The 47,536-nt window shown below is 41.1% G+C and carries 46 protein-coding genes (1 of these 46 cut by a window edge); 5 read left to right on the plus strand and 41 right to left on the minus strand.

What is annotated here, in order from left to right:
• The 21 genes from J6I68_RS14585 to J6I68_RS14685 all read right to left on the minus strand — a co-directional run.
• Nucleotides 1-148: the 5' portion of a hypothetical protein gene (locus J6I68_RS14585; protein WP_292221377.1), read on the minus strand. 824 nt of this gene lie to the left of the window's left edge; 148 of the gene's 972 nt are visible here — the first part of the coding sequence; the start codon lies at nucleotides 146-148; the stop codon falls past the left edge of the window.
• Nucleotides 149-154: 6 nt separating this feature from the next.
• Nucleotides 155-1,252 carry a hypothetical protein gene (locus tag J6I68_RS14590; RefSeq protein WP_292221378.1) on the minus strand — a complete coding sequence of 366 codons (1,098 nt, stop codon included), beginning with the start codon at nucleotides 1,250-1,252 and terminating at the stop codon, nucleotides 155-157.
• Between the two features lie 2 nt (nucleotides 1,253-1,254).
• Nucleotides 1,255-2,886: a hypothetical protein gene (locus J6I68_RS14595; protein ID WP_292221379.1), complete on the minus strand. Its 1,632-nt coding sequence runs from the start codon at nucleotides 2,884-2,886 to the stop codon at nucleotides 1,255-1,257.
• 14 nt (nucleotides 2,887-2,900) lie between these two features.
• Nucleotides 2,901-3,587, minus strand: coding sequence for a hypothetical protein (locus J6I68_RS14600; protein ID WP_292221381.1), 687 nt, complete (start codon nucleotides 3,585-3,587; stop codon nucleotides 2,901-2,903).
• 14 nt (nucleotides 3,588-3,601) lie between these two features.
• Nucleotides 3,602-4,699: a hypothetical protein gene (locus tag J6I68_RS14605; protein WP_292221382.1), complete on the minus strand. Its 1,098-nt coding sequence runs from the start codon at nucleotides 4,697-4,699 to the stop codon at nucleotides 3,602-3,604.
• 70 nt (nucleotides 4,700-4,769) lie between these two features.
• Entirely contained in the window at nucleotides 4,770-5,975 is a 1,206-nt protein-coding gene (locus J6I68_RS14610; protein WP_292221383.1) for a S1 RNA-binding domain-containing protein, read from the minus strand.
• A 38-nt stretch (nucleotides 5,976-6,013) separates the two neighbouring features.
• Nucleotides 6,014-7,807, minus strand: coding sequence for an NlpC/P60 family protein (locus J6I68_RS14615; RefSeq protein ID WP_292221384.1), 1,794 nt, complete (start codon nucleotides 7,805-7,807; stop codon nucleotides 6,014-6,016).
• Entirely contained in the window at nucleotides 7,767-9,875 is a 2,109-nt protein-coding gene (locus J6I68_RS14620) for a VirD4-like conjugal transfer protein, CD1115 family (RefSeq protein ID WP_292221385.1), read from the minus strand. The genes J6I68_RS14615 and J6I68_RS14620 overlap by 41 nt, the downstream gene beginning before the upstream one ends.
• Nucleotides 9,865-11,031, minus strand: a complete 1,167-nt coding sequence (locus J6I68_RS14625) for a hypothetical protein (protein WP_292221386.1) — start codon at nucleotides 11,029-11,031, stop codon at nucleotides 9,865-9,867. The genes J6I68_RS14620 and J6I68_RS14625 overlap by 11 nt, the downstream gene beginning before the upstream one ends.
• A 511-nt stretch (nucleotides 11,032-11,542) precedes the next feature.
• The gene (locus J6I68_RS14630) at nucleotides 11,543-12,109 is read right to left on the minus strand and encodes a DUF5697 family protein (protein WP_292221387.1); all 567 of its coding nucleotides are present in this window, start codon (nucleotides 12,107-12,109) and stop codon (nucleotides 11,543-11,545) included.
• A 172-nt stretch (nucleotides 12,110-12,281) separates the two neighbouring features.
• Nucleotides 12,282-15,224, minus strand: coding sequence for a TraG/VirB4 family ATPase (locus J6I68_RS14635; RefSeq protein ID WP_292221388.1), 2,943 nt, complete (start codon nucleotides 15,222-15,224; stop codon nucleotides 12,282-12,284).
• Entirely contained in the window at nucleotides 15,142-15,609 is a 468-nt protein-coding gene (locus tag J6I68_RS14640) for a hypothetical protein (RefSeq protein WP_292221389.1), read from the minus strand. Before J6I68_RS14640 ends, J6I68_RS14635 begins: the two co-directional genes overlap by 83 nt.
• Nucleotides 15,610-15,621: 12 nt before the next feature.
• Complete coding sequence (locus J6I68_RS14645) at nucleotides 15,622-16,410, minus strand: hypothetical protein (protein WP_292221390.1); 789 nt, start codon at nucleotides 16,408-16,410, stop codon at nucleotides 15,622-15,624.
• Nucleotides 16,411-16,506: 96 nt separating this feature from the next.
• Nucleotides 16,507-16,848, minus strand: a complete 342-nt coding sequence (locus J6I68_RS14650) for a hypothetical protein (protein ID WP_292221391.1) — start codon at nucleotides 16,846-16,848, stop codon at nucleotides 16,507-16,509.
• A complete protein-coding gene (locus J6I68_RS14655; protein ID WP_292221393.1) occupies nucleotides 16,848-17,462 on the minus strand; it encodes a hypothetical protein in 615 nt (204 codons plus the stop codon). The genes J6I68_RS14650 and J6I68_RS14655 overlap by 1 nt, the downstream gene beginning before the upstream one ends.
• An 11-nt stretch (nucleotides 17,463-17,473) precedes the next feature.
• Nucleotides 17,474-19,435 (minus strand): NlpC/P60 family protein, encoded by a 1,962-nt coding sequence (locus J6I68_RS14660; RefSeq protein ID WP_292221395.1) that lies wholly within the window; start codon nucleotides 19,433-19,435, stop codon nucleotides 17,474-17,476.
• Between the two features lie 13 nt (nucleotides 19,436-19,448).
• Nucleotides 19,449-21,878, minus strand: a complete 2,430-nt coding sequence (locus tag J6I68_RS14665; protein ID WP_292221397.1) for a hypothetical protein — start codon at nucleotides 21,876-21,878, stop codon at nucleotides 19,449-19,451.
• 9 nt (nucleotides 21,879-21,887) lie between these two features.
• Entirely contained in the window at nucleotides 21,888-22,367 is a 480-nt protein-coding gene (locus J6I68_RS14670) for a hypothetical protein (protein WP_292221399.1), read from the minus strand.
• Nucleotides 22,368-22,423: 56 nt separating this feature from the next.
• Nucleotides 22,424-22,801 (minus strand): hypothetical protein, encoded by a 378-nt coding sequence (locus J6I68_RS14675; protein WP_292221401.1) that lies wholly within the window; start codon nucleotides 22,799-22,801, stop codon nucleotides 22,424-22,426.
• 86 nt (nucleotides 22,802-22,887) lie between these two features.
• Nucleotides 22,888-23,430, minus strand: coding sequence for a hypothetical protein (locus tag J6I68_RS14680; protein ID WP_292221403.1), 543 nt, complete (start codon nucleotides 23,428-23,430; stop codon nucleotides 22,888-22,890).
• Nucleotides 23,431-23,437: 7 nt separating this feature from the next.
• On the minus strand, nucleotides 23,438-24,424 hold the full coding sequence (locus tag J6I68_RS14685) for a ParM/StbA family protein (protein ID WP_292221405.1): 987 nt from the start codon (nucleotides 24,422-24,424) through the stop codon (nucleotides 23,438-23,440).
• Nucleotides 24,425-24,658: 234 nt separating this feature from the next.
• On the opposite strand from J6I68_RS14685, the gene J6I68_RS14690 reads away from it, so the two are divergent.
• Together J6I68_RS14690 and J6I68_RS14695 are read left to right on the plus strand one after the other, a co-directional pair.
• A complete protein-coding gene (locus J6I68_RS14690) occupies nucleotides 24,659-25,480 on the plus strand; it encodes a ParA family protein (RefSeq protein WP_292221407.1) in 822 nt (273 codons plus the stop codon).
• A complete protein-coding gene (locus J6I68_RS14695) occupies nucleotides 25,481-26,620 on the plus strand; it encodes a ParB/RepB/Spo0J family partition protein (protein WP_292221409.1) in 1,140 nt (379 codons plus the stop codon).
• 42 nt (nucleotides 26,621-26,662) lie between these two features.
• Here J6I68_RS14695 and J6I68_RS14700 read toward each other — a convergent pair whose 3' ends face one another.
• From J6I68_RS14700 to J6I68_RS14710, 3 genes are all read right to left on the minus strand, one after another.
• Complete coding sequence (locus tag J6I68_RS14700) at nucleotides 26,663-27,148, minus strand: hypothetical protein (protein WP_292221411.1); 486 nt, start codon at nucleotides 27,146-27,148, stop codon at nucleotides 26,663-26,665.
• A gap of 13 nt (nucleotides 27,149-27,161) precedes the next feature.
• Nucleotides 27,162-28,025, minus strand: a complete 864-nt coding sequence (locus J6I68_RS14705; RefSeq protein WP_292221413.1) for a zinc ribbon domain-containing protein — start codon at nucleotides 28,023-28,025, stop codon at nucleotides 27,162-27,164.
• A gap of 343 nt (nucleotides 28,026-28,368) precedes the next feature.
• A complete protein-coding gene (locus J6I68_RS14710; protein WP_292221414.1) occupies nucleotides 28,369-28,878 on the minus strand; it encodes a helix-turn-helix domain-containing protein in 510 nt (169 codons plus the stop codon).
• A gap of 211 nt (nucleotides 28,879-29,089) precedes the next feature.
• On the opposite strand from J6I68_RS14710, the gene lepB reads away from it, so the two are divergent.
• A complete protein-coding gene (gene lepB / locus J6I68_RS14715) occupies nucleotides 29,090-30,973 on the plus strand; it encodes a signal peptidase I (RefSeq protein WP_292221416.1) in 1,884 nt (627 codons plus the stop codon).
• A 63-nt stretch (nucleotides 30,974-31,036) separates the two neighbouring features.
• Here the strand turns inward: lepB and J6I68_RS14720 are convergent, their stop codons facing one another.
• The 14 genes from J6I68_RS14720 to J6I68_RS14785 form a co-directional block, all read right to left on the minus strand.
• Nucleotides 31,037-31,918, minus strand: coding sequence for a hypothetical protein (locus J6I68_RS14720; protein WP_292221417.1), 882 nt, complete (start codon nucleotides 31,916-31,918; stop codon nucleotides 31,037-31,039).
• Nucleotides 31,918-33,438, minus strand: a complete 1,521-nt coding sequence (locus J6I68_RS14725; protein ID WP_292221418.1) for an ATP-dependent DNA helicase — start codon at nucleotides 33,436-33,438, stop codon at nucleotides 31,918-31,920. The genes J6I68_RS14720 and J6I68_RS14725 overlap by 1 nt, the downstream gene beginning before the upstream one ends.
• An 18-nt stretch (nucleotides 33,439-33,456) precedes the next feature.
• Entirely contained in the window at nucleotides 33,457-34,719 is a 1,263-nt protein-coding gene (locus J6I68_RS14730; protein WP_292221419.1) for a YqaJ viral recombinase family protein, read from the minus strand.
• A 592-nt stretch (nucleotides 34,720-35,311) separates the two neighbouring features.
• Nucleotides 35,312-36,220 (minus strand): hypothetical protein, encoded by a 909-nt coding sequence (locus J6I68_RS14735; RefSeq protein ID WP_292221420.1) that lies wholly within the window; start codon nucleotides 36,218-36,220, stop codon nucleotides 35,312-35,314.
• 94 nt (nucleotides 36,221-36,314) lie between these two features.
• On the minus strand, nucleotides 36,315-36,764 hold the full coding sequence (locus J6I68_RS14740; protein ID WP_292221422.1) for a single-stranded DNA-binding protein: 450 nt from the start codon (nucleotides 36,762-36,764) through the stop codon (nucleotides 36,315-36,317).
• Between the two features lie 60 nt (nucleotides 36,765-36,824).
• A complete protein-coding gene (locus J6I68_RS14745; protein ID WP_292221423.1) occupies nucleotides 36,825-37,259 on the minus strand; it encodes a hypothetical protein in 435 nt (144 codons plus the stop codon).
• Between the two features lie 15 nt (nucleotides 37,260-37,274).
• Nucleotides 37,275-37,649: a hypothetical protein gene (locus J6I68_RS14750; protein ID WP_292221425.1), complete on the minus strand. Its 375-nt coding sequence runs from the start codon at nucleotides 37,647-37,649 to the stop codon at nucleotides 37,275-37,277.
• A 177-nt stretch (nucleotides 37,650-37,826) separates the two neighbouring features.
• On the minus strand, nucleotides 37,827-38,759 hold the full coding sequence (locus tag J6I68_RS14755) for a phosphoadenosine phosphosulfate reductase domain-containing protein (protein WP_292221427.1): 933 nt from the start codon (nucleotides 38,757-38,759) through the stop codon (nucleotides 37,827-37,829).
• A 307-nt stretch (nucleotides 38,760-39,066) separates the two neighbouring features.
• Complete coding sequence (locus J6I68_RS14760; protein ID WP_292221428.1) at nucleotides 39,067-39,666, minus strand: hypothetical protein; 600 nt, start codon at nucleotides 39,664-39,666, stop codon at nucleotides 39,067-39,069.
• Between the two features lie 10 nt (nucleotides 39,667-39,676).
• On the minus strand, nucleotides 39,677-40,021 hold the full coding sequence (locus J6I68_RS14765) for a hypothetical protein (RefSeq protein ID WP_292221429.1): 345 nt from the start codon (nucleotides 40,019-40,021) through the stop codon (nucleotides 39,677-39,679).
• A 12-nt stretch (nucleotides 40,022-40,033) separates the two neighbouring features.
• On the minus strand, nucleotides 40,034-40,510 hold the full coding sequence (locus J6I68_RS14770; protein WP_292221431.1) for a hypothetical protein: 477 nt from the start codon (nucleotides 40,508-40,510) through the stop codon (nucleotides 40,034-40,036).
• Between the two features lie 251 nt (nucleotides 40,511-40,761).
• The gene (gene nrdG / locus J6I68_RS14775; protein ID WP_292221433.1) at nucleotides 40,762-41,310 is read right to left on the minus strand and encodes an anaerobic ribonucleoside-triphosphate reductase activating protein; all 549 of its coding nucleotides are present in this window, start codon (nucleotides 41,308-41,310) and stop codon (nucleotides 40,762-40,764) included.
• A 75-nt stretch (nucleotides 41,311-41,385) separates the two neighbouring features.
• Nucleotides 41,386-43,626: an anaerobic ribonucleoside-triphosphate reductase gene (gene nrdD / locus J6I68_RS14780; RefSeq protein WP_292221435.1), complete on the minus strand. Its 2,241-nt coding sequence runs from the start codon at nucleotides 43,624-43,626 to the stop codon at nucleotides 41,386-41,388.
• Between the two features lie 21 nt (nucleotides 43,627-43,647).
• A complete protein-coding gene (locus tag J6I68_RS14785; protein ID WP_292221436.1) occupies nucleotides 43,648-43,995 on the minus strand; it encodes a hypothetical protein in 348 nt (115 codons plus the stop codon).
• Between the two features lie 242 nt (nucleotides 43,996-44,237).
• Between J6I68_RS14785 and J6I68_RS14790 the strand changes: the two genes are divergently transcribed.
• Nucleotides 44,238-44,942: a DUF6100 family protein gene (locus J6I68_RS14790; RefSeq protein ID WP_292221437.1), complete on the plus strand. Its 705-nt coding sequence runs from the start codon at nucleotides 44,238-44,240 to the stop codon at nucleotides 44,940-44,942.
• Here J6I68_RS14790 and J6I68_RS14795 read toward each other — a convergent pair.
• The 3 genes from J6I68_RS14795 to J6I68_RS14805 all read right to left on the minus strand — a co-directional run bounded on the left by J6I68_RS14795 (nucleotide 44,926) and on the right by J6I68_RS14805 (nucleotide 46,942).
• Nucleotides 44,926-45,939, minus strand: a complete 1,014-nt coding sequence (locus J6I68_RS14795; RefSeq protein ID WP_292221439.1) for a tyrosine-type recombinase/integrase — start codon at nucleotides 45,937-45,939, stop codon at nucleotides 44,926-44,928. The genes J6I68_RS14790 and J6I68_RS14795 overlap by 17 nt on opposite strands.
• Nucleotides 45,932-46,126 (minus strand): hypothetical protein, encoded by a 195-nt coding sequence (locus J6I68_RS14800; RefSeq protein ID WP_292221441.1) that lies wholly within the window; start codon nucleotides 46,124-46,126, stop codon nucleotides 45,932-45,934. Before J6I68_RS14800 ends, J6I68_RS14795 begins: the two co-directional genes overlap by 8 nt.
• Nucleotides 46,127-46,300: 174 nt before the next feature.
• On the minus strand, nucleotides 46,301-46,942 hold the full coding sequence (locus J6I68_RS14805; RefSeq protein WP_292221442.1) for a hypothetical protein: 642 nt from the start codon (nucleotides 46,940-46,942) through the stop codon (nucleotides 46,301-46,303).
• A 156-nt stretch (nucleotides 46,943-47,098) separates the two neighbouring features.
• Between J6I68_RS14805 and J6I68_RS14810 the strand changes: the two genes are divergently transcribed.
• A partial coding sequence (locus tag J6I68_RS14810) for a recombinase family protein (RefSeq protein WP_292221443.1) occupies nucleotides 47,099-47,536 on the plus strand: 438 nt, incomplete at its 3' end.

Below are 47,536 nucleotides of genomic sequence, written 5' to 3' on the forward strand. Positions count from 1 at the left end.
AAAAGAGGATGGGGATTATGTTGTTGTTTGAATTTGTGTAGTACTGCTCCGGTGAGATAAGTGGCGCAGGGCCTTTATATATCCCTGAGTTATGTCTGTCTTCTGCCATCTTATTTTCCGTGGCAATTCTTTCATGTCTTTCATCCATTTTGGATTAACCCTCCTTTTTCCTTGTAGTAAGGAGCTGTTCAGGCAAGATAGAAGGCGTTGAATCAAACTTACGGCACAGGAATGCGAATGAATCTGAAAAATCAGGACACATTACCGCCACACGGCTTCCATCCTTCATTGTTGATATGATCTTGGGGTCTTTCTGAGTAAGTATCGTAGGTGCGTTGTACCTGTAGATATTCCTTGTTACTCTCTGAAGCTCTTTCTGAGTTTCAAACGTAGTACACGATAGGTGTATATTTAGACCATGGAAAACTATCCATACCGCTTCGAATGAATATCTTGGCTCATCAAGTGACTTTTCATAGTCTGATACATCCTCGGGATAGTCATCATCAGACTGGCTGTGAAGAGTGATATCATATCTACCCGAAGGGATTCCTGATGTGCCACCCTGATACTCATCTATCTCTATCTCATGGAGAAGATCCACGGGCCCAAGTCCGAATCTCTTCTCATATACGAGCTGTGTAAGGAAGTCGATCTTTTCTGCGTAGTCGATTCCGCCACGCTCCTCGATATATTCTTCATATACCCTTGTGATATCTTCCTTTGTTACGTCGTATACATCTCCGTACCTTGTTTTCTTTGGCTTATCGAGTCCAAATCTTGAGAAGTTCTTAGAAAATCCTCTCTCACCCTCTTCCATCCAGAGCATTGTAAGGATCTCGAACTTATACCGGGGCTTAAGCTTGTCAGGGTCATTGAACGGGATGATGGAATCGATGTTGTAAGGAGAAACCTTACCGATCCTTTCATCTGTTATAACGTCCTGCGTGTACTGCTTAACGAATGCCCTTGCAGCAGCGTCACCATCTGCACATTTGTGGATGGAGCTCTTAAGCTCTTCCTTATTGGCCATCTTTTTCTTGTACTGCTCAGAATTAAGGTTCATATCATTAACTGAGCGCTTAATGGTCGCTGCAAAAGTTTCATTAACTTTCTGCATCAGGGATTCTACCGTTATAAGCTCTTTTTCTTCGATATCATCACTGTCTTCTGTGGTCTTCTTTACGAAGTAGATAAGTCCTCCAAGGGCCACAACAAGTATAAGGATTATCATAAGTGTGTTATTAAGCATCTTTACCCTCTTTTAGTTCCGCATTCCTGGCAGAACTTTCCGGTGTTTACTGTTCCGCAATCAGGACAAGTCCATTCAAGTATTTTCTTTGTGCCGCACTCTGTACAGAACTTTCCTGTATTTTCTGTTCCGCATCCGGGGCATACCCATGAGTCTGACATGCGGATTGTCCTCATTGTCTTGATCTTTACAGGCTCTTCCTTGATGACTTCTGCATCAATCTTCTCGTACTTTTTGTATACGGGAGACTCGCTTGGAGCTTCTTCTGCGGCTTCTGCCTTTTCCTCGCCTCTTAAGTATGCTTCCTCTTCTTCTCTTAAGCGCTCTGCTTCCTGTCTTGCGTCTTCGGGTTCCTCAAAAGCCTCTTCACTGGGATCAAGGAAGTCGTACTCGGCTGCGTCAGCTCTCTTTTTCTTTCTTCCAAAGAGGCCTCGCCTTTCCTTTTTCTCTTTCTTTTTCTTGTCCTTTGCAGGCTCTTCAATTTCTTCGGGTTCTTCTGATGGTTCTGATGGAGCTACTATTTCCTCAAGGCCTTCAATACTTCCGGCTGAGAGGTCATCATCAACCTTTATCTCACCCTCGAAAGGATCTTTTGCTGCTTCCCTTAGCTTTTCATCAAGTTCATCCTTTTTTCTAAAGAACGGTCTTCTCTTGCTCTTTTTCTTTGGAGCATCATCATCGATGTGAAGAACCTCCTCCTCGATTGATTTCTTAAGGAAATGCCCTCTTGTTGTTGTAACCGTCTCTATCTCAAAGTTTGAAACCTCTGTAAGCTCGTTCTCATCAACTTCGTCATCTCTTACGAAGTTTTCGTTTTCAAACTTCTCCAGGGCTTTCTGATCAGCGGTCTCTTTATCGCTTATGACTGCATCTGTAAGGTCCATGATGGCCTCACGAAGCTTTGAGTTGTCATCTTCCTTCTCGGGAACATTGTTTTTAAGCATGAACCTTAAAAGTGTGCCGGATATCACTGCATCGTGATATTCCGAATTATAAGGGATCGTATAGAGATTGTTTGAGTTATAAATCTTCTTAAGGTACTGAAGATTGTACTTTGAGTTTGAGTCAAAGTCTGCTACTGCAAAATAGCTCTTCTTTCCATCTACGGTATTGAGAGCATGTGGAGCAGGTGCCTGGCGAATGCAGGTAACATATGCATCACACAGTTCAAGCATCTCTGCCATTATCTGTTCATTCTTTCCATCGAGGATGATGATGATCATGCCATACACATCATTTGCATACTTGAGGATGTTCTTCATTCCGTTTACGGAAAGAGTCTTGGTAAAGTCGTTTTTCTTTGTGATATCTGCAACATCGAGATAGTTCTCGTATGAGAGCATTGGCTCTGTTGAAGAATCAAAGGTTTCCTTTACGAGCTTTATGGAGCTTGCCCTTCTAAGGAGTGCGTCGATACCCTTATCCTCAATCTGATATGTACCAAGCTCTGTAATCGTGTTCTCTGCTATCTCTTTGCCCTTAAGGATAGTAAGGGCGGATATAGATTTATTGTCTGTAAGCTGCATAACAAGTGTCTTATGATTATTGTTGATGGCTGCTGTAACAGCTATAGAAGCTGCTATTGCAGTCGCCTCATTTTCACTTACATATGAGCCCTGTACCATTAGTACCATTTAATGTCCTCCCTTTACTCGATCTTGCCTGACAAGGCACGGCTAAAGAGTCTTTTTGCTTCTTTTTTATCGATCTCCGGCATGAACTCCTCATAAAGAGTCATGAGAAATGCCTTGATGTCTCCAGAGAGCGGTGAAAGCTTCTGATGACCGTTTCTTACGAAATTGATGTAGCAGGAGTAGTCCTGCATGTCGTATGAAAAGATATATGACTCCTTTACGGCCTCGGGAATGAATCCCAGCTCGTCAATGATTATCTTCTCAGAGACCTTTCCTGAAGGTTTGTCGCGGTAGATGATCTCGTAATCGCCTTCAATGTCATCTGACAAAAGCTTTGATATATCCTCTGCCTGATATGGGCTGTAGGATGTCTGTACGTAGATGATATCTGACTTATTCATTATCTCTGTCGCATCCTTACCCTTGCTCCTGCCGTTGTAGCAGATGACAATATCGAACTCATAGAAGAAGTCGTAGCTCATCTTTCTGTCTGCTACACATGTGATATTACCCACCTTTGCGTAAGGCTCTCTCTCAGGCTTTGGAATAGACCTGAAGAAGTCATGGGAACAGGAGTTATCTACTACAAGTACATCTTTTCCTGCTGATGCAAATACCGCTGCTGAGTAGTAAACGACATCGCATCTCTCCATTCCAAGGAAAGTAATGAGCTTTACGTTTTTGTCTTCATAACTAAGCATCCTTTACCCTCCTTTTAGTTTCCTGTAGTTGACGTGCTTGTTGCTGCTGCCGACGTATCGGTACTTGTTGTGCTCTGTTCTGTTGTTGCCTGTGATGTTAAATCTGATAAGGCTGCATCATTTTCTGCCTGTGCTGTTTCTTGGTCTTCGTCATTTGAGTATGTATCAAGACTTCCTGTCTCAGGTGCAAACTCTGTATCAACCGGAACATCCATGAGCTGAACATTACCCTTTGTAAGAACTGACTGCTTTGCGGTATCTGTAAGGCCGTGGCCATCGTTTACTGCCTTAAGCTGTTCCTCTGTCAGGGATGCGAGCCTTGACTCCAGACTCATTCTTGCCTGAAGGTTCATAGTATTCTGAGCAAGTGTGAGTACGTTAGGGTCTTTAGCAAGTCTGTCCAGTGTCTCCTGCTTTACAAGGTAATCAGGTGTTCCTGCATTCTGAACTGTTCCTGCAACGTATCTTGTTACATAAATCTTTGTTCCTGTGATCGTATAAGCATCGATCGTAGCTGATGCAAGTCTTAAAATCTCTTCTTCTGACATATATGTGTAGAAGAGGGAAGAATTAAGAACGAGGTTCTTCACCTGCTTCTTTGAAAGTACAAGGTAATCATCACCGGTAGGGAACATGATACGGACGTCGATGTAGTCATTTGGCTGCTGGTCAACCATAAGGTCCGCAACTGAAATCTCATACTCTCTTGTGTCCTGTGTGATTTCAAGCTTTGTTACCATATTGGTCATTACGGGCTCTTCGGGCTCGATATCGATAAGGGCAGTATCACCAATGTTCTCAGCAGTGATATATGAGCCAGGATTAAGACCGGTATAGATTGTCTGAAGCATTACGTTTGCATTATCACCGATATCTGTGACAATCTCTCCTGCCTTGATACCGACCATATTGCCTTCCTCGTCAAATCTGTCGTTTCTTACAACGTAGACTGTCTGAGTGTTAGCTGCAAGTTCTGACTGAAGTTTCTTTGCCTGATCCTTATATTCATCAATCTTGTTCTTCATAAGGAAGATTGCACAGATAGCAACTACAATAAGAAGTCCTGCGGCTATTAAGAATCTTATGAGCATTTTTACTCTTTTTCTTGTCATTTTTTCTATAACTCCTCTTAGTAAGTGCCAGTACCCTTAAAGCACTGGCACCTTTACTTGGTTAACTGTGTCAGATAGGTTTCTTATATACCCTTGAGATTCTTCCCCAGAAGAGGAATCCATCTTTTTCCTTGAGGGTGATTGAAACATCACATCTGTCTCCGATATCAGGGTTCTCTTCTCTTCCGGGAAGCGAACAAAGGACTGAGATCTTATTGGCGAAGATAACGAATACTCCCTTATCGGTGATCTGTGTTACCTCTGCGATTCCATGCTGCCCTTCCTGATACTTGTCAAAGTACAGTTCATTAGGATTGTCTGTCATCTGTTTGATGGAAGCCTTGAGCTTGATAACGTTTGTGATCTTGCCATCCTGTGTGATCTGATGAGGATGAACTTCCATGATGTGAATGAATACTTTCTGCCCCTTCTGATACTGCTCAGAGATATCGGCACGTCTTAGCCAGTCAATCTCATCTGCCGTAATGAAGGCCTCAGCTCCAAAACACTCAACCCATACACCGATACGGTTTGTCTGAACAATCTGAGCTTCAACATTCATGCCGGGGCGAAGAGTAGGTGAGTTGCCATGACGGGCTGTGTAGTACTCCCTGCACTCGCGGCTCATTGCCATAAGGTGATCTCCGAAGACAAGTCCTGTTCTCTCATCTGCATATCTTACGATGAATGAAACCTCTGAATCGAATCTGTTCTGAATAATCATCTTAAGGCGATAGTTTCTTGCCTCTGATGTTCCATGCTCAAGGTCGTAAACAACCTCGGGTGGCTGCTGTGAAAGGTCACAGAACCTCTCAGCCGGGATATCAACGATGAAGTGCTTTCCAAAGTTAATACATGCAAGTACCTGGCCGTTCTCTGTCTCTCGGTAGTTCTTACATACGCCGGTAAGGATCTTTCCTGCCTTGGCTGATGCTACAATCTCAAGGTACTCTTTTCTTCTCTCGGAGTTGGAGATGTTCTGACGAACAAGGCCGTCTTCCTTGGTGTAGACCATACCGTTGTTGTAAAGTTTTCTCTTGGCTTTCTTTCCGGCAGCTACGACACCGCGAAGCTCCTTGTTCTTATTGCCTTCCTTTACACTCTTGATCTTCTCCTCTTCGCTTACCTGCTCAGGAACTGATTCCTCTTCTCCTGTATCAGGCACTACGAATTCCTCATTGTCATCCACTTCCTGTGCAACCACTGTTGCAGGAGCCTCGTTAAGCTCTTCATTGGTTACATTTACTTCTTCTGTTGTCTGCTTTTTTCTTGGCATTTTGTCTCTCCTTTCATAAGAGATATATATTTTGACCGTTATTGTAAATAAAATGCGTGTTCATTAACGGCTGTGAACCATGCGTGCTCTCCCCAATCAACGTGTGCTGCTGCGGGGATATTACTTGTGATCATGGGATTTCTGAAATATAGAACGTCTGAGTTGTTTAGTATCGATACCCTCCCAAGGAACACATCCTTTGCTATTGACAACATTTCTTCTGACGGTGTTATGGTCTTTAGTTCTGACCTACCCGTAAACTGCCCATCCTGATAGATGACTTCTTCGTAGGTTGATGGGAACAGTGCTGATAAAACTCTGTTTCTGACTACTTCACCCGCTGCTACCCATCCGTTATAGCCCTGGTTAAGTGCTTCATGGGTCATGAGCTGTGCGAGAAGATAAATGCTGCTATTGTCTTCCGGTGAGAGGTTTATGTCTGAAATATACTCAGATGCTATGCTCTGTTCTTCAGCTACAAGCTCCTCTTCGGAAATTGGCTCTGCTGTCTCTTCTTCGCTAATGGTGTAATAATCATTATCATAATAATCCTCTTCTGAATTATTGTCAATAGAAAAATACACTCTTGGCGTAATCGACTTGTAATATTTAAACGGGAACTTGGAAAGTGTGACTGTTCCCTTACCTGATGAACAGTGGATATAGTAGCCTGCACCTACATAAATTCCGCAGTGGTTTATGCCTTCACCCTGACCGTTATATAGAAGGCCAATGTCTCCGGGCTGTAACTGATCCTCAGAAATATCATAGAGGTTATCTACCATACACGATGTTGATACAAGCTTTGATGTTATATCCGGTGAGTACCCTGCTGTCATGTATATCCACTGAACAAAACCTGAGCAGTCGAGTCCTCTTTGTTCTCCATTTTCATCGTATGTCCACCATGCGTTGTTATATCCTCCCATCTCAGCTTTGCCGCCCCACTGATAAGGGATCTGGCCTATGAACATTTTTGCAAGTAGGATTATCTTTCTCTGTTCCTCTGTCATGTTCTTTATATAGCTGTTTAGTTCCTCAATGCTCATCTCTGAGATGAAATCAAAGCTTCTTCTCAGCTCGATGAATGTATTCTGCGTAAGTGTTGCCGGGTTAAGGATCGAGTCTATGGCATCGTAGTATTCTTTGTATCTATCCTCTATAGCGTCAAAGGTGAGCCCAAAGTATTCTGTAATGGTATCAAAGGATGCCTTTACAAGTGTGGTCTCAAGGTAAGAGGTTGTCTTTTCTTCTGGGGCAACTGTAGTTGTTCCTGTTATCTCATAGCAGCCCTTTTGGCCTTCTACTTCCGTGTAAACCGGTACGACAGTTTCTTCCTTGATGATCTCATTTCCTACCTTGTGGAAGTAACCGTCCTCTCCGGTCTCATACTTTGGAATTAGTGCGGGGATATCTTCCGTAACGGACTCTTCTTTAAGGTCCATGGTGATGAACGGAATTCCTGCAAAGCCTGTCTTTATATCCTTACCCTTTAGCTGGCAATGTTTTTTGATGGCTGAGTAGAGTGCGATTATCTCTATGTAGTTAGTTCCGATAAGAGGGTTTTTCTGATTATCAAAGCTCATGAGTGATAATGTCTCATCAAGCTCTTCATCTCTTACCTTGGTCACAAGCTGCTGCCTTGCCGTCTCATATTCGCCTATGAAAACCTTCTCGATTTCCTTTGTGGCGTTATAGAGGTTTTTTCGCATCTCTTCCTGTGCATCTGTATAGGCATTTACTATCATCTTTGTACTGAAAAATGATGATACTGCCATGACAAGTGCAAGACTACCGCCTAAGACTCTTCGCTTTAACAACTTTACGTCCATTGACATTCTCCTCATGTGGTCTTCTTTCAGGCCTCTGCTCGCCTGAGTCTGTTTGGGATGAAGTCTGTCCGCCAAGGGATATTGTCTTCATTCCGGTTTTTGAATCTGTGGTCTGAGTATTGGATGATGTAGATGACTGGTTAAATCCTTCAGAATTTTCTCCATTCTCTCCATATACTCTCTTACTCCATTCAGGGGTTCTGTGTTTTGTAAACCTTTTGGTCTTGATGTTATCAAGGTGAAGAAGTTTATAGTATGGATGCAGCCACCACATAAACATATCAAGTCTCGTTACTCCTGCTCCGTTTATGATGGCCAGCAGTTCTTCATCCTTAAGTCCTCTTTCGCCATTACCCTGTAATTCCTGTGGAGTCATAAGGGCTCGCTTACCTCTTCCACCTTTTACTCCGTAATGCTCATGCAAATGTATAGGGTCTGCTACATTTTCATCATATGATTCGTTCTCTTCGTAGTAGGTAAAGTCACCAAGTCGTTTTGAGATATATTCTGCAAACTCATTATCATTACCTATTCTGAGGACAATCATTGTGGTACAGTCTGATATTACTGTTCGCCATTCGTCATTGGGGTAGAGCTGCTTAACCTGGGAAAGATCCTGAAATACTGTTTTGATATTGATGCCTCTTGATCTTACTGAGGAAAGCTTTTCTACAAACATGGAGAGCTTACCGACCTGTTTAGCCTCATCAATCTCAAAATTGACGGTTACAGGAAGTCTCATTTCCCCTGCTTCTTCCATTGAGTCTGCTGCCGATGTAAGCGCCCTGAACAATTGTTCAATGAACAGTGTTGACAAAACCTTGTTGGTATTATCGTTATCAGGGATGACTATGTAATAGATGCATTTTTCAAAGCCCGGTGCTGAGAATGAAATCTCTTCGTTTGAAAGTATCTCTCTTACATCTTCGGATGACATGAAGTAAAGGGCTGTCATAAGTCCGCCATACACGGACTCTTTTACGATTGGTGTCGTACCTGAGAAAGTCTGCCACGCCTCATATGCCGGATGGCCTTTTTGTGATGCGATATCCCCATAGGTTGCCTCAATGTTTGTATAGTTCTTCTGTTCTACAAGTATCTCGTAAACCTTTCCGAGGGTTCTTTTATTCTCGGGGATTGTCTGATCCCATTTAACGATAAGGATAAGAGCTGTTAAGAGGTTCTGTGCTCCTGTATACCAGATCGAGCCTTTATCTCTTTCGTTATGGGTCTGCTCCATGATGATGTTTACGATTGAGGCTGCAATACCTTTGGCCTTATTTATTCCCTGGCGGGTATTGTCGTACTTGATGTTGGCGAGGATATCACAGGCATCAGAATACTGTACTTCATCAGGTTTGGTATTAAATATTTTTACGTTGTACCCTGCTTTTTCTCCTACATACGCTGTATCTTTATATACCGCTCCTTTTGTATCAACTACGATGATTGATTGCCCTGCCTTTACAGCCTGCAAAACATCATTGTTGATAATACATACTGATTTACCTGATCCGGGAGGTCCAAAGATGATCACGTTGGAGTTTGTGAACCTTACCGTATCATCTCTTGCACAGACTCTCTTTTTATCATCTACTCCAAGGATGGGTTTGTTTATATTACCCACGTCCTTATCCATATCAAGGTATTTCTGTTTTTCTTTCTCATCCATAAAGTGAGCTGAACCATAGGTGTTATCATTTACCGATACCTTTGTGCCGGTTCGCTCATCAATTACATAATCCTTATGCAGCATTCTTGACCATCTCATTATCCACATGGCAGCCGAGCCACATATGGCCAGCCACAATAGAAGTGACATTGGATAGAAGAATGTTTCAATGATACAATCCCAAGGCGCAAAACTTACTTCATCTTCCATGACGAACTGGGTAAAAAGTCCGGTAGCCCACCAAGCCATGAACACTACCGCAAGGGTTATAAGAATAGTTCTTTTTCTATGGTCTTTTAGGCTCTCTTTAAACCCTGCAAAACCAACCTTTAGATCCTTGACAAACCCCTGACTATTTCCTGATGCGTCTTTGTCTTTTAATAATTTAAGTCTCATGCTTACGTACCTCTTCCTTGTAGTCCGACAGTTCAATCTCTCCGATTGTCACATAGTCTCCTGCAAGTCGCTTGACCAGCTGTGTCTGAAATGAGAAACAGTAGACAACAAATTTATCTGCGTCCTCTGTCATACGTGCCCTTTTGATGAAGGACTTTAGTCGGGAGATATCGCAGGATGTGAACATCAGAATATACTTATCATCCTCTACTGCATCACATACTACCTGAGTACCCACAGGGGGCATATTATAATCTCCAAGTAATATGTGTCTCATGTCCTTAAGCCAATCCTTTTTCTTCATTTCCTCAAGCATTGCTATTCCATTTTTATCTGTTGGCAGTGCGTACATGTGCTCGTATGCAAAGTCGATATTTAAAAGGATCTTTGTGTTGTATGCCGGATGTGCTTCAAGCTCATTAAGGATGACTCTCTCGAACAGCTTATAGTCATCAGCAAACATGATGCAGTCAATTGGAATCTCTTCTACGATCTTCTGATTCCTCTCACCTATCGTTCTCTTAACAAGCTCTTTCATTCTCACTTCCCCAAAGCGGTTCCACTCAATGAGTTTATTACCAAGGGAATAGGTTGCGTATATTCCGCCCTGGGATATCTCAAGGCCGGATAATCTTGATACGGATGTCTGTTTCTTTCCATCCTCTTCTTTTACATCGTCTACATAGCAGGTAGCGTCTTTTACTTCGTCTGCGTTGTAATAGAAAGCGTCAAGCCCCTTGTATGTAATGTCATTCATATCGGGTTTTTCATCGGGGTAAGCCCCTACACCGGCAAGGTGCATCATAAGGTTAAGCTCTGCTCTTCTTGAAAACCTGTTTAGTCTCGTACCGCCTTCGCTTAAACACTTATAAAGCTCTTCCTGCAACTCTTCCCTGCGAGCTATGAACGCTTCATCTTTCCAATGCTGTGTACCATCTTTCCAGCCGTTCTTTAATGTGAGTACGCTATCCCTTCCTGTTCCTACTCTGATTATTTCTCCATCATTCTCCATTTCCTTTACTTTACGCTGTGTGATTCCTGTCTCTCCGTTATAGAGCTTTAATGATTTATAAGGGAGAACTCCATTGGCATAAAGAGTCTTTAATATCTCAACCCTCTTTCCGCTCTTGATGGTTCGTGTCATCTTCTTTTCCATGGTTATGATTCCTTTTCTCTATTCACGTATGTTTATGAACTCTGTCTGAACTCTCCCTATACCCTCACTGAACACTTTTGTGTTTCGTAGTATTTTTTTGTACTGCGTACCCAAAACCGTAAACCTGTATTCCCAATCCCACGATCTTCTTTTCTCGATTCCTCTCCGTTCTCTTCTCTCCTATCTGCTCCCTTCCTCTCATTGTCTCTTTTTATCTCTCATTATTTCTGTCTGGCTGTCGTGGCTGTATGCGAGCAGATGCCTGTCCGAGGTATCGCTGCTCTTTGGGTTGCGGCGGCGCAGGAACGGGCTGGCTTAGTCGGGGGTGTTTGTTCCCTAGCACTCCCCAAGGCGGGAGGATTTTTCGGGGCGAATCGTAGATAAAATCTATGGGTTTGGCGCTTCTTAGTGGTGTTTTTCTTAATAGTTAATACTATTTGTTATTACGCCACTAACTATTGCTTATTACACGTTTAACTATTGCTTGTATTACACCTTTTATATACGGTTTTTAGTCCTCGAAAATGTCATATTCTATGTTGACCTGACCGTTATTATCTCTGGAAATGAAAGCTCCCAGGAACGGTGCCTTGATATTGGTATTGAGGACTATCTCTCTTGCGGCCTCTGACGTGGTGACAAATATGAATTCGCTGTTATCATCGGTCTGTACATTGTGGCTAAAATACTGCTCATTCATTGCCTTGATGATCGGCGCTCCATTCTCATCGATATAGACTACCGTATAAACCTTGCCGTTTGACATGAAGTAAATCTGTGCCGGATGGGCTGCCCTGAAGTATTCCTTTGTATCGGGGTTCATATCTACATCGTTCTTAAGGAGTACCCAACCTGCCATCTCGTTTTTCTTAAGGAATGGGGTGTTGTCTGATACGGAAACATATACGCCGCTCCCTCTTGAGGTCTCCTTGATATATGTTCCCTTAAGGGCGTTAAGGTAATACTCCTTTGCTCTTGTATCAGCCTTAGGTAAAAGGGCGTTAATCTGCTCTGTTGTAATTCCTCCTACCTCTTTGATGAACTGTAGTATCATTTTTGACTCGTTACAAAGTATCATGTTAAATCTCCTTTCAGCGTACTTTTGATATTTTGTCCTATCCAAATTTGCGTTTGTCCCGTCCATTTTAGCGTTTGTCCGTGACATTTATATATTTGTCCCCGACACATATAAAAACGTCTAAAATCGGCTTTAAATTTGTCCTAGACACTATTTATTTTGTCTTGGACATTTATGTATTTGTCCGTGACATTTTCATTCGTCTCTCAAGCTCTTTTGCCTTGAGTTTTTCGTTTATGGTTCTCTTTACATTTAAGTCTGTGGTATAAAGTGCTTCCTCTTCGACAGATGTATCAAGTTGGAACATTATCTTTGAACCGTTGCTTATAAAGAGACCACATCCTCTTGTCTTGGCAAATGTCTCTGTAAGGATAAGCTTATCTCTCTCTGTAAGCTCAAGTACCTCAGAGACTACTCTAAACTGGTTAGGTTTCAGAGAAAGAACTATTACAGATTCTGAACATGCTATGATTGCTTCACCGGCAGGGTTCTTAAATTCCTGTATATTCTGAGTGGCAAAGCAGCACGCCCCACCATAACCTCTTATAAGCCTTGCCTCTTTCTGCATCTGCTGTGCTGCTGAAGGACTCTGCATGAGTCTCCATGCCTCATCTGTAACGCTGACTCCGAAGGTGTTCATGTCAGCTCTTATGACTTCATTTACAAAGCCTTGGCACAGGAACATGACGGATGGTAAAAGGTCTTCTCCTATGTCCTCAGCCTCAACGTCAAAAGCAATAACTTTCTTTGCAGTATCTATATCTGTCTGACCATTGAAGTTTGAGAAAGTTCCTGTGACGAATGGATCAAGTAGCTCTGAATATTGTGCGAGCCTTGGGTCTGCATGTATTCTCTTTTGCCAATCATCAAACTGTGGTGAGCGTCTTTTTCTTCCGGTTGCTTTATCTCTCCAGATAGAATCATCATCTTCTGTGATATTGAAATCAGCGTAAAGCTCCTTTAGAAGTGAATTCATTCTGTTGAGGTCAGCGGATGAAAGAATAAGGTTTGAGTTGCCTTCTGTCTCAGCAAGGAGTTTAAAAAATGAACAGAGATATGTGATCTTCTTTACAAGAAGTGGTGTTTTATTATCATTCTCACGTTCTTCCTCGTTATCCTTTGTGACTTCAAGAACCGCACTTTTCTGAGGGTATATCTCCATAGGATTAAAAGTAAACTTTGCTCCCGGGGCAACTTTTAAATACGTGCCACCCCATGCCTCTACTGCGTTCTTATACTCATATCCCTTGGTCGGCAATATGAAATATACTTTAACTCCGTTTACGAGCCATCTTGCTGCAAGCGCAAGCGTGAGGTATGTCTTACCTGAACCAGGTGGTCCAATGATGAGCATATTGCCATTCTTAAACAGCCCGGTATTGAAGTTGTTGAAGGCAAATATCGTATTGTTTTCAAGGTTCGGACCTATGATAAGGCCTTTAGGATCTGATAATGTATATGTGGTAAAGCAGTACAAATCCCTTAATGTTGACGTGAGCATATTTCTTGCATTTCTTTGGAATATCTTGTTTTGGAATTGGCAAAGAGGCCTTGTCATATCATAGAAGTCCTCTGTGTCGTAGAAGCTCTCTTCGCACTTAATACCATTACCTGACAGATGTTTTATGAACAACCCCTTTCCTGCCAAAAGCTTTTTAAGGTCTTTTCCATAGAGTGTGAACACTGTCACACAGTCAAAAAGATCCTCTTTTCTCTTCCGCATACTCTCGATGATGTAATTGGAATTTGACAGCTTATCTGCAAGGGCGTTCTTTTGTCCTTCACGGTTAGTCTGTTTATATGATACCGACTGCCAGGTTTTCTTTCTCTCAATAGTGTTAAGAGTGATGTCGTGATCAAGTTTGTGGTAGAAAAAGTCTATATCCACATTGAAGCCTACCATGACCTTCCTTGCCCTTATCATGTTGAGCCAGTCGGGAACTACGGCCCCGGGATATCCATTATCCTTGATTACAAGGTATGTTGTATAAAGGCCGTCAATAAGTGCTGTCTCAGAGTGATAATTAAACGCCATCCCTTTAGGAGCAAAGTAGTCTGCCTTGTCTATTAACTGCTCAGAATATTCTATGCCACGGGATGCGCAAAACTTTCTGTAATCACTCTGTATTCTGATGATTCTATTTACTATAGATTCTGTTTCGCTTGAATTTTTGCAGAACAGTTTATACAAGGTTTCTATAGTATGCAGTGTTGGATTTTCTGACTCCGCAACAAGGTTTCCATAAGTTTCAAGAATACTCTTTATGGAGTATCTTTGAACCATCATAGCTTGATATATTTCATTGATATCCGTGGAGAACTGACCCTTAGTATCACCTTCATATCTGAAAATGAAATAATATCTGTAGTTTATGGTGTCAGTTGTTCCAAGCTCCTGTACTTTTTCAATGAGCTGATTCCTGATGCTTAGTCTCGGCTCATCCATACAATCATCAGGACACACTTCTCTAAGATGGTTTATAAAGGACGTTACGTTAGTCTTCTCCATTGTCATCTTAAAGTGTCCGTCAACAGGACATTCGATAAACATGGACTTAAAGTTTTCAATGATAGCAAGTTTATCGTTTTCACTTCGCTGGTAATAATTGATAGGGAATATCTCCATTATCATGTGATACTTATTATCATTCGTGACTATCATATTCCCTATAACATCTTTGATTCCGGTTTTGGTCTGTGTGAAGCCGCTTGGGTCAATCTGTGAAAAGAACTTAACCCTACCCTTCTTTTTAGGTTTATCCTCTTTTTTTGATTTCTTTTCAGATTTAGGATTTTCCTTAACTGCCTTATCTGTGGATTTGTGCGTGGCTTCACTTTTTACAACAGAAGAAGCCCCATTATTACTTGATTTAGGGCTACTTTTTACCGGTTCTGCTGTTTTAGGTCTATCGGAAACATCCTGCTTTGCTTTGACAGGCTCAGACTTTGGGATAGATTTTACTTCCGCCTTAGGCTTTTCCTGAATGGACTGTTGTGGCTTTTCTTTGGGCTGTGCCTGTTGGGCGGTATTCTTATGTGAGATTGTCTGTGATGTTCCTGATGAACTGTTTTGCGAACCTTGCGAGCTGTTTTGTGATAGTGTCTTCAGTTTCATCGGCTGCTGCGAGGTTCTTGTCGTCCCAGAAGTCTCTGATCTTTCCGTAGACTGCGTTTGTTTGCTTAAATTTACTGTTTTTAATTTCATCGTTTACGCTCCCTAATCGTAATCCTCTTCGTGCTACGAGATGTCTAAGCCATAACATGATAGCCTGACAGATGGATTTGTTTCTGATTCCCATAAGATTGAATACGACAGCTATTCCGCAGAATACTAATGTGAAGATGATCTTTGCTTTTACAATAAAAGGAAGTACCCATATGACAGCTCCGATTATTCCTGCTGTAACTGCCGCTTCAATGATATTCCTTATGAAAAATGGTCCGAGCTTCTTTTGCATCGACCTGTTGTTAGGAACTAAGTCCTGCATCTGATTAGCCATGATGTACTCCTTTTACAAAATATCCAGGAATTTGCAGTCGTAATAATCAAATATCTGCATCTTCTCAGCCTTGTGTGAATCCATAGAATTAAGTATCTCTATCTCGTAGACAAAAGTATTGTCCTCTCCGATTTTGAGTGTTGTAGGAAAATACTTGCTGACTTTCTCGATATCCTTGCATGACCATACATAGACGGTAAGTATGCCTCTTACATACATTGGCATTCCATTCTGATAGATCATAAATTTGCTTGTCTTATAATCGGCTGTCATCTGAAGCTCTGCATCTGAAAAATCAGCAATCATTTCTGATAAAACTACGTTCTGATCTGCGTCATCATCATAAAGAACGTCTCTGAACATGGAAGATAGCTTATCGAAATAATTATCATAATCTGTTCTGACAGCCCTGTAATCAAAAGAAAACAGCTCAGTTCCGATTACGTCTGCTCTATCGCTGATAAGGCCCATTTTGTAATCTCCAAGTTCTTCGTAGAGCTTTTTGTTGTTAACATATCCGTCTGATTCGGATGGGTATGCATATTCAAAAAGCCTCTCATCTACTTCCTCAGAGCCATCAAAGGCTGTCTCTCCGATATAGTTTGGTTTGTTTGTCTCAGATTCCGGTTCGGTTCTATCCTGTGTCTGGATAGTAGTATCTGGTACCGGCCTGTGAGTATAAAAGTAATATCCGGCAGAGCCGCCTGCTGCTATAATAGCTGCGGCCACTACTGCTACTACTGCTTTATTTACTGTCTTCTTTTTCTTCTTTGTATTGTTAGGTGTATGTACTCTTGGCATAAAAATCCTCCTATTCATATCTCTAATATTACACCTTTTGTGTATTTTGCGCAATATAAAAGACCCATAAATATACTATGGGTCTTGGTGGATACTTTATGCTTTTAATGTCCGTTCTATCCGTCTCTTTGAGTCTGTGAGGAGGATCTTCTCTATTGCCGCTTTCTGTTCTTCATTGTTAGCATCTTCTATATGAGCCTCAAGGAAAAGCCTCTGTTCATCCGTTAAGATATTTCCAAGGAAATTGCACCCCTTAAGCGGAAACGACACATATTTTTTATCTTCCAAAAGATATTTTTCATCTAAAAAAGCGTGAGCTCTTGTCTTTTGATGATATTTTCGTTGTACTATCTGAGATGCAATATACATATGATCGGATGCTCTGCATGGAGTAAATTCGCCTTCAGGCGATAGAAAACCTATAAGCAATGTGTTCATTAATCATCATCCTCTTCCAATATGATTTCTGTGCCAAGTGTTGAAGCTGCTTCTCTGTAATTATCTTCCAGTTCCTTATCGTAAGCTTCAGTCTCTTCTTTGTACTGTTCTCTACTACTTGCTATCACGCTGTCGCCTTTTAAAAGTGCGAATGAGAAAGCATCGATTGTATTATATGACTCTACATATAAAGTCAGGTTGTCATATCCACTTACGCTTGCTGTAAAATATGAGACACTACCTTCATATCCTGCGTTCTCGGGATTTATTGTTACAAATTCTGACGGATAACCTGAATTATTGAGGAAGTTTGTAAGTGCCTCTGTAAAGAGGATGTGATTTCTTGTGCTCATCATATCTTTTGACATGAGAACGTCTTGCTCGTCGATATATCCGGTTATCTGCCCTCTTTCTTCTTCGAGTTTCTTATCTCCCTCAAAGTATTCCTCAGAAACAGATATTGCAATAGTACTCTCATCAGAGATAATAATGTCTGATTCTTCGCCTGCAACCTCAGAGTCTTTATTGGAAAACATTATGTAAATAGAAAAACCGATCACTATTGCTACTCCTATAATGGTTGCTGCTATTGCCATTTTTGTTTCTTTCTTCATGTGAATGCCTCCTACTTACTCCTCGGATATGATATCGCTATCAAATTACCGGCGTTCTCATTATATCTGCATATATCAGCCGCGACAGGGGCATATCCGCCAAATTCTATTCCTACGCTTCGATATACGGCTGCTACAAATGATGAGCAGTCATAATATCCGTCTGAGGTTCTTTTTTCTTGTGAATAGATCTTGCCGCATTGTGACAATGCAAAATCAAGTAGCTGCTGTCTTGTATCTTCGTCATCATCAGGTAACGGGCGGCAGATAGATACGATGTAATTGGGATTTAGCCCTGAATATACGCTTCTGTAAATGACAACTCCTTTTCCACTTGATGCATCAACCATCATATCGTTACCGGCGTATATAGCTACGTGTGTTACATTTTTGTATCTGCCATTAGATTTTGCAGAATAGAACATTATGTCTCCAACTTTGAGTTCTTCATCAGGGTTTATATCCCCGATCATGATCCTCTCGAATTCCTGAAGAAGCTCTCCGCCGTATACATATCCTGATTCTTCAAAGCCATAATCCCACTCAGTTCTCTTGCAGGGGCCAAAGTCGTAATAATCGGCATAACATCTTAGATTTTCTTCTGATTCATCAAGCAGATTTATATTAAGCATGTTATCTACTTGAGCATTAAAGTCAAAAGCGTCAACTTCAATAAATCTGTAGAGTGATTTGAGATCGTAATGTCTTAATGTGACTTTGCCATACAGAACCATTTCTGTAGTTGTATCTATTACATTTCCTTCTTCATCGTAGTGTTCTATCACTTTTTCAGCCCAGTCAGGCTCAACCTTCATTCTGTATAGGAGCTGCAATTTCCATGGCCTTAAAACTGGATTAAAGAGCTTTTTAAACTCTTTATAGACAAGATTCTCTGAGTTAAGTTCTTCTTTTTGCTGTACCACCTCGATAATCTCAGCGTAGTTCATGTCGTCGTAGAAGTGCTCTTCTTCTGCTTCATACGATGCCATTGTCAGCTCATAATCATATTCTTCTTTTTCGATTATCCATGGAAGCTCAAAGTTCTTTGCAATGTTAAGAGCTCTTTCAAAGCCTCTGTTGATGTATTTTTTTGCTTTATCACAGCCTTCTGTGAATTCCAGTTCGGCATCAAATTCGCCTACTTCATCCTCTTCTTCATCGTTGAAAAGATTAAAAAACCAACTAAAGCCCCAATCAATATCCTCGATATCGAATTTATCAGAGTATTGACCTTCTATGTAATTCTCATCAACTGAGCCGAAAGTCGTTTTGTAGGTGTAGCTCATGCTCCCATTGAACATTAAGAGAAACAATATAAACCACATAATCCAGCCAAAACCGCTCTTTCTTGTTTCTCCTGTGACTATTTTGCCCCATGATGTAGCAACTTTTCCTGCGGCTTTTACTGCTTCAAGAACCGCTACTGCAATTGCTCCTACACCGGTTGCTGATGCGCCCGCTTCAGCTCCTGCGGCCGCAGCTCCCTCAGCGGCTCCGGCGGCTGCACCTTCTGCTGCTGCACCTGCCGCTGCTTCTGCTCCTTTTTCTGCTCCGGCTTCGGCAGCCTGTACCGCAACATCTTTCGCCGCACCTTCCGCCATGCCTTCGGCCGTTTCGGTTGCAACACCGCCAATTTCTGATGCTTCTGCTGTTGCTTCCTGTGCTTGTGCCGCTTGTTCGGCAACCTCTCCTGCATTCTTAGTTCCGGCGTTTCTCATTGCGGAGTAGTCAACGTCAGGTGTTCCGCCGTTACCTGACAGAAGCTCTGATTGTTCAGGAGCTGTATCTGTTATTTGAGGAGATTTTGCATCGGCTTGGGTATCAATATTCTGATGACTTACATGATTATCAGGACTTGTATGCTCCTGAAATCTGTCATACAAGTCCTTGGCATCGTCCAGTAATTGACCGGGATCTACTTCGGAACCCTGTTCTTGTTGATTTTCATCTTCGTAATCGTCGTAATTTGCCATGCGTTACCTTTAATTATTTCCCTCTAAATTTTCTGTATGTTTCAAGGAATTTACGTGAGTTTAGCTTTGAAGCGGCGTGAGTGTGATTATCAACAACGTTCTTATATCTGGCAATTCTGTCTGCGTTTCTGTCATTCCACTCAGTATTAGCCTTATCCTGCTCTTCGTTTCCTGTGTCAGTATTTCTTGACAGAACCTTTTCAGGAGTAATGTCATATACTTTGTAGAATCCTGAGTTTTCATCATTATATCCGCCGATATCTCCGACATATCTGCCGTCTGTAGGTTTGAAGTCGCTTCCGGTGTATGCCACGTTGTAGCATGCCCTGTCATGATATGTGCCTTCTGCATCCTTACCCATTGCATGTATGATTGCATCAGAGCTGTTACCGGATTTACCCGGCTCTACGATGAATCTCACATCCTCAAGGTCACTGAACTCTGGCAGTTTCTCGAACTGACCCTCTGTATTATCAAATGCGCTGCCATTATCATATGCAAGACCATCCTTATATGCTCTGGCCATAAGTTCTTCGTGCTGCATTGCATTTCCATCGCTATCAAGAATTACGTTTCCATCAGCATCCAAGTCATCTGCCATGGCATACAGGCTTGCGCTTCCATCAGAATTCATTGTGATATGGTCAAGGTTAGCTTTAATATCTTCATCAGCAATACCATTGATATCTACGCCACTGAGAATGCTTGCTCTGTCAAAATCATCTTCTCCGCCAACTCCGATAACTGTTCCTGCCTTATCAACACCGTTAGAATGGATATCAAAGACTTCGCCCTTAAGATCAGGTGTCTGCCCTGTAAGGCTTCCAACCACATTCCCTTTAGTTCCGCCAATAGTAACAGCGGCTTTGTTGCCGTTTTCATCAACATAGATACCACTCTGAGTGCCATCCTGATTGAAGCTGATATTCTTAAGCTTAGGAGTTCCAGGTCCATACATATTGTCGAGAAGGGCCTGCTTACTTGCAGGTGACATTGCGCTAAGGGCTCTTGCGTCAGTACCGCCCGCAAATGCCATCTTAGCCATTGATGCATCCATCATCTCAGGAGTAAGCTTTGAAATTGTATCCTGTGCTGTACCAAGTTTCTTTGAACTCTGTAAAAGTCCTGCTGTTCCGCCAACAGACATTTCGCCCGAAGAAAGAGTCTTTAATGGATGTGAAGCATCTTTTATTTTTCTTCCGATCTGCGCCATACCAGGGTTTAATCCACTTACGCCTGCTCTTACAAGTGCGCCGCCTGCTGCATCCATTCCTGCCTGCCCACCTTTTAAAAGTCCGCCAAACTGACGAAGTGATGAACCGATAGAATCAAAAACATTACCACCGGTTACAGCGACAGAAAGACCCATAGTGAACATGTATCTATCTACTCTCTGAGCTGCCCGCAGATATGCAAACATAAATATCCAACCAGTCAGAGAGTTGTCTTCTAAGAGACCGCCTCCTGTGACCATCTTAAGTATGCCCATCATAAATACTGCATTCATAAGCAACAAGAATAATTGAGAAATAAACATCTGAAGATACTTGCCAAAGATACTTCTTGTTATCTTTGAGGGAATGGTTCCTGCCGCTACCGGCATGAAAACAGCAAGTAGGCACGATACTATGTATCTTTCAACTATCTCCACCATAAAGTTAAGTACTTCTTTGGCGAATATTAAGCCTAAAACAATATTGAATATAGCGATAATAGGCTTAAATTGCTGTTCGGTGGCCATCTCCCCGAGTTTTATTGCAGCTTCACCTAGATTTTCGCTTGCTACGACATCACTAAAGCTTGTTCCCCAAAACGCAGATGATAGAGTTACTGGATAAAACACATAGAATAGAACTTTCCATGCATCAATTCCATTCAGGTTTTCAGGTGCTTTCATCTGTTCCCAAAGAAACATAGTTATATCGAAGAAAAAGTCAGCGAATTGTTCAGATAGGAATATTATTGTAAGGGAAACAAAAAGCCCACCTACAAGTTGCAGTGGAGTATCTTTTACGTCGGCTATTTTTACGGTGCCCAAAGCAATCATCCAAAACATGAATATGGTAATCAGGATTGCAATGATCGTTCCCAATACTCTGAATACGGTGTACGTACTCCATTCCGTGCCTGTCATTTCAAAGAAGGTTTTAATGTCAGGTGCAAATTTTTCAAAAAATGTTTGGGACGTTGCCGAAGACAGATAATTATATTGTTTATCTATCCATGCAGTCATACCATTCATTGATTTTGTGGTCACTGCATTTTCGAGGCCATCACTTATTGCTCCTGAAACAAAAGTGATTAAAAGTGAATCGAATATACCAGCACTCGACTCAACTTTTTGATTCTGTACATTTATCATTCCGATCATTAAGGCAACGGCGATTAAAAGAGCCGCTATTACTGACCGTCTCAATTCTTTGCTTTTCTTTAATACTTCCATACACACTCCTTATAATGCTCCTGCTATCCAAAGCCCTAAATGAATTATTGGCGCTAATAAATTCATGACTATTATTGATGTTAATAGTATTTTCACGGCTTTTACCGACATTCTAAGCTGCTGCTCGTCCAAAGAGCTATACGCCATTGATGCAAGCAATATAACCAGGATCAAAGCCGCAAATATCGTGTAGCTATTTACAGCCTTTATGGCATATCCCTTGATTTTTTGAGGTAAGATGTCGTCCGGTATTTTATTAAACCAATATGACTGCAAGAAAAAACTGCTGTGTAGCTCAGAGCCATCTGAATTATCTATCAGAGTTGTATCTACATTGTTATCAATAATATCTGTTTTACCACCTGTGTATTCTGTTGACTGGCCTGATATTGTAGTGTGTCCCTCTTCAGATGCATGTATAGGAACTTTTAATAAAGTGATTCCCATAAAGAAGATTAATATTGACATTAATATTGTTGATTTTTTCATGTTTTTACTCCAAAAAAGGGAGCCTTTTAGCTCCCTTTTACTCTGATGTTGATAGTTTAGGCTGCTCCGCCAAAAGTATTTGCCATCCAGATGATCGTATTAACTACGAGGTTTACAAGGTTAAGTCCGATAAAGGCAATTACAATTACCTTTGCGGCAGATCTTAGTCCTGCTACTGCTTTCTCATTCGAACCAGCAAGCCCAAGTGATAAGAAGAACGCAAGTACAACCCATGGAAGGATCGTCTTGTCTGCAAATGTAGTAACCTCATCCAGTACCGTCTGATTGTTTGCATTAAGTGTAGAGAATAATGTGTCTCCATCTGCAAACACTGATACTGTTGTGCCTATAGTTGTCGCGGCCATCCCTGCCAGGAGTGCTGCTTTCTGAGAGGCTGTTTTGAGCGCTCTCTTTGTTAATGTATCGATCTTCATGTCCAATTCCTCCTTGTGAAAATCTTATTTACGCTTATGATGTAATAAGTATAATACACCTTTGGCATATTTGCAAGGGTTTACTATCATTGGTCTCCCATGAATGAAGACAAGCCTGTGAGCCATGAGCTGTCTATATTCTCATTCTCTGTGGATAGATTTTCTTTTGTCTCATCGCCCTGCTCTGCAACTATATCTTTAGCTTCATCTTTCCTGACCGGTTCTGTAACAACCGTATTTTCCTCTATTGGTTTGGTGGGCGTTTCTTCCTGTTTTTGCGTCTGAACTGTTGTGTTTACAGGAGCTGCCGTATTGTTCGCCATAAGAGTTGAGAGCATATTCAAAAGCCCTGTGGCGTCAGTGCCTGTCTGCTTGTTCTTTTCAATAAGCTCTGTAATACTTGGAAGTTTTTCAACATCCTCATATCTGATGCTTGTAGGATCCTTATATCCGCATAACTTCAAATACTCCGAGAAGAGTTTTGTTATAAAAGCCGTTGCTTTTCTCCTCTGCGTAAGCTGTTTCAAGAAGAAATACAGTGATACTTCTTCTTTCTTGGATGATGAGAAATAAAGGGTCATTTCGTAATAGTTTTCTTTCTTCCTGTTATAGCCATTTCCCTTTGTCATAAATCAATCACCCCTTTGCTGAGGCCTGATACATCTGCTTGATCAAAGCTGCGTAGCCTTTTGCATTAGCCCTTGCCGGGTCTTTAAGATAGTGCTGGTTCATAATGACCTTATTCTTGTTGATAAAAGGTCTTAACAACTTTGAACCGCCGCCAAGGAATACAACCGGAGTTGCAGCAAAACTGATGTTGCACTGTGAAAGCTCATTAATGATGTTCTCGTCTACCCATTTCTGCACATCAGCCATGATGAGCCTGATTACTTCCTCAGAGAGCACTGTCCTCTCTTTGTTTATCACGCACTCAATATCCTTGTTGTCAATTGATACTCCCAGCGCACGTTTGCAATCAAGGACGATATTCTGATACATATAAAGGATTCCTGATTGTACGGAGATGCATGAAGCAGTATCTGGCGTGTGGTCGATAAAAGGAATGACATCCATTGTTCCACCGCCGATATCTACTGCGACAAATTTAGGATAGTTCTTTATGATATCATCGTCTGTGTTCACAACAATTGCTGCATAGTCCTGAGGGAATACCTTGCAGAATGTAAGCTTGAATGAATATTTAAGTCCACAGTATTCAAAATCAATTCCATCCTTCATATAACTCTCAAGGTACTGGATCTTTTTCTGTGCAGCTCCCTTTGCCATCATGTGTGAAGGCGGAAGTCCTACTCCAAGTGCAACTTCTGTATACTTAGAGATTTCGCCCTGTATATTCCCATCCTGCCCTACCTTTTTAGTTGCCAGGTATCTTAGTTCCTGCGCAATGCCAAAAAGAACAAGCACAAGGGAACGTTCATTAACTGTCTTGTCCTCAAGGTATTTAAACCTCTTCTGGCTAGGGACGTAATATACTCCGTTGTAAAACAGATATTCATTTACCATCGGTGGCAGGATCTCGGAACTTGTATATCCTGCGGGCATAGTTGTATGAGGGCTTTTAATGTCATAATTGCCATCATCTATTCCGGTAAAAAACAACATGTAATCCAATCCTCCTTATATTTACTAATAGTGTATTTATGATTAGTGTAGTATCGTTTAGTTAAAAAGTCAATAATTTGTCCCGTGTAAATTTGATTTTGGTGGTGGACATTTTAATTCTTGTCGGGGACAAATCCATAGCCGTACAAATTTATACTTTAAAACACATTTGTGTATGTTTGTATTGACTATGAACCTTTGGGTTTTGTATACTTGTTTTTGGAGGTTTGAGGTATGGAAAAATTATTGATTTTTAATCAGAAAGGCGGAGTCGGCAAGTCAACTTCCGTTGTCAATATTGCTGGCTGCCTGTCACAGAAAAAGAAGAAAGTTCTTGTGATCGATATTGATGCACAGTGTACAGCTACTTCTTATCTAAGGACCATTGAAGGGGATTGTGAGAACACATTATTTGATTACATAATCGATGAAGCATCTAAAGAAGATGTCATCTATAACATTAACTTTAAGAAATGGTCCAATAAAGTTCGTGAGTATATTCCTCAGGAAACAAATATCAGTCTTATTCCATCTGATAAAAGATTTAATACTGAAGTATTCAGGAAAGAATGGAACGATTATGATTTCTTTAAAAGGTTCTTCACTCCAGACCTTGAAGAGAAGTATGATTACTGTATTTTTGACTGCCCTGGATATATCAGCTCTCTTACAGAGAGTGCGTTAAGAGTATGTGACTATATTATAGTTCCGGCATTTGCTGATATGGATTCACTCGTAGGTTATAGTGACCTTATTGATACCAAGAACAGGATAAGAACAGAGACGGACAATACCGGCCTTGAGTTGTTAGGAGTTGTATTCACTTCTGTATCAGGTTCTGTAAACAGACAGATCATTGCATATTGTAAGGAGCAGATGGGTGTCGAGACAATCTTTAAGTCAACCATCAGAAGAAAGACAGTTGCTCTTGATGCAAGAATAGTAGGTAAGCCGATCTCTTATTATAAGCCGAAAGATACATTGTCATTGGATTACATAGAGCTTACCAACGAGATAATCAAAAAGATAAATGCCGCAAAGAAAGGGAGAAAGTAAATGGCTGTAAATATATCAAGTACTGACTCATTAAAGAAACTTGGAAAGATTACAAAAAAGAGTGTAGAAGAATCCAATTCAAAGCTTGTAAAGGATATCCCTCTTGATGAGATAGTTCCTAACCCCGATAATACAAAGCTGTTCACGATGGAAAATGTCGAGGGCTTAGTAGAGAGTATCAAGAGTATCGGCTTTAATGGTGCGATAGATGTGTACCGTCTGCCTAACGGAAAATATCAGATATCATCCGGGCACAGAAGATATGCAGCGGTAAAGAGGCTTGAATGGAAGACTATTCCCTGTATAATTATGGAGCCTGAGGATGATATTCTTGTCAGGAAAAAGCTTGTAGAAAGTAATATAAACACCCGTGTTCTTTCACCTATTGAGCTTGCAAGGTCTATTCAGTATTATGAGCTTATTCTGAGAGAGGAAAATTTTAAAGGTGATATCAACACCCGCCTTGGAGAGATATTCAGCATTTCAAGAACCAAGGTTTCAAAACTTAAATCACTTTTAAAACTTGCTGATGATATTCAGGAACTTGCAAAAGCAAAGAATTTCCCATATGAAGCCTTTGAAGATGCCGTTAATTTCCCAGCTGATAAACAGAAACAGCTTGCAGAAAGACTTAAAAAGCATCTTGAGAAAAACCCTACATCCGAGATAGATACTCCTGTTGTCAATATGTATGTAGGTGAGATAAAGAATGAGCTTCAGATTGAAAAAGAACGTAAGGAAAGAGAAAAGCTTGAACAGGCTGTACAGGAACATAAGGAGCTGATAGAAGAGAAGCTTGCAGAGAAGCTTGCAGAGAAGATTAAACAGGCAGAAGAGTCTGAGGACGAGCTTGAACCTGAGGATGTAGACCTTTTAGAACCTTCAAGCATTGTGGATTCTCTTCCAAAACTTGAAGAACAAGATAGACTTCCGGCTGATTTTGGAGCAGAAGAAGATAGTTACGAAGAAGTCCGGGATGTTCCGATAGCGATGGAAAACGCAAAAGAGCCCGAAACACAGTTATATGCTTATACCGATAGGATGGAAGAGGAGATTACAAGAAACAAGTTTAATAAAGCTACTAAAGAAGCACTTATAAAGAAGCTGAATAAGCTCATAAAGATCCTTGAGAGTATGTAAAGAAAAAGCCTCGCTAATTGATAGCGGGGCTTTGATTTTGCCTTATTTTACAATCTCTGCGTATAAGATCCTGCTGATAAGCGTTGTTCCATCCGAACGCAAGTTAACTGCATCTTCCGGCACATAGAGTATCACGTTGGCATCTTTTTTTCTGATCTTATTGCCAGTCTTGATAACGCTCACATCATTGCCGTTAACGTCAAGAGTGAAGGTATATCTTACAAGTTCCCTTGCAAACGTCCCAGAAAGCCCCTTTTCGGTCTTATCGTTGTTTTCAATATCCTTTACTTTGCCTTCTATAATGAGCACTTTATTTGCAAAAAACGGATAGCTCCAGGAAATGCAGTACGCAGCGTAAGCTATAAGGATTATAAGTGTAAAAAGAGCAATATTTAGCGACTGCATACCAATTGTCAAAGACAGGCCAAAGATTATCAGTCCTGCTCCCAGCATTATAAATGATATGAGTTGTCCTTTTATACATGCCGGTAATTCTTTGTATGCTAAAAACGAATTATTTTTCTTCATATATGCCTCATTATCAGATGAAATTGATCATGCCAACTACAACGACGATTACGATAGCAATAAATGAGATAGTCTTAATGACCATTTCCGTAGTAACATGCTCTGTTCTTGCATCAATCTCTGCGGTCACATAGTCATAATAACCATCAGCATTTGCGTTGTATGTAGGTTTCTGCGGCTCTGTGCTTTCAGCTTTCGCACGTTCTCTTTTAAATGCTGCTCTGGGTGCACTTTCCTCAGGTTCTTCATCATATGAAACATCTTCGGATTCATCGGGTTCTTCTGCTTTTACTGCTTTGCCTTTTCCAATGATTGCCTTTGAATTATTTACAATATTGGAAGCAAAATTTCCTGCAAAGCCTGCGAGCTTTTTACTCTTAGATTCATCATTAGAGGTTTTTTCTTCTTTATTATCGTCAGGCTTCTTTTGCTGCATTGAGGCATAGAAAGCTTCCATTTCCTTATCAGTTGAAATCTGTTCTTCCTCAGCCGCTTCCGGTTCAGGTTCGGGTTCAGGGGCTTTTCTTACCGGCTTTCTGGCCTCTGGCTCAGGTGTGGGTTCCGGTTCTTCGTAAGCAGGCCCTTCAGGTTCATCTACGACAGGATCTTCAGGCTGCTCTATCTCCGGTTCTGGTGTAGTGTCGTATGACTTATACACAGGTGTTTCAGTTTCAGTATAAACCACTTCGGGTTCTTCTACTTCCTGTATAGGCGCGGGCTTCGGCTCAGGCTTCTGAACCCTGGGCTTTTCCTGTATAGTTTCTTCCTTTTCCGCTGATGGTTTCTTGTCTGTAAGAGGTTGCGAGCATTTAGGACATATATTAGAATCCTTGTCTATGAATTTATTGCAGTGCGGGCATCTTATAAGCTGTGCCATGAAAATCCTCCTTTGAAAAAGTGCGAATGTTTATACAGTGATATTACACCATTTGTGTATTTTTTACAATACAAAAATAGCAATAAAAAAATCACCCACTCTGTAAGAGAGGATGACTGTTTTACCGACATTCACTTGTCGGAAGGCCCTTATCTCAAGGGTATAAGCTGCGGCGAGATACTCGTCTCGCTGCCGCCAATAACAAGAGAATTTTTAAGGAATTGGATTAATAATAATTTACACCCTTAGTGTATCGAATACAAGAGTTTTTTAAAAATTTGTCAAAATATACAAAAAAATATGCCAGCTGAGGCTGACATATTGCAATTTTGATATTTACTGTTTATCTTATACGCTTGGGCTGCGGGAATGAATCAGGTGTACATGCATAATACTTAAAGAACGGTGCATGTCTCACAGACTGCTCTGAGCATCTAAAGACATCTTTCCGTTTGTTGTATATGCCCCATTCACCATAATTCTTTTGCCCGTCACTATATGTAATGAATACAGGCTTGCTGTCATAAAGAACAAGGTCTTTCTCGTCGATCTCTACGAGGAAGTCGTCAAGAAATAGAAAACCTTTTGAACCAATGGATTCATTCTCAATAGAACTTCTTCCGATAAGGAAATCAACAGTTATTCCAAAATAATCAGCTAACTGTACAAGAACCTCGTAGCTTGGTCTTTTTGCTCCGATTTCCCAGGATGAAAGTGTAGATACCGGGAGCTTCTTATCCATTCCGCAAAATATAGAAAAGCTCTCGCAAAATTCTCCCTGTTTTAATTTCCTGCTTATTCTGATGGATTTTAATCTGTTTGCGAACAGATTACTCCTTTGTTTTGTAGCCATTTTAATCCCCTTTCGTTTTGTGATCTAGCATATCACTATCTTGATGTAACACTATATAAGTGTACACTTATATTTAATATACCATAGAAAAAAAATAATTGTAAAGTTTTCGTAGTTGCAATATTACACCTTTTGGTATATACTATAAGTGTATTAAATGTGATATACTGAATTAGATAATATCACACTTGGCGTATAGAAAGGAAGTAGTATGAGTAAAAAAATAATATCTCTGATAATGATATTTATGATGTTCCTGTCTTTCCCTGTAGTTTCTATGGCGGAAGATAAGGTTACTGGTGATGGGGAACAGGTGATTAAAGAAGTATCTGTTTCTATCCCGGATAATTACGCTGAATGTACATTTACCCTGCAATATGAAAACGAAGAATTCGCCCCGGATAATGTAGAGCTGTTTTCTCCTAACAAGAAGGCTTATGGCTTTACAACTGATTCGGTATCGGGTGCTGTGAGCTGTACAGTTCAGAACGTAACGGCAGGAGAGTGGACTGTAAAAGCAACAAAGATGTTCCCTGCAAGTGCAGAAAAGAAAGAGATCTGCAAGATCACAGTAAGTGTAAAGTCCTCTAATTCAGCCGCTAAGGATGTAACAGGAGACATCTCTTTATCAAAGGAGATCTCAGGCCTTAGCTATTACTGGAAGGATGACAACATTGTTGTAACATGGACTGACGAGAGTGTTGGCAACGTGGATGTTACCGTTACAGACTCTAAGACATTAAAGATCCTTGGCAACGAGAAAGTAAAGCAGATGTATTACGAATGCCCTGTGGGTGACAGCGTAGACGAAATTATTTTGAGTGTTGTTCCTGCAACTTCATCCGGCATCTCCGGCGCAGAAGTAACTTATGTCATAAGGAATAATTACAATCCCGATGCTCAGATTGTTTTTGACTCATCAGAATACATCAACACCGCAACAAGACACGGTATTGCAACAGTAGGAGAGCAGTACACATTAAAGTATGTTGACAATGGAAATATCGTTGGGGCATCCGGCAAGCTCGAAGTAGGTGACAACGACTTTGAAGTACCGGTCACAGAGGGCGATAACAATGTTATCGTTTATGTGGTAGATGATGATGGTAACATGAAATCATTTACGGATTTCGTTATCGTTGATACTGTACCTCCAATTCTCAAGATAGAAGATGATATTTCCGGCACAAGTACCTATAACAACTCAATCTCTTTTAGCGGTAACGTATCAGATTTTGAGACCTTGTATAACGGTACGCAGGAAGTAGAAGTTGATGAAAGAGGCTATTTTGATGTAACAGCTACTCTGAGAGAGGGTAATAACGAGATCACCCTTGTAGCAACGGATAAGGCAGGGAACAATGCTACTTATACAGCATATGTTGAAATGCTTGTAAAGAAAGCTCCTGCGATTGGTCCAATACAGATAGCGGGTATTGTACTTTTAGTCATTGCACTTATCCTTTTGGTAGTATTTATCATCAAAAAGAGAAACGGTGGTGACGGCGGTTCAAAGAAGGGGAAGAAAATCCCACATTTTGAAGAGGATGAAGAAGAGGAAGTAGAAGATAAGCGTAAGGCAAAGGAAACAAAGAAGTCAGAGCCTATTATTGATAAGGGAATGCTCTTTTGTTCGATAATCATTCTGGCAGGGTGCTTGTTCTTGAGTATCTTCGTTGTCCAGTTTACTCATGTTGAGAGCGGTTCAATGGAGCCTACCATCATGACGGATGAATTTACCATAGTCAATAAACTCGCATACATGACAAAAGAGCCTCAAAGAGGCGACATCATCGCATTTAAGTCAGAAGAATATAATAGATACCTCTTAAAGAGGATCATTGGAGTTCCTGGCGATGAGATAGAGTTCCATGACGGATATGTATATATCAATGGTCTTATCTGTGATGAATCAGCTTATCTTGATGAAGATATTGAGACTAACTGTGATAAGTCCTTTACTGTACCTGATGGCTCATACTTCGTGATGGGAGATAACAGGGAACACAGTACAGACTCAAGATTTTTTAAGTCTCCTTATGTCTTGAAGGACGACATCATGGGACGTGTTTTCTATCATTTCAGCTTCGGTTGATATATCTGATACACCAAAAAATATACCCCTTTAGCTTATATCTGCTAAAGGGGTATTTTTTACTTAAAAAGCGATGAACTGTAAATACTGCTTATTCTCCTGGGCTGTTATGGTAAACTCTGCCGCCGGATGCGCGCTGAGATGGTTGATGAACTCTGTCCATCTTTTCCCAGTTTTCTCAATTGCCTTAGGCCCGAAAGCTACGGTTCTTTCTTTACCGCTTGCATCCAGTACTCTAAGGGTCTTCCATCCGTCCTTGCTGTCTGCAAGGGGAGCTTTAGCCTTAACCTTGAACTTCGCCTTTGTCATCTCGACAACATTCGAAGGCTTTGGGGCTTCAGCCTGAGGCTGAACATTCTGCTGTTCCTTAGGTACTTCCTGAGAAGCTGCATCCTGTGAATTTCTCCAGTTTGCCTGATCCTTAGCTGCTTTTTCCCTTATCTGTTCAAGCTCGTCTTTACGCTTCTGATAAGATACAACGTATCTCTCTGCGATATGACGAAGATCGTGAAATGATATGGGGATATTGCAGAAGATCTTCTTGCCATCTTCGCCGGGGACAGAAGCATTGATACAGTAGCCACCATTTGTTGAGTTCATGATGCCGATAGACTTCTCAGCATTTTCTCCGGTAGTATACTTGAATGCTTTAGGGTACTTCTCGCCTGCCTGTTTCTCATTGGCAAGAATCCTTTCCATTCTTCCGTGAAGAATGTCATAAGCCCAGTTATCAAAACACTGCGCTCCATCCCTAAGACACTCCATATATATATCAAAGCTTTTTCCTTTGCCGCTTGCGCCCTTCTCAATAAAACTGAATTTCAGCTTATCAATGCCATAGGCGGGATAGACTTTGATGCCCCAGTTCTGAGTCCAGGTATCAAAAATCGCATTACTTGTCATCTGTTCCTCAATATGACTAATGGTACGACTTGCCTTTGCCATTACGCCACCTCCTTAATGTGCTTTTTCTCAGCATACATCTTTAAGTATTCTGAGAGCATTGTTGTTCTGAGGCAGGAAGCCTCTGTTTCTATTGCCTTTTTTACAGCTTCAGGCTCGCATATAAGAAAACATTCTTTTTTCGCCCTTGTTACTGCTGTATAAAGAAGATTTCTCTGGAGCATGGTTTCATGTTCGTTGAGCATCAGAGTGATAACGCTCTTGGCTTCAGATCCTTGGCTTTTGTGAATGCTCATCGCATAGGCCAGTGTGATCCTTCCTGTCAGCTCGAATTTATCGAACATTACCTCTTTACCATTGACTTTGATTGACACAAACATGTTATCTACAACGTCTTTAATAACGCCGATATCACCGTTTGATGCGTCATCATCGTTCTGTAAAAACATTACCATATCACCTGTCCTATAAAACTCCCTCCCAACTTTTATTTGGGCTCTTGGGTGAGGGTTTACAATCTGTTGGATTCTTTTGTTTACCTCAATAGAACAAGTATCTCCATGCTGCCTGTACGGAGTTAAAACCATTACATTCTGTACTCCATACTTTTCAATTTCCTGCTTGTAGAAATGCAGGATCTGATCCATTGCACTGCATCCTTCAACCGGTTTTGAAAGGTGAAAATCCTTTCCTGCGTGAAGATGCCAGTCGCCGTTTTTGATAAGTTGTATATTATCGGCAAGATCTGATTCACCTTTTTGTCTGAAGGTCTTTGTAAGCCTTGCCACAGGAACTACTTTCGATGAAATAATATCCCTTAGGACTGCTCCTGAACCAACAGAAGGGAGCTGATCTGTATCGCCTACCCATACAACACGCTGTCCTGTCTGCACAGCCTTTAAGAAGGCTTCTGCAAGGAAATCGTCAAGCATTGATACCTCATCACAGATGGTAGTATCTATACTCTTATCAAATGGTTTTGGCTCCATCTTATCAGGATTGATCTCAAGAAGTCTGTGAGCTGTCTTTGCATCAAAGCCGGTACTCTCAGAAATTCTTCTTGCAGCCTTTCCAGTTGGAGCACAGTACAATATGTTTTTATCACCCAGCATGAGAAGAACATCATTTATGACATTCAACACGCAGGTTTTTCCGGTACCAGGGCCTCCTGTCAGAATAAGAAAAAGATTATTACATGCTGCCTTAACAGCATCTCTTTGTCCTATGTGAAGTTTAAGGCCCTTTATCTTTTCGACTTCATTGATCTTTTCGTCAAGGAGCTTGTCAGGATAAACCCTGTGTGGAGCATCCATAACCCTTAAGATATTAAGGGCTATGTTTGCTTCTGCGGATGCGTAGGGTGGGAGAGTAATGTAAACTTTGCCATCAACCTTCCTTGCTACGATATTTCCGCTTTTTATATCAGAGTTTAAAAAGCTTAAAGAGGCGTCGCCCTTAAGCTTTTTTGCTACCTGATGAAGATAATCTTCACTCAGCCAGGAATTTCCTGTCTGGTTAAGAAGCTCCTCAATAAAAGCAGCATTGCTTTTAATTTTAGGCATTTGTGCCTCCCTTCCTCTTTATGCATCGAGGTTTTTATATGTTGCCTCGTATGTTTTTGTTTTTCCTGTTGGCTTTGCCTCAGTACGGACTCTTGTATAGGCTGTTGGATTTTCTGTCTTAAACTGCTTGGCATCAAATACAGTTACCATATACTTGTCCTTAAGGCCAGGATATTCTTTTTCGAGCAAATTCAGGTCAATATGAGCCTTTTCTACAGTCGAGGCAACATTTATGCACTCAACCTTTTCTCGGGGCGTTTTGACCTTAATTTTGATTGTTTCCTTGCCTCTGCGACAAGTAATGTAATCAGCATCTCCGACAACGGGAGAGAGGATGGCAATAAGTTCTTCATCCATCGCATCCATTTCTTCGATCTGTTTTTCGAGCTGCGCTCTTTTTTCTTTTCTGTCGTAGAGTCCTTTAAGAAGCGAAAAATAAGCAGAAGGAAGTATTGCGTCCTTCTTGCCGTTAGCTGATGTTCCGTAAAGTCTTGTGTAATAATTAGCAAGAAGAGCCGGATCACAGTTTTTTGTGTCCCATTCCTCACCGTCCACTACATCCTTTGCGAATTTCTTTTCAGCTTCAAGCATCTCATCTTCAAAAGCAAGGTTTCTTTCAAGAGGAATGCAGGCAAATTTCTGAAGGCCAAACCCCCATGCACAGCATATAAACGCATAATCCACATTTAAAACTGCCATGTAGTGATTAGGCTGATAGAAGTAGTACTCCGGGATTATCCCGTTCTGCCATTTAGCCAGTGTCTTTCTTCCGGTCTCGCCGTCAGGATTTGTTGTCTTATACTCCAAGACACCTATTCTTCCATTGACTTTGATAAGGCCATCAACATCGGCTACAGCCTGAGGGTATTTAAGACTTCCATCTTCATTTTTGATACCGCACTGATACCAGTGTCTGTCATTATAAATACCATTCTGACAGGCATTGAACTCAGCTATGGTCTTACATACAGTAAGCTTTATACCGTAGTTCTTTTCGAACCATAAGATAGTCATTTCCTGTACATAAGGCTCAAAAATGTGGCCCATCTGCTTGTTTTCCTCGTTAAATTCCTTTTTAATAGCGGGCTTGATCCCTCGCTTTTTGTCTGCAATCTCCTTGGAACATACCCAGGGAGACTCATCCTTTGTCGCAGCAACCTCACTTCCACCAACAGTGCATGGAATATTGTGGAGCTTGCCGGTCCTCATTAGTAGCCACTGCTCATTTGTCATATTTGATGTATCGCAAAGAGCAATAGGCTGTGCATTCTTTCTCGGCATACACATGCCTCCTTTCGTTTGTCAGATATTTATTTAATCGCCCGTAAGGACGTTATTTTGGGAAATCTATATGAAAACGTCAAAAAAGCCGCTTGGAATAAGCGACTTTCATGGATTTAACGATATACTATTTGACGTTATGAATATTATACTATGAGCGTAAATAAAAGTAAAGAGCAAACAAAAAGAGCTCCCTCCAAAGAGAAAGCCCTGTTTTGTTTATTTGAGATTTGACCGTTATTCCTGATGTTCACAGCATCAGGCGGTTGAAGTCTCTCATATATTGACTACTTATAATATACCATCAGTTAAGTTCTCTGTAAATAGAACGAGCTGATAAGAGTTTCTGTAAACTCTTCCTCGCCCTGCGGATGTAATAAAAGAAGTACTGTGAATACTTCGTGCGTCTATATTTACTCCGCTCTTATCAGCATGTCCCTTTAGGTTATATTACAAAAGATAATCAAGTAATGACACGATATCGACTATTATGGTAAGCAGACTGCTTACTATTGATAGCGTTATCATGTACTTTTCTGCCTTCGTCAATATATGATTCCTCCTGAAATCTCATCCGCAGAAGATAAGATTATCAAGATGCTCTTTTGGACTGCATATCGTAGATCTTCTTTGCCTGCTCATTTGCCATCACAAGCTGCTTTACAGTCTCGTAATAAGCTTCTGAGTCTGACTGCTTGCCGCAATCGAGCTGATTAAGCATCCAAGCAATATACTTGGGAGTCATCCCGGCAAGGTCACTTCCGGTCTTGGGACCAAAGTGAACAGTAGTAAGATCTTCGGTAGGTGTATCTGCCTCCTCCTTTTCCTTAAGCTTCTTATCATTCTCAAGAATTACGTCCTTTATCTCATTGGGCGCATCTGACAGATCCGTTACAGTTCCGTCATCCTTGGAATTTGTGCTGCCAGCCTTTTCAGCTTCAAGTGCAGCGGTTAAAGCTTTGGCCACATCCTCAGAAACGGTCTCCTCAGGGAGCTTGTCGTTTCCGGGAGTAGGAGAGGGCTCTTCGATGTCTCCTGTGAAGTCCATGCAGATCCCGGCATTGTACAAAGCAATCTTCTCAGCCTTTGCCAGTGCGTAGTCGATCATGCGGCTGTTTCTGACATCATCAGAGAGTCCGCCGAAAGGCTCAGTTGATGAGAAAGCCTGTGTAGCCTCTGCTGTATACTCATAGGTTTCACCATCAAGTGTTCCTGAAAGAGTGCATACAGCCTTGGCCCACTCACCTTTCCTGAGCTCAACTACTGCTTTGGTATTCTTGGCTGCTCCGTACAGTGCATAAAAGAGCATTCTCTTAAACTTAAGAGGAATCCAGGCAATTGTTTCGGTAGCGCCGGACCCGTCTATCCTCTCTGAAGACTCTGCAAGAACTGACATACCCTTCAAAATCGTGGTAATGTCATCTGCTTTTGCAGTTCCCTCTTTTTTTACATTGATCATATCTGCGAGAACTCCCGCATAGTATTTCTGAAGCATATTCATGTGCATTTTCCTCCTAAAAACAAAGAGCCTTAAGGAGTAATTTCCTCAAGGCTCTTTATGTTTACGTTATTAAGTTACAGGATAGGCTTCCGATTTAGTTGAAAGGAAGCTCCTCATCAAGTCCATCAGGAATATCAAGGAATCCATCCTCATCGGCAGGAGCTGATGTCTGTGCTGCGTTATTTCCGCCCTCAGCATTTCCGTTACCAGAGCTTGCCTTAGCGCCAACGCCGAATCCGATATCCTCAGCCACAACATCGGTAGTGTAGATCTTAACACCATCCTTGTTTGTGTAGCTTCCGGTCTGGATTCTTCCTGTTACCTCGATAGCTGATCCCTTCTTAAAATACTTCTCAAGAAACTCAGCGCTCTTGCCAAATGCAACAACCGAAATGAAGTCTGCTGTCTGCACGCCTTCTTTCTGTCTCTGCTCCTTGGTGAGCTTTCTATCACACGCAACAGTGAGTCTAGCAACCTTGCTATCTCCGTTTGCTCTAACATCAACATCCTTTGTAAGTCTTCCTGTAATTTCTACTTTGTTCATAAATCAACCTTTCTGCGGTGCCCGTGTGCTGTTTTCCGCCATAAAATGTTTTGATAACAATTACAATGCATTAACCATTGCATCATCATCTTCGTTGAAATCTTCCCCTTTAGGAGTATTATCTTCCTCCGGAGAAGTGGGTTCCTCGGTGGCAGTTTTCTCTGTAAACTCCCAACCTTTATCTGTGTGCTGTTTGAACAATGTTAGCTTTTGACGGCCCTCTTTTGTCCAAACATACACTGTAACAACATTTCTGAGATAATCACCTATCACCTTGATATCAGTGACACCCTCAATGCTGTTAACAACATATTTATTTACCGCCCTGATAAACTTTATGTTTTTGTCTTCACAGGGAGATGGCTTGCGGTACGAAACGTCAATGTGTTCCGCATGCCATTGTTTTTTCTGTTCTGCTGCTTTAGCCTTTTCGGTCATTGCTATAAACAATATGACCGGCATCATCAAGCAGAATACAATTACTGCCAGAATCATCGTACCTCCTTTCATTTACAGCGTAATGCTGTCCATGACTGCGCCTTCAGGAAGGGCAGTAGTAGTAGATGCTTCTTTCTTCTCGGGCTTTTTCATTACCTGAAAGCTTGTCATTTTGATGAAGATTTCATCATGACCGGCTTTGTTTGTATACCCGTGCTCTTCTCCAGTGATCATGAGATAGTCGTTTATTTTGACATTCTCTTTGATCTCGCTTGCAAGCTTACCCTCGGCAATTATAAGCCGGTATATGGGTTTAGCTCCCTCACAGTATTCTTGGATTCTGAGCCGGACGAATTCGCCCTTCTTGTTTTTTCCTTCCGCAAAAGCCGCCAAGCTTCCTTTGGATGCTGGCTCTACCTTTGCAGGAGCTATCATTATGGTATTCACTCTACCTCCTTCCTAACGCAAAAAAGAGCCATAGCTATCTGCTATGACTCTTAATTATTTTAACTATGTTCTTTGACGTTATAAATAGTTTAGCATTTAATACACTTAATGTAAAGTACTAAATTCTACAAAAAAATAAAGCGCCTTCAACAATGTGAAAGCGCTCTATTTTTTTAATCAACAGGCACAGTCAAAAATGCTTATCTGACCTTTTATCTGCCCCTTTCTCTTGAGGCGATAACCGAGCCTTCTATATTCATCATACACAGGGCCCCAGATCAGTTCGCACTGTTTTCTCTCGCTAGGAAAGAACTGTCCTAAGGTATCAAGAGTCTGCTGCAAATTAATGTTGTAAGGGCAACCCTTACATCCGGTCCTTTCAAAGTTATAAGGCGGATAATACAATTTACAGAGCTTTATGTTCTCGTGCTTAATGAAATACTCTTCCCATTCATGATCTACAGCTGTGAGGGGCTGGAAGTGTTTGCCAAAAGCAGCATCTACAAGGCACTTTGCCTGGTTTCTTCCACCTTTCTCATCGCCAAGAAGTCCAATAAAGCATATTGGCCTGTCATTAGCTCTTGCGTAGTCCTCCATGGGCTTTTCTTTCATGTTGTAGCAACATTTCTTTGAACACTTAAGCTTAAACTCCGGCGTAAACTGATACCTAAGGCTGTCAGGACATCCGAAAGTCTTGCGGCTTTCTTCAGGATTAAGATATCTGTCAACGGTCCTGCACATACCATTTCGCTGATAGATATCAACGTACATGGAGTGCTCCTTTGACTTAAAGGGATAACCATCCCTTTCTAAAGCGGTCTTTATATTAACAGACGGCTTTATTATCTCTATCCTTGGATCATCCTTTTGCAGCTCAAGAACAAATTCCCTTACTGCGTTAAGCTCAATTCCTGTATTGGCATATATCCTGGGAATCTTATTTCCCGGGACTGCCAAATCAACAAGATGAGAAAGTACAGTAGAGTCCTTTCCTCCTGAGAAGGATATATAGCACTTATCCTCTCCGTACTTCTCAACTATGCTGCGTATTTTTATGATGCGGTCAAATGTAAGAAATTCATTATCTGCATCACACCTTTTGATTGTCATAAACACCACTAACGATTTCTCGTTTCGTGGATAAAGCTATAACCGCCGTGGTCTTATTCTTGTTATTATTTAGTAACGCTCGCAACAAGTTCTTACGGCAAGTGCCGATTTAACTTGTCCGTTACAACCGACACTCCATAGCTTTTTATTTAAAATTGTCTGTTCAACAGTTTTATTTAGGTGGACTTGATACCACACAGACAATTCCCTCTCTTTACCATGCTAGTCTCAAGGGAACCTCGGTTTACCGAGGACTCGTTTATTCCTTTCCTTTAAAAATAGTTATTAGTTTCCTCATAATTGCTCCTTATACTGCAATGCAGTGATTAGTAGCTATCACTTTTGCCATTCTTGAGTACCTGGCATTAAGGTTGAATGTCTCCTCTGTGGAGTTAACAACAATCTTTCCTTCAGGATCTGTGATAAAGTACATCACTCTCTGGGTGCCATTACCATTGTCGTAAATGGTCTGAAACCTGATGCCGTAACCGTTTGGAAGCTTGACCGGATTATCCTTTCTGAGTGAAAGATTGTAGTATCTGTCTCTTTCCAAACGGTTTTCCTGAATCTTCATGGCTTCTTCCCATTTAAGTTCTCTTTCCTTTGCTCCAAGGTTGTATCTTGCCTTTTCAAGAGCCAGGTCCTCTCTGATAGATTCTGCAATTTCCCTGATCTTGTCAGCGATTGCTATATCCTCTATACCAAGAGTAGCCAGCTTTTTCTCAGAGATAGGAGCGTTAAGCTTTTCATCCGTAACAAGGAATCCAACATTATTGACGATAACCCTGTCCTCGATACTGTATGTGCCTTCACAGTCTCTTACTCCGTAGACAAAATAGCCTTTTTTTCTGAGAGCATTGATAAGAGGCTGCTCCCAGCGATAAAAGTTTGTATAGTAATAATTCATGTCACCCTCCTTATACCGCTTCTTTACGGTCAATCTGTTTAATTCTCCCTGAACGGTTTGCTCCGTCAGGATAGTATTCCTCGTATCTTTTATGAAACTGCAAGCCGTCGATGACTTCACCCTTCATAATGAGGAGCTTTTGCCACTGAAGGCCGCCATCGCTGATAAAGGTGATCTCGATGTCATATCTCTGATTAGCAGCATCGCTCCATGTGTTGTCCTCTACTGAAAGAAGCCTAACTTCATGGTAGTCACGTCTGTCTACATACTCCTTTATAAGCTTTGTAATTTCATATACCTTTTCAAGACTCCAGCTATTGCGCGGGTCATTGAAGTTGATAAAAAGTTCGTTCATAAGTGTCCTCCTTCACATTGCCTTATATTCAAAAAATGATACTGAAGAAGAGTTGTGTGTTATCTGATACCTTCCGCCCAGACAGTACACTTCTGAAAGCCAAGAATTAGCCTTCTTGGAAGTTCTGTCATCATCAGAATAGGCAATCCTGTCACACACAAATGCAGGCTGATACTGCTTCTTCACATCTTCTGAAGACAAGGATCTAACGTATTCGTTCATGTAGGTGATATTCCCGTTCTCGGTTTTAGAAAAGAACTGGTCTGATCCTTCAAAATAGTCTTTAATAAGGACTACTTTGTAACCGTACTTCTTATCACCCGTTGCTCCTGTTTCCGACTGATAGATAACCTTCTTGCCAATAAAATCCTTGAGTTTTTGAAAAGGAATCATGTTACCTTTCTTTGCTCCGTCGATATATCCCAAAGGGACACTGGCAACAAGAAATCCATCAAGGGTAAGTTGTCCTTCAATGTCGAAGTTCTTCATTTTTCTTCCCTCCTTAGGTATGAAATTTTAAGTAGTGATATATTTAAACGCTCTGAATCGAGCGGAATTTAAAGAAAATCTATATGAAACGTCAAAAAGAGCCACGGCTATAAAGCCATGACTCTTACAGATTTTTACGCATATTGTTTGACGTTACTGTTATTTTACCATAGGCGTAGTTTTCTTTCAACCTTATTTTTCAACCAAAAACTCCCCTGGCTCTGTGATAGAGCAGGGGAGTAGTGGACTTATTAGATTCTTGAGTTGTCCTTATCATTGTATTTTGAAAGCACAACCTTTCTTTCAGCAAGTGTCTTTTTCATATCAATGACACGCTGATTGGAAGAACCTCTAAATCTTAATGTCAGATCCTTTTTTGCTTCGACAAATTCTCCATCTACAAGAACATCTATTGCAGAGAGGATTGCCATTGTATCATCGCTGTGGCAGCGCTTATTGTCAGAATCTGTCAGTTCTTCAAAAGTATAACCTGAATATATCCAGATAGTTGCTTTCGGAGCTTTCTTTTTTATCCTTTCGATAAGTGGCCTTATGTGTTTTTGGTTGACTATCTCCATTGGCTCGCCGCCAAGGATTGTAAGACCATCTATGTATGATGGTTTTAAAGATTCGATTATGTCATCCTCGATTTTCTTTGTATAGGCTTCACCATAGGCAAAATCCCATGTTTTCTCATTAAAACATCCTTTGCAGTGATGTGTGCATCCTGATACAAATAGTGAAGTGCGACAACCAATACCATTTGCCACATCGTTATAATATATCTGTCCGTAATTCATCTTTCTCCTTTATAAAACAAGGCCGGAATAATCCGACCTTGCTCATTTTTAAATAGTATCTTAGGAAACAAGAGCTTACACCGCCTTACTGAGCTTTGGTACAGAAATATGTACAAATCTCTGTTCAATTTCCTGTGTTCTGCCCTGATTCCAGAAGTTTGAACCGATATAGCCACATGTACGTCTAGCAACGTTCATTTTGGACTCATCGCGGTTTCCACAGTTAGGGCATTCCCAAACGAGCTTGTCGTTCTCATCGTGAACGATCTTGATCTCGCCGTCATAACCACAGCACTCACAGTAATCACTCTTCATGTTCATCTCAGCATACATGATATTCTGAGACATAAACTGAATGTGAGCAAGTACAGCTTCAATGTTGTTTGTAAGGTCTGCCATCTCAACGTAGGAGATTGCTCCTCCGGGAGAAAGTCTCTGGAACTCAGCCTCAAAAGCAAGCTTTTTAAACGAGTCTATGTGCTCCCTTACATTAACGTGGTAGCTGTTTGTGATGTAGTCATGGTCTGTAACCTCAGGAATGATGCCAAATCTCTTCTGGAGCGCCTTAGCAAATCTGTAGGTTGTAGACTCAAGAGGAGTTCCATATACAGAGTAAGCGATATTCTCAGCCTTTCTCCACTCAGCGCACTTGTCATTCATATGCTGCATGATCTTGAGTGCAAAATCCTTTGCCTCAGGATCAGTGTGAGAGTGGCCTGTCATGTAGTAAACACACTCATAAAGTCCTGCGTAGCCGTAGGAGATAGTAGAGTAGTTACCATACAGCAGCTTGTCGATTGTCTCGCCCTTCTTAAGTCTTGCAAGAGCTCCGTTCTGCCAAAGGATAGGTGCAACATCTGAAGGTGTTCCAAGAAGACGCTCATGACGGCATCTAAGAGCCTTGTGAACGAGTTCTGAACGCTCCTCCATAAGCTGCCAAAACTTATCCATGTCCTTGCCTGAAGAACAAGCAACATCTACAAGGTTAAGTGTTACAACGCCCTGATTGAAGCGTCCATAATACTTATGCTCACCTTCATAGAAATTCTTTGCATTTGCCTTGTTGTCAGCATTGCAAAGGCCTTCTGCGTTGTTCTCATTGTCAGGTGTAAGGAATGAACGACATCCCATACAGCCGTATACATCGCCCTGCTTGTACTCACGCATGATCTTTGCTGAAATATAATCCGGCACCATGCGCTTTGCTGTACATTGTGCAGCAACATTGGTAAGACTCCAGTATTTAGAGCCTTCATGATCATTAAAATCATCAAGTACATACAAGAGCTTGGGGAATGCAGGGGTAATCCATACGCCCTTTTCATTCTTCACACCCTGGATGCGCTGTCTTAAGATTTCTTCGATCATCATTGCAAGGTCATCTCTTGCCGATCCTTCAGGAGCTTCATTGAGATCCATGTAGACGGAGAGGAAAGGAGCCTGACCATTAGTTGTCATCAGGGTAATAATCTGATACTGAATGGTCTGTACGCCCTTCTGAATTTCCTTGTAAAGGCGCTTTGCAAGTACCTTCTCGATCTGCTGATCTGTCATCTCGATACCGGCATCCTCATTTTCAGAAAGGATCTCTTTTCTGATTGACTGCCTTGATACATCGATGAACTTAGCAAGGTGAGCTGCTGAGATTGTCTGTCCACCATACTGAGATGAAGCAACTTGAGCTACTGCCTGCATACCGATGTTACATGCTGTTGAAAAGCTGTGAGGCTTCTCGATAAGAGTAGAACCGATAACAGTTCCGTTCTGAAGCATGTCATCAAGGTTTACAAGACAGCAGTTATGCATGTGCTGTGCAAAGTAGTCTGCATCATGGAAGTGGATAATACCTTCCTTGTGAGCCTTTACTACATCCTCAGGAAGAAGCATTCTCATGGTAAGGTCTTTTGAAACCTCGCCCGCCATATAATCTCTCTGAGTTGAGTTGATTATAGGATTCTTGTTTGAGTTTTCCTGCTTTGCTTCCTCATTGTTGCGCTCAAGAAGTGCAAGAATCTGCTCGTCTGTAGTATTGGCCTTTCTTACAAGCGCTCTCTTGTAACGGTAGTTGATAAAGTTACGTGCTACCTCAGGGCCAACCTTCATAAGAACGTTCTCGATCTTATCCTGGATATCCTCAACCGAGAGAGTAGCAAGAGTGTTCTCAGCGTACTCTGTAACCTCATTGGTCACATAATCGATTGCCGCATTGGAAATGCGAGCGGACTCCTGTGTTGCATTGTTAGCCTTGGCAACTGCAACCCTGATTTTCTCAGAATTAAACTCTACTTCACTACCATTTCTCTTAATAATGTTCATAATTAAAATCCTCTTTCTTTCTTAAACAATAGCCCTTTCATCATCTGTTTCATCTTCGATGGTGATAGGGATTTCAATTTTTCCTGCAACTTCTTTGTAGAAAAGCGGAAAAGTCGTGCCTTCTACTATCTTGTAAGGGTATTCACACATATCGTTTCTATTTGACATACGCCAAACATCATCACCGACTGCGATTCTTCCCCTCGACAGCGTTATTGCTGTACTCCTTTTTCCGGTTTCAAGTTCCTCTACATAAAATTTTCTGTAAAGGCCGGGGGTTGATGCTCTAAATTCTCTTTTGCGCTTCATTCTTGCCTTGTAGGCGTATGAATTGCCATAAGAGGTAGAGACAAAAACGTTCCTCTTCATCGTTTCTCCTTTCTCTGAGAAAAACAAACAGCTCCCATGTCGTGAGCTGTTACTATGGGTTAATATTTAGTTTTGTATTACAAGAGTTAAATCTTGAGATACGTTTAGATAGAGCTTTTCTAAACGAAAAAAGCCCATATTCTCGGCGCTGCGCACTGAAAATACGGACTTCTTTTAACTCTGTTATTTTGACGTTAATCATAGTATACTATAAGTGTAATTATAATGCAAGAGGTTAATGTATGATCAAAATAAAGACTATAGTTCCAAATACAAGTGAACAAGTAAAGTACGAAGCTCCTGACGTAGTATTTGTCAATGAGATGATAAAACAGAAGAATAAGATTGATAATAACGTTAGCAGAGTAGTGCTCGCCGTAGAGGACAATGATATAGAAATGGCCCGAGATGAATCCAGAAGGGCCATTTTCGGCTGTCAAAAGCTTGAACAGCATCTTAGGTCATTTCCGAAGGTTTTTGGTCTTCCTGGGGCTTTAAATGAGATAAAAAATGAACTTGTAGAAGATGCCAACGTATCTTTTGAAGTTTTGGACGATGGAACACTTCATGTGGTACTCCCGGAGCTGTTCTCGGTGCGCTTTAGGGGCGGCGTGATGACAGAGCAGTATGATAATGTCAGGAGCCGTTACGTGGCTGCCTTTGATAGATATTTTACTGATAGCCCTTTTAAAAGATATAAGGAGAGGGTAGTAGTCCTATATAAGAGCATCTACAAGTCCGCAAATGATGTTCTTGACTATGACAACTTTGATCTTAAACAGATAACAGATTTTATCTCGACCTACTGTCTGATAGATGACAATCCAAGCCGTATGCTTGCAATATCAGACTACGAGATAGGAGAGCAGGAACATTCTGAGGTGTATGTGATTCCCCTGTCAAAGTTTGATTCGTACTCCAAAGATATCTTCAGGCAAAAGGATTAGTGTTTCCCTCTGCATTAAGATTTCTGCTGTTTTTAATTTCATCCTTCGCCGCTTTAGCGTAGATATTGGTTGTCGTGATATTTTTATGCGACAACCTTTTTTGTACCAATAGAAGATTGTGTTCTGATCTTCTGTACAGTGTCATGGCGAAACTTGAACGCATTTTGTGAGGAGATATCTTATCAGCTTTCTTAGGGACGGAGAGCATGGCATACTTTTTAGTCATGACCTCGACCATTCTTACAGATATCCTCTCGCCGCTGCTGGCTACAAACAAAGGATCTTTTTCTGTTGCTCCCTCGGCTTTTCTTTTAGAGATCAGCATATCAAGCAGCTCTGCTATAAGGTCGCTGTAATATACAGTTTCAACCTTTCCGCCTTTTCTAAGGACGCATACGCTAAAATCATCGATTTCAACATCTTTTATATCTATTCCGGTAAGCTCCGATACTCGAAGGCCTGTGTCCAGTAAAAGAGCATAAAGGACATAATCTCTGAGCTTATAGTGTTCGTGATGTTTGAGCTGCCTTGCCGTCATTCCGGTGCCGTGATATACGCAGTCAAGGAATGCTTTCTGCTCGTCATCTGTAAGATATACAAGTTCTTTTTCTTCAGGCTTTACTTTGGAAGATCCGATGATGGGATTCTTTTTAAGCCCTTTTTTATCGTAAAGATAGGAGAAGAGTACTGAGAGAGTAGCTTTCTTGCGCGCCAGCGTCTTTTTTTCTAAGGTTTTCCCAAGAGTAACAAGAAAGTTATTTATATCATCGGATGTTATGTTATCTAAATCTCTGATGGATATGGTTCCTTTCTTCAGCTCGTCAAAATCCTTGTGGTTTAATATGAGCCAGTCAAGAAAAAAGCTTATATCCTTGGCATACTCATACATGGTAGAGTATGCAGTTTCAGTACCTTTTCCATAAAGAAAATCCTGGCAGAACTCAGGTAGAGTCTCCAGGATCTTAGTTGTCTTTTCCGAATAGGTCTTTTTATCCATTGTTATAACCTCGTTTCCTTGCCCTGTATTCTCTGTCGTAGGATGATGTGACTTCTTTACGAGATTCTTCGTATTTCTCGAATTCTTCGGTTGTCATAAGCCATTGGCATGCCTTTGTGGATATCATGTCTGCTGTAGGCTTTCTTAGGCAGCCTTTTTTCTCAACATCGTCTGCTGATAAAAACACTTTCTTTGACCGGCAGTAATAAACCGGATTTTTGCACTCAGAATTATTAAGACCTATATATTTAATTGTTGAATTTGTTGTGTTTAAGTATGTATTTTCCATAAACATATTATAGCAGGGTAGTTTATGGATGTCCATATATTTATGCGGAAAATATATGTTTTTCGCATATTTTTATATCATTTTTGAAATTCCCTTATATGTATGCAGATTATTGGGCTCTAAACCTTTAAGATATTCCTTGTAGCCATCGGGATTGAGTTCAATAGCGCGATCTGACCATCCGGGTTTTCTTCCTGCGGCAAAGTATGATGCCGTTTTTATTGCTGAAAAGCTAAGATATCCAGTAAGTGCGACAACGAGTCCACATGCAACCGCATACATTACAGGAAGTTTTATGACTGTAAGGCAGAATATCGCATACAGCATGCCAAGTAGCAATGAAGATACAACATATCCTTTAAGGCTGCCATGTAGGCCTGCCCTTGAAATTGCAGTCAGATCCGCATTGTTATAGGGGGTGTATTCATTGGAAAAATATACACGCCCAAGAGCGCCCTTCATTTCAAATTGTTTCCATAAGCTCATAGGAGTAAGTTTTACGGTCACTTTATTGGATTTCCACTTGAACTCATGCCTTCCGCTGACAAATATAGTTCTAAGCAGAATGATTGCATCACATTTACTGCGTTTGTAAGCCTCTTTGTAGTGATTCAGCTCATGTGTGAATGTTGCATATCTGGTTGTTAGATACTCGTATAAAGCTATAATTACTATGATTCCTGTAAATATTTGAAAAAAGTACATAATATCCATGTTTTTTTCTCCTTATAAAATTATCTTATACTATTTGTGGATTTAATGCAATACATTTATTTGTCAATTTTTGCGTATTAAGCCCATTGAACTGTCTATGTCGTGCCCTTGAAAATCATATGCGTAATCAAAATATATCATATGGAGGACAATGACATGTCAAAACAAAAAATTATCTTGGGTTATGCTCGCATTTCTACCCCAAAACAAAAGATCAGGAGACAGATAGACTCAATAAGCCAATTCTGTTCTGAAGCAGTGATCATCGAGGAAACATACACCGGGACATCTTTTAAACGTCCCGAGTGGCAAAAGATCATGAAGCTTGTCGAGAAAGACGAGGTGAGCTGCATCATCTTTGACGAAATAAGCAGGATGAGCAGGGATGCCGAGGATGGCTACAAAACTTATAAGTATTTCCTTGAAAAAAATGTCGAGATGGTGTTTCTTCGTGAGCCGCATCTTAACTCAAAAACTTACTATGAAGCTAAAGCCAAAAAGATTGATATTACCATTAACAGCGGTGATAAGTATACTGATGAATTTCTTAATGCCATAATGAGTAACTTAAATCAGTATATGCTCAACCTTGTA

The sequence above is a fragment of the Butyrivibrio sp. genome (assembly GCF_017940685.1).
Classification (GTDB): Bacteria; Bacillota; Clostridia; order Lachnospirales; family Lachnospiraceae; genus Butyrivibrio.

Excerpts from the sequence above, each read along its gene's own strand:
- J6I68_RS14590 (WP_292221378.1), bottom strand. The coding sequence starts at position 1,252 with ATGCTTAATAACACACTTATGATAATCCTTATACTTGTTGTGGCCCTT.
- J6I68_RS14595 (WP_292221379.1), bottom strand. The coding sequence starts at position 2,886 with ATGGTACTAATGGTACAGGGCTCATATGTAAGTGAAAATGAGGCGACT.
- J6I68_RS14600 (WP_292221381.1), bottom strand. The coding sequence starts at position 3,587 with ATGCTTAGTTATGAAGACAAAAACGTAAAGCTCATTACTTTCCTTGGA.
- J6I68_RS14605 (WP_292221382.1), bottom strand. The coding sequence starts at position 4,699 with ATGACAAGAAAAAGAGTAAAAATGCTCATAAGATTCTTAATAGCCGCA.
- J6I68_RS14610 (WP_292221383.1), bottom strand. The coding sequence starts at position 5,975 with ATGCCAAGAAAAAAGCAGACAACAGAAGAAGTAAATGTAACCAATGAA.
- J6I68_RS14615 (WP_292221384.1), bottom strand. The coding sequence starts at position 7,807 with ATGGACGTAAAGTTGTTAAAGCGAAGAGTCTTAGGCGGTAGTCTTGCA.
- J6I68_RS14620 (WP_292221385.1), bottom strand. The coding sequence starts at position 9,875 with ATGAGACTTAAATTATTAAAAGACAAAGACGCATCAGGAAATAGTCAG.
- J6I68_RS14625 (WP_292221386.1), bottom strand. The coding sequence starts at position 11,031 with ATGGAAAAGAAGATGACACGAACCATCAAGAGCGGAAAGAGGGTTGAG.
- J6I68_RS14630 (WP_292221387.1), bottom strand. The coding sequence starts at position 12,109 with ATGATACTTTGTAACGAGTCAAAAATGATACTACAGTTCATCAAAGAG.
- J6I68_RS14635 (WP_292221388.1), bottom strand. The coding sequence starts at position 15,224 with ATGAAACTGAAGACACTATCACAAAACAGCTCGCAAGGTTCGCAAAAC.
- J6I68_RS14640 (WP_292221389.1), bottom strand. The coding sequence starts at position 15,609 with ATGGCTAATCAGATGCAGGACTTAGTTCCTAACAACAGGTCGATGCAA.
- J6I68_RS14645 (WP_292221390.1), bottom strand. The coding sequence starts at position 16,410 with ATGCCAAGAGTACATACACCTAACAATACAAAGAAGAAAAAGAAGACA.
- J6I68_RS14650 (WP_292221391.1), bottom strand. The coding sequence starts at position 16,848 with ATGAACACATTGCTTATAGGTTTTCTATCGCCTGAAGGCGAATTTACT.
- J6I68_RS14655 (WP_292221393.1), bottom strand. The coding sequence starts at position 17,462 with ATGAAGAAAGAAACAAAAATGGCAATAGCAGCAACCATTATAGGAGTA.
- J6I68_RS14660 (WP_292221395.1), bottom strand. The coding sequence starts at position 19,435 with ATGGCAAATTACGACGATTACGAAGATGAAAATCAACAAGAACAGGGT.
- J6I68_RS14665 (WP_292221397.1), bottom strand. The coding sequence starts at position 21,878 with ATGGAAGTATTAAAGAAAAGCAAAGAATTGAGACGGTCAGTAATAGCG.
- J6I68_RS14670 (WP_292221399.1), bottom strand. The coding sequence starts at position 22,367 with ATGAAAAAATCAACAATATTAATGTCAATATTAATCTTCTTTATGGGA.
- J6I68_RS14675 (WP_292221401.1), bottom strand. The coding sequence starts at position 22,801 with ATGAAGATCGATACATTAACAAAGAGAGCGCTCAAAACAGCCTCTCAG.
- J6I68_RS14680 (WP_292221403.1), bottom strand. The coding sequence starts at position 23,430 with ATGACAAAGGGAAATGGCTATAACAGGAAGAAAGAAAACTATTACGAA.
- J6I68_RS14685 (WP_292221405.1), bottom strand. The coding sequence starts at position 24,424 with ATGTTGTTTTTTACCGGAATAGATGATGGCAATTATGACATTAAAAGC.
- J6I68_RS14690 (WP_292221407.1), top strand. The coding sequence starts at position 24,659 with ATGGAAAAATTATTGATTTTTAATCAGAAAGGCGGAGTCGGCAAGTCA.
- J6I68_RS14695 (WP_292221409.1), top strand. The coding sequence starts at position 25,481 with ATGGCTGTAAATATATCAAGTACTGACTCATTAAAGAAACTTGGAAAG.
- J6I68_RS14700 (WP_292221411.1), bottom strand. The coding sequence starts at position 27,148 with ATGAAGAAAAATAATTCGTTTTTAGCATACAAAGAATTACCGGCATGT.
- J6I68_RS14705 (WP_292221413.1), bottom strand. The coding sequence starts at position 28,025 with ATGGCACAGCTTATAAGATGCCCGCACTGCAATAAATTCATAGACAAG.
- J6I68_RS14710 (WP_292221414.1), bottom strand. The coding sequence starts at position 28,878 with ATGGCTACAAAACAAAGGAGTAATCTGTTCGCAAACAGATTAAAATCC.
- lepB (WP_292221416.1), top strand. The coding sequence starts at position 29,090 with ATGAGTAAAAAAATAATATCTCTGATAATGATATTTATGATGTTCCTG.
- J6I68_RS14720 (WP_292221417.1), bottom strand. The coding sequence starts at position 31,918 with ATGGCAAAGGCAAGTCGTACCATTAGTCATATTGAGGAACAGATGACA.
- J6I68_RS14725 (WP_292221418.1), bottom strand. The coding sequence starts at position 33,438 with ATGCCTAAAATTAAAAGCAATGCTGCTTTTATTGAGGAGCTTCTTAAC.
- J6I68_RS14730 (WP_292221419.1), bottom strand. The coding sequence starts at position 34,719 with ATGCCGAGAAAGAATGCACAGCCTATTGCTCTTTGCGATACATCAAAT.
- J6I68_RS14735 (WP_292221420.1), bottom strand. The coding sequence starts at position 36,220 with ATGAATATGCTTCAGAAATACTATGCGGGAGTTCTCGCAGATATGATC.
- J6I68_RS14740 (WP_292221422.1), bottom strand. The coding sequence starts at position 36,764 with ATGAACAAAGTAGAAATTACAGGAAGACTTACAAAGGATGTTGATGTT.
- J6I68_RS14745 (WP_292221423.1), bottom strand. The coding sequence starts at position 37,259 with ATGATTCTGGCAGTAATTGTATTCTGCTTGATGATGCCGGTCATATTG.
- J6I68_RS14755 (WP_292221427.1), bottom strand. The coding sequence starts at position 38,759 with ATGACAATCAAAAGGTGTGATGCAGATAATGAATTTCTTACATTTGAC.
- J6I68_RS14760 (WP_292221428.1), bottom strand. The coding sequence starts at position 39,666 with ATGAATTATTACTATACAAACTTTTATCGCTGGGAGCAGCCTCTTATC.
- J6I68_RS14765 (WP_292221429.1), bottom strand. The coding sequence starts at position 40,021 with ATGAACGAACTTTTTATCAACTTCAATGACCCGCGCAATAGCTGGAGT.
- J6I68_RS14770 (WP_292221431.1), bottom strand. The coding sequence starts at position 40,510 with ATGAAGAACTTCGACATTGAAGGACAACTTACCCTTGATGGATTTCTT.
- nrdG (WP_292221433.1), bottom strand. The coding sequence starts at position 41,310 with ATGAATTACGGACAGATATATTATAACGATGTGGCAAATGGTATTGGT.
- nrdD (WP_292221435.1), bottom strand. The coding sequence starts at position 43,626 with ATGAACATTATTAAGAGAAATGGTAGTGAAGTAGAGTTTAATTCTGAG.
- J6I68_RS14785 (WP_292221436.1), bottom strand. The coding sequence starts at position 43,995 with ATGAAGAGGAACGTTTTTGTCTCTACCTCTTATGGCAATTCATACGCC.
- J6I68_RS14790 (WP_292221437.1), top strand. The coding sequence starts at position 44,238 with ATGATCAAAATAAAGACTATAGTTCCAAATACAAGTGAACAAGTAAAG.
- J6I68_RS14795 (WP_292221439.1), bottom strand. The coding sequence starts at position 45,939 with ATGGATAAAAAGACCTATTCGGAAAAGACAACTAAGATCCTGGAGACT.
- J6I68_RS14805 (WP_292221442.1), bottom strand. The coding sequence starts at position 46,942 with ATGGATATTATGTACTTTTTTCAAATATTTACAGGAATCATAGTAATT.